This is a genomic window from Methylobacterium sp. E-005, from assembly GCF_022829725.1.
In the GTDB taxonomy this organism is placed as follows: domain Bacteria; phylum Pseudomonadota; class Alphaproteobacteria; order Rhizobiales; family Beijerinckiaceae; genus Methylobacterium.
In genome coordinates, this window is record NZ_JAKSYG010000171.1 from 113,636 (window position 1) to 171,306 (window position 57,671).

Sequence of the window (57,671 nt, forward strand, 5' to 3'; positions counted from 1 at the left end):
ATCCCGACCGCGCGCCGCTGCCGCCGGCCCTCCTGGTCCTCGCGCAGGGCGACGACGGTGGCCTCGCCTGCCGCGGGCCGGCCTGCGCGTCGGCGCCCCTGCCCCGCGGCGCGACGCCGGAGACGGACGCCGGGGCATGGCGCGATTCGGGCTACCGGCCGGTCCTGTCCGGTGGCGCCGCGATCGGCGTTGCGGCGATCTGAACGACGGCTTCGCGGCGGTTCATCCGGCGCTCAGACGCCGCGGCTAATCTCGCATCTGCACACGGACCAACGGATCCGAACGGCCCCCTCGCGGGTTCTGCAACGGATTGTGGTCACGGCTACCTTTTCAAGCTGTGCCGGATGGAGTACCGCTCAAGCTCATGGGTGCGCTGCAACAAGTGCTCGTGGTCGACGACGGCGTCCGCGCCGTGGACCGGTCCCTCTCGGGCGAGCTCGCCAGTCTCGGCTACGCAAGCGTGACCGCCTCCATGGAGGCGGCGGACGACGTATTGGCCGTGATCGCGCGGCCGGCCGCCGTGCTGCTCCAGGCCCCGACCCGCCGGGACCCCGCCTATGCCCGCCGCGCCGCCAAGCTCCGTTCGCACCTGCGTGAGCGCGGCATTCCGGTGATCCTGATCGGCGATTCGGTCGAGCCCCGAGCCGGTGGCCCGGTCGACCTCGCCACCCGCCTCGGTGCCTACGTGGCGGCGCAGCCGGAATTCTGATGGGAACCGTGCCCGCGCGCGGCTTCTGAATCCACCGGCGCCGTACGATTACGCTGCGCTGCAGAGCGTGCAGACGATCGCGTCGGTCTCCCTCGACAGGTTGCCATCCTCACCCCGTTCGACAAGACCCGGCTCGGCCAGGGCGAGCACGTCTTCGTGGACCCGTCGATCGTCGCGGCCGAGCGCGTGAGCCAAGGCGCGGATTCCGGTCTCCGGCGCCCGCCGGAGATGGCGTAGGAGTTCGTCGCGTTTCGGCGTCAGAAGGCCCTGATCGTTCCTCCAGGTCTCGACGGCTTCGACACAGTTTGAGAGCGAACGGTCGATTCCGTCGAAGCAGGACGGCACCTCGCCGTTCTGATCGTGTCGGTGGTCGCCCTTGCCGCGTTCATCGTCGAAGCCGTTGCCGAAAGCCACGCGGCGACGGATGGGAAGGTCCGCCTTCGTGAGGCCCGGATAGGCTGCCGCGTTGGTGTCAGGTGACAAAAGAAGAGGCCGCTTTTGATCCTTCCGCAACCCGCCGAAGGCCCGATCGACGTTGGTCTCACCGCGCCCCACGCATCAATTCCGGCGCACCGAGCCGCGGCAGGACACCCTCCCGCATCACCAGCCGCCGCAGGGGCCCGAGCTGGCTCATCGCCAGCAGGCCGAGGCCGCGCAGGGCATCCACCGGCAGCAGGTCGGTGAGCAGGCTGCGGTTGAGGAGATCCACCGCAGCGGTGCGCGCCGCCGTGTCGACGCGCCGGGCGCTGGCATAGCCGTCGAGCACCGGGCGCGCGCCGGGATCCCGCCCGTCCCGGGCCGCGCGGAGCACCGCGTCGCGTAAGGTCGCGGCGTCGCGCAGGCCGAGGTTCAGCCCCTGCGCGCCGATCGGCGGGAAGACGTGGGCCGCCTCCCCGATCAGCGCCAGCCGCTGCGCCACCGGCGTCGCCACCGCCAACCCGCGCATCGGCACGAGGCCGCGCGGGCCGTCGATCCGCATGGCGCCGAGCATCGCCTGGGCCTGCCGCTCCACCGCCTGCCCGAGGGCGGCGTCGTCGTGGGCCGCCAGCCGCCGGGCCGCGCCCTCCCCGGTCACCCACACCAGGCTGGAGCGATGGCCGCCCGGCAGCGGCACCAGGGTGAAGGGGCCGGAGCGGGTGTGGAACTCGGTGGAGACGTCCCGGTGCGGGCGTTCGTGGGCCAGGATCGTGGTGATGGCGCTCTGCGGATAGGTCCAGTCGCGCACGCGCAGGCCGCTCGCGGCGCGCAGCGGCGAGCGCCCGCCGTCGGCGCCGACCACCAGCCGGGCCTCGACCGCCCCGCCCGCCGCGAGGGTGATGCGGGCGGCCGATTCGCCCGCCACGGCCCCGGCACAATCCGCCTCGACCAGGGTCAGGTTCGGCTGGGTCCGGGCGCAGGCGCGCAGGCTCTCGACGAGGCGCGCGCTCTCGACATTCCAGCCGAAGGCATCGAGGCCGATCTCGGCGGCCTGGAAGCGCACGGGCGGCGGCCGGAACAGGCTGCCGGTGTCGTCGATGATCTGCAGGGTGCAGAGGGGGCTCGCCTGCGGCGCCACCGCGTCCCAGGCGCCGAGCGCCCCCAGGAAGCTTACCGATCCGTCGAGCAGCGCGACGGTCCGCCCGTCCGCCACGGGGGTGTGGCGGCCGACGAGGGCCGTGGGGATCCCCTCCCGGGCGATGGCGAGCGCCGCCGCGAGGCCCGCGGCCCCGGCACCGACCACGGCGACGTCGAACACGGTGTTGGTGTCCTCGGACATGATGTCCCGCACGATTGAGGCGTCCCGCCCGGATAGGTCTAACGTCGGGCTTCTCGAGGTCCCGGTTGATGCGCGTCCCCGTCATCGCGAGCGGAGCGAAGCGACCCAGGGCAGCGGGACGTCAGGACGTGTGGTGCCGCCCTGGATTGCTTCGCTCCGCTCGCAAGGACGGCGGGGCCGAATCCATCAACCGGGGACGCTGTTCGCGAGCCCGGCACGCCTCGTATCTGCGCTTTTCAGTCCGCCTGCCAAGACCGGCGCCGCGTGGCCATGGCGCCGCAGCCCGTCACCCCAGGAACGCCGCCAACTCCGAAAAGACCTCGTCCGGCCGTTCCTCCTGAAGGGTGTGGCCGCACTCGAGCGCCCGGCCGGACACGTCGGTCGCCTTCTCGCGCCACGTCTCCAGCACGTCGTAGGTCTGGCCGACCGTGCCCTTCGCGCCCCAGAGTGCGAGCAGCGGCGCCGTGACCCGGGCATCGGCATCGGCGGCATCGTGCTCCAGGTCGATCCCGGCCGCGGCCCGGTAATCCTCGCAGATCGCGTGGCGGCAGGCGGGGTCGGAATAGCAGCGCAGGTACTCGGCGAAGAGTTTTGGCGGCGTCGAGCCGGGGGTCTTGGACTGGCCCTCGACATGGTGGCGCAGGAAATACTCCGGATCGGCGCCGATCAGCGTCTCCGGCAGGGGATGGGGCTGGATGAAGAAGAACCACCAGAAGTAGCGGGTGGCGAAGGCCTTGTCGGTGCGGGCGTACATGGTCGCGGTCGGCGCGATGTCGAACAGGGCGATCCGCTCCACGGCTTGGGCATGGTCCAGGGCGAGGCGGTGGGCGACGCGCCCGCCCCGGTCGTGGCCGACCACGGCGAACCGTTCGTGGCCGAGAGCCCGCATCACCGCCACGGCGTCGGCCGCCATGGCGCGCTTCGAATAGGCGACGTGGCGCTCGCCGCCCGGGGGTTTGTCCGAATCGCCGTAGCCGCGCAGGTCCATGGCGACGACGGTGCGGGTCTCCGCGAGCCGCGGGGCGACGTGGAGCCACGTCGACAGGGTCTGCGGGTGGCCGTGCAGGAGCAGCACCGGCGGCCCGGAGCCGGCCGAGCGGGCGTGGATCGTCACCCCGGGGGCGGTCTCGATCCGGTCTCGCGCGAAGCCCGGCAGGAAGTCGCTGGCCATGGATATCGGTCTCCATCCTGCCGCACTGGCGCGCCGGGATGCACCGGATGATAAGGCGCCTCCGGCACCATGTCCGCCGAACCGCCATGACAGATGCACGCGCGACTCAGGACCCGACCGTGACAGACCCCGACGCCGCCGAGGCGCCGGAGGAGGCGGTCGCGCGCGCCGAAGCGGCCACGCTCCGTCCGAGCCTCCTCGATCCGCTGTTCGCCCCGGCCCGGTCGCTGCCGGGGATCGGCCCGAAGATGGCGCCGATGATCGAGAAGCTCCTCGGCACCCCGGAGCGCGAGGCCCGGGTGGTGGACCTGCTGTTCCACCTCCCGCAAGGGGGCGTGGCGCGCAAGCTCATGGGCTCGGTCGGCGAGGCGCCGACCGGCGAGCCGGTGACCCTCGGCGTCACCGTGGTGGAGCACCGCCCGGCCCAGATCGGGTCCGGCAAGCGCCCGCACCGGGTTGTGGTGGAGGATGCCTCCGGCCACGACATCACGCTCGTGTTCTTCGGCATGCCCCGCCCCCGGGTGGAGAAGATGCTGCCGCTCGGGGCGCACCGCTACATCACCGGCCGGATCGACCTCTGGGACGGCACCCGCCAGATGGTCCACCCGTCCCGGATCGTGGACGAGGCGGGCTTGGCCGAACTGCCCGCCGTCGAGCCGGTCTACGGCGCCACCGAGGGGCTGACCTCCCGGGCGATCAACAAGCTCGCCGTCTCGGCCCTGGATCGTCTGCCGGTCCTGCCGGAATGGCAGGATGCGGCATGGCTGGAGAAGAACCGCCTGCCCGCCTTCGCGGACGCGCTGCGCCTGGAGCACCGCCCCGAGGAGGCGCCGCCGAAGGCCGAGGATCCGCTCCAGCCGCCCCCCGCGACGCCGTCCCGGAAGCGGCTCGCCTATGACGAGCTCCTCGCCTCGCAACTGGCGCTGGCCCTCCTGCGCGCCCGCCAGCGGCGCAAGGCCGGCCGGGTCAATGCCGGCGACGGGACCTTGAGCGCCCGGATCGAAGCCGCCCTCCCCTTCGCGCTGACCGGCGCGCAGGCCCGGGCGGTGGCGGAGATCCGCGCCGACCTCGCGGCGCCGCGCCGGATGCTGCGCCTGCTCCAGGGCGATGTCGGCTCGGGCAAGACCGCGGTGGCCTTGCTCGCCATGGCGTCGGCGGTGGAGGCCGGGCGTCAGGCGGCCCTGATGGCGCCGACCGAGATCCTGGCCCGGCAGCATTTCGAGCGGCTGAAGCCGCTCGTCGGAACTTTACGCCTGCGCCTGATGACCGGCCGGGACCGGGCCGCGGAGCGCAAGAGCACGCTCGCCGACCTCGCGGCGGGCGAGATCGACATCCTGGTCGGCACCCACGCCCTGTTCCAGGAGGCGGTGACGTTCCGCGATCTCGGCCTCGCGGTGGTGGACGAGCAGCACCGGTTCGGCGTGCACCAGCGGCTGGCGCTCGGGGCCAAGGGCGAGGCGGTCGACTTCCTAGTCATGACTGCGACGCCGATCCCCCGCACCCTGGCGCTGACCTTCTTCGGCGACATGGATGTCTCGATCCTTGACGAGAAGCCCGCGGGCCGGCAGCCGATCCGGACGATCTCGCTGCCGACCGAACGGATCGACGAGGTGGTGGCCGGGCTGGCGCGGGCGATCGCCGGGGGCGAGCGGGTCTACTGGATCTGCCCTTTGGTCGAGGAATCCGAGTTCATCGACCTCGCGGCCGCCGCCGAGCGGTTCGACGACCTGAAACAGCATTTTGGCGCGGCGGTCGGGCTGATCCACGGCAAGATGCCGGGGCCTGAGAAGGACGCCGCCATGGCGCGCTTCGCCGCCGGTGAGACCAAGCTCCTCGTCTCGACAACCGTGGTGGAGGTCGGGGTCGACGTGCCCGAGGCCACCATCATGGTGATCGAGCACGCGGAGCGGTTCGGGCTGGCACAATTGCACCAGCTCCGGGGCCGGGTCGGGCGCGGCTCCAAGGCTTCGTCCTGCCTGCTGCTCTACCGGGGGCCCCTCGGGCAGGTGTCGCGGGCGCGGCTGGAGATGATGCGGGCGAGCGAGGACGGGTTCCGCATCGCCGAGGCCGATCTGAAGCTGCGCGGCGAGGGCGAGGTGCTGGGCACGCGGCAGTCCGGGCTGGCGGCGTTCCGGCTCGCCCGGCTGGAGAGCGATGGCGCCCTGCTGGAGGCCGCCCGGGACGACGCCCGGATGATCGTCGAGCGCGACCCCGGCCTGAAGAGCCCCCGCGGGCAGGCTCTGCGGGTGCTGCTCTACCTGTTCGAGCGGGAGGCGGCGATCCGGCTGATCGGCGCTGGCTGAACGAATCCGTTCAGGAAAGCCCCGCGTTCCGGAACGGAGCGGCACCGAAGGTGCAGATCCGCACTTTGATGCGGCAATGTCACATCTGCTTCGGAAGATCGTGACTTATCAAGTCCTTAGACGCGCGGCACGAAAGCTTGACCCGGCGCGGCATAGCCTGCGGTCAGCCCTGGACAAGGGCCGTGACCTTGCATCAGCCACAATCGTCCCTTAACTGTAGATGAACGAATGGCCCGGTAAGCCGGGACATCACGGACGAATCTGGAGGACGAACATGTCGAACGGACTGTTCCAGAACCTGCCGGGCTCCAACGAGATGGCCGGTCTCTATGCCCTGCCGACGGAGCCGTGGCTGCTGCCGATCTCGGATCGCGCCGTCGAGGCCGCGGGCAAATCGGCCGAGGAGCTTCAGGCCGCGGTACGGCGGGCTGCACGCCCGTTCTGGGTGGCTGCCAACGGGCTCTGCGTTGCCCTTGGCCTCGCTCTGGTCATGCAGTGCGCCACCGGCTGGATGCCGACGGCACCCCGCAGCGCCGTGACGGTGGCGCAGGCGACCCCGCCGACCATCGCTCCGCAGACGGCGTCGCTGCAGCGCTAAGCCGCTTCACAGGACGGAAGTTCAGGGCCGGTCCTCCCCAGGGACCGGCCTTTTTCGTGCCCGGTTGCCGCATCCCATGCGGGGATGCCCCAATCCATCCTGGCCTTGGCACGATCCGCGCTCCCGGCGCATCGTGACAGTCAAGGGAGAGGCCGATGCGCGCGATGTTCGTGGATGCCAGCGAGACGCTGGCGGCGGTGGCACGCCGGCTGCTACGGCCGGACGACCCGCCCTTTGCGATCCACGCGGATCCCGCCATCACCCCGCAGGACCTGCCCGGCCTCCTGGCCGGGGCCGAGATTGCGGTGATCGACCACACCGCCCTCCCCCTCGACGTGGCCCGCGCCTGCGCCGGGCTGAAGCACGTGGTGTTCCTGGGCACCGGCGCGCGCAGCTACATGGACCCGGAGGCGCTTGCGGCCGAACTCGGCATCACGGTCCACACCATCAAGGGCTACGGCGACACGGCGGTGGCCGAATGCGCCTTCGCGCTGATGTGGGCGGCGGCCCGAGGCCTGGCCGAGATGGACCGGGCGATGCGCGCCGGATCCTGGCTGCGCACCGAAGGGATGCAGCTCACCGGCAAGACCGTCGGCCTCGTCGGGTTCGGCGGGATCGCGGCCGAGATGGCGCGGCTCTGCCGGGGTGTCGGCATGCGGGTGCTCGCCTGGAACCGCACGCCCAAGGTGCATCCCGATGTCGCCTTCGTGCCCCTGGAGCAGCTGCTCGCCGAGAGCGACGTGGTTTCGCTCCATCTGCTGCTGACCGACGCGACCCGGGGCTTCCTCTCGGCCGCCCGCATCGCCGCGATGAAGCCCGGCGCCCTCCTGATCAACACCGCCCGGGGCGCGGTCATCGACGAGGACGCCCTGGTGCAGGCCCTGCGCACGGGCCATATCGCACAGGCCGGGCTCGACGTGTTCACGGTCGAGCCCCTGCCGGCGGATCATCCGCTGGCCGGCCTGCCGAACGTCACCCTCTCGGCGCATTCCGCGTTCCGGACGCCCGAGGCCAGCGCCAACCTGATCGGCGCCGCCCTCGACCATTGCCGGCGGATCGCCGCCGGCTGAGGGTGCTCCGGTCCCGGTTTCGAAAGGGCGCGCCCGTTCGCGGGTCCAGGGCAGAGCCCTGGTCGGGGCCCTGCCCCGACACCCCGCCAAAGGGCTTCGCGCCCTTTGGAAACCCGGACTTCAGGTGCTCAGTGCTCGGTGCCCGGCATGTTCGGTCGCGGCTCGCCGCCGTGGTGGTGGATCACGTTGGAACGCTCCGGGCTGCCCTTGGCGTTGGCGACCTGCTTCCGGGCCGCGGCGGCCAGGAACCAGATCCCGCCGAGCGTGCCGAAGGCGAGGATCATGAGCGGAAATCCCTGGCTCATCGCGGTGCCCTCCTTGACGATGGCCCGCAGGCGCGCGGGTTTGCATCATCGTGCCGGCCTTACCGGCACGATGAACGATAACGCACGAACCCGCCGCGTGTTCAGACCGTCCGCGTAGCCTGCGGGACGACCCGCTGCGCCGTGTCCCGGCGCAGGGCGGTGAGCACCACGAACATCAGGCCGGCCCCCACCGCGAGGCAGATGGACAGGAACAGCATCGGCACGAGGTCGCTCTGCGTCTGATCGCGGATGAACGGCACCGCGTTCTGCGCGATGAGGCCGCCGAGATTGCCCACCGAGTTGATCGCCGCGATTCCCGCCGCCGCCGTGGCGCCGCGCAGGAAGGTCCCGGGCATCGACCAGAAGACCGGCTGTGCCGAAAACGTCCCGGCCGCCGCCACGCACAGGCAGGCGAACTTCACGGCGTTGCCCGGCAGGATGACCGAGAGCGCGAGCCCCGTGGCGCCGACCAGAGCCGGTCCGACCACATGCCAGGTCAGCGCATTGCCCTGCGCGTTGGTGCGGGCGGCGTGGCGCGGCACCCACCACAGGGCGACGGCCGTGGCGGTCCAGGGGATGATGTTGAGCAGGCCGTTGGTCAGGTTCGAGACGCCGAACCCCTTGACCACCGTGGGCAGCCAGTAGCCGAGGCCGTAGGCGGCGAGCGGCAGGAACACATAGATGCCCGCCAGCATCAGCACGCGCCTGTCGAGGAGCGCCGCGAACGGGTTGCCGTGGTCGACATGGCCCCCGGCCTCGCTCTCGGCCTCGAGCGTCCGGCTGAGCCAGTCGCGCTGGGCCTGCGACAGCCAGCGGGCGGTCTCAGGGCCATCCGGCAGGACGGCCAGCACCACGAAGGCCATCAGGATCGCCGGCACGCCGGTGGCCAGAAAGACCCATTGCCAGCCCGCCAGCCCCCAGACCCCGTCGAGGCCGAGCAGCGCGCCGCCGACCGCCGCGCCGACCGCGTTGGCGATGGCGCTGGCGATCATGAACCCGCCGATCATCCGCGCCCGGTGGGTCTGCGGGAACCAGAGCGTGAGGGCGAACAGCACCCCAGGGAAGAAGCCGGCCTCCGCGACGCCGAGCAGGAAGCGCAGCACGTAGAACATCGCGGCGTTCTGGGTGAAGCCGAGGAGCACCGTGACGAGGCCCCAGGTGATCATGATCCGCGCGAACCAGATCCGCGCCCCGACCCGCTCGAGGAACACGTTGGCCGGCACCTCGAACAGGAAGTAGCCGAGGAAGAACAGCGAGGCTCCGAGCCCGTAGGCGGTCTCGCTGAGCCCCAGGCTGCCGACCATCTCCAGCTTGGCGTAGGAGACGTTCTGCCGGTCGATATAGGCGATCAGGTAGAGCAGCCCGAGGAGCGGCATCAACCGCAGGGTCACCGTGCGGACGGTGCTCGCGGCGAGATCCGCCCCGGGCGGGGCTTGCGTGGACGGCATTGGCGTTCCTCTGGGCGGTCGCGGCCCTTCGTGGCGAGGGCCGGCGAATACGCAGAGTAATCGCTGGCTCGTCCCGCGGCTACCGGGCGAGGGCCAGGAGGCGGTCGCAATCGACATGGGCCGCGATGTGGTGCGCGAGCCCGTCGAGGGCCGCCTCGACCCCGGCCTCGTAGCCGGTGGCCTCCGGGGCTGTCCCGAGGCGCACGAGCCACGCGGCCCGCTGGGCGTCATCGGCGAACAGGCCGTGCACGTAGGTCCCGGCCACCAGGCCGTCCGCCGAGATCGCCCCGTCCAGGCGCCCATCCGCGAGGCGCAGGAGCGGCCGGGCGGCGTCGGGACCCTCGGTGGCGCCGATATGCATCTCGTAGCCGGAGAACGGCGCGCCGTCGGGCAGGCTCGTGCCGGTGACGGCGGCGAGGCGCTTCTCCGGCGTCATCACGGTTGCGACGTCGAGGAGCCCGAGGCCCGGCACCGTCCGCGGCGCCCCCTCGATCCCGTGCGGGTCGGCGAGGCTTTGGCCCAGCATCTGGTAGCCGCCGCACAGCCCGAGCACCCGGCCGCCCCGGCGGACATGGGCGCGCAGGTCGATGTCCCAGCCCGCCTGGCGAAACGCCTCCAGGTCGTCGATCGTGGTCTTGGAGCCCGGCAGCAGCACGAGGGCGGCCTCGGCGGGGATCGGCATGCCGGGCCGGACCAGCACCACCGACACGCCCGGCTCCGCCCGCAGGGGGTCGAGATCGTCGAAATTGGCGATCCTTGGCAGCACCGGCACCGCCACCGTGACGGCCCCGGACCTGCGGGATTCCGAGCCCGCGAGCCCCAGCACGTCCTCCGCCGGCAGGCGGGCGGCGGCGGGGAAATGCGGCACGAGGCCCAGCGCCGCCCAGCCGGTCTTCCCGGCGATCAGCCGCATCCCGTCGGCGAACAGGCTCGGATCGCCCCGGAACCGGTTCACGATGAAGCCCACGATCATCGCGGCATCCTCGGGATCGATCACCGCCTTGGTGCCGACGAGGCTGGCGATCACCCCGCCCCGGTCGATATCGCCGAGCAGCACGACCGGCGTGTCGGTGGCCCGGGCGAAGCCCATATTGGCGATGTCGCCCGCGCGCAGGTTGACCTCGGAGGCCGAGCCCGCGCCCTCGACGAGGACCAGATCGGCCTCGTCCCCGAGGCGGGAAAAGCTCTCCAGGACGGCCGACATCAGCCGGGGTTTCCAGGCCTGGTAGTCGCGCGCCTTGACGGTGGCGACCATCCGGCCCTGCACCACCACCTGGGAACCGACCTCGCTCTGCGGCTTCAGCAGCACGGGGTTCATGTGGACGGAGGGCGCGACCCGGGCGGCCCGGGCCTGGAGCGCCTGGGCCCGGCCGATCTCGCCGCCATCCTGGGTGACGGCGGCGTTGTTCGACATGTTCTGCGGCTTGAACGGCCGGACCCGCAGACCCCGCTCCGTGAAAGCGCGCGCCAGCCCCGCCACGAGCAGCGACTTGCCGACATCAGAGCCGGTGCCCTGGATCATCAGGACCTTGGTCCGCGGCGGACTCAGAACTCGATCCCTTCCTGCGCCTTCACGCCGGCGGCGAAGTGGTGCTTCACGCTGCCCATCTCGGTGACGCAATCGGCGGCGTCGATCAGGGCCGGCTTGGCGTTGCGGCCGGTGACCACGACGTGCAGATCCGGCCGGCGCGCACGCAGGGCGTCCAGCACCGCGTCGAGGTCGAGGTAGTCGTAGCGCAGCGCGATGTTGAGCTCGTCGAGGACGAGGAGGCGGATCGTGGGATCGGCCATCAGCCCCGCGGCGACGTCCCAGGCGTGGCGGCAGGCGGCGATGTCCCGGGCCTTGTCCTGCGTCTCCCAGGTGAAGCCCTCGCCGAGGGTGTGCCAGACGACCCGTTCGCCGAAGGCCGCCACGGCGTGGCGCTCGCCCGTATCCCAGCCGCCCTTGATGAACTGCACCATGCCGACCCGCCAGCCCCGGCCGAGCGCCCGCAGCATCAGCCCGAGCGCCGCCGTGCTCTTGCCCTTGCCGGGGCCGGTATGGACCATCAGCAGCCCCTTCTCGAGGGTCTTCTCCGCCACCTCGGCGTCCTGCACGGCCTTGCGCTTCTCCATCTTCGCGCGATGGCGGGCTTCGTCCTCGTTCATGCGGGGGCTCCGGGTTTCACGATGAGGGGCAGCCCCGCCACGGTGAGCACGACCCGGTCGGCCTCCGCCGCGAGGCGCTGGTGCAGGCGTCCGGCCGCGTCGCGGAACCGGCGGGCCAGCGCGTTGTCGGGCACGATCCCGAGCCCGACCTCGTTGCCGACCAGCACCAGCGGGCCCGGGGCACGGGCGCAGGCGGAAACGAGCCGCATTGTCGCGTCCTCCAGATCGGCCTCCGCCAGGATCAGGTTGGTGAGCCAGAGGGTGAGGCAATCGACCAGAACCGGCCCGTCGGCCTCCGCGATAGCCTCCGGCAGGGCGAGCGGCACGTCGCGGGTACGCCACGCCTCCGGCCGCCGCGCGCGATGCTGCGCGATGCGATCGACCATCTCGTCGTCGAAGGCCTGGGCGGTGGCGAGGTAGAGCCACGGCCCGGGACAGGCCTCGATCAACGCCTCCGCGTAGGCGCTCTTGCCGGAGCGCGCCCCGCCGAGGACGAGGGTCATGCGAGGGGGCGGTTGCGGCATGTCCCTCCATCGCGCCAACCCGGCTTCCGGTCAAACCCGGACGATGTGGCGCTTCGGCGGTTGCCGGACGCCCCCGGTCCGACTATAGAACCCCGGCCTAGCCAGAGCGCCCTTCGTCTAGCGGTCCAGGACGTCGCCCTTTCACGGCGAAAACACGGGTTCGATTCCCGTAGGGCGCGCCAACAAAATCAGGCACTTAGCTGCCATGATAGCGATTTCGGCGCGTTTCGTTGTCGAAATCGTTGCAGGCGGATCGGCGCGATGAGCCCTCGAAAGCCCGAGCTTACCGCCCGCTGGTCGACCGGCCGAAAGGTCGACGCCGGCAGGGATGCGCTCGATTTCCTCGCCGCTGAGGCCAAACGCTACGGCCTCAGCGGCGAGGAAATCGAGGAACTGAAGCACGCCCTCGCGCAGGACAAGCCCGCGGCTCGAATGCTTCTGGCGAAGATGAGGCTGACTCGCGAGGCGCTGTTCGGTCCGGGGCGTCCAAAGGACACTCCGCGGCTGCTCCTGATCAACGCGGTTGTCCGAGACCTGATGGAAGCGGGACGAACGAAAGCGCAGGCCTTCAAAGAGGCACCTCCGTATCTCGCCGACCCTCGGCTGAGAAAGAAGCACGGCATCGGTGTCGCCGTGCCGGGGACGGCGCACGGGAAGGGTGGTGACAGGCCGAACATGACGCCCGGTGCCGTCGCCGACGCGTACCGCGACTTTCAGTCGACTTTGGGGGAGCGCTTCTTCGACGTGATCGAGAATGAGGCGGGTGTGGAGCCCGAGGACCGACCCGACGCGATCGAGGCTGCAGGACGGAACACGGGCGCCGGATAAACGCGCCCACATCCGCCGTGTTATAATCCGGTGTATCGGCACGTACCGTCTCAGCGCATCACGAACCGCTGAGACCGCCGATGTCCCACAGAAGCCAGCCCGCCACCTCCGCCGCAACGCTCTCCGTCGAGGAGCTTGCCGACTACTTCCGCATCTCGCGCACGGGCGTCTACCGCCTGTTCGAGCGGGGCGATCTGAAGCCCCTCAAGATCGGCAGCCGCACCGTCATCCGCCGTGTCGACGCTGACGCCTTCCTCGCCGCCCGTGCGGGAGCCGCGTGATGACCGGCACCGTCACGATCCGACCTGTGACCTTGCGAGACCTCGGTATGTCACCGGGGGCCATCGCCGCACGAGCCATGTTTGCCGAAGTCTCTGAGAAGATCGGCGCGCGAAAGGCCATGCGGGGCAGAGCCGCGTTCGACGGCATCGAATACGTCGTCGACGACGTCCTCACCTTGCCGAAGCCCGGCGAGGCCGGGAAGGCGATTCGTGTCCTCGACGACGTGTTGCCGGGCGAGGCCGTCGTTCTCCTGACCGACCCGCATCCGCGGCATTATTTTAATGTCGCGCAGGTATGGATCCACACGATTTCCGCTGCGCGTGACCGCAGGCTTACCGCCGGCACGCGCCGGAGACGCGCCCTGGCGCTTGCGCGCGGCGTATGGCGCGATGCCTTGGGTCCTGCCGAAAACCGGCGACCACTGGAGATCCAGCAGCGTACGCTCATCGAGCTTGCGGCGCTGATCCTCGACGACACCGGCTTAGCGCAGCTCGGCTCGATGACGGGTGCCGTGCCGCTGGTTTCCCTGGTGGTCGATACGCGCGCGGCCAGACCGACCGCCGAGAACATCCACAGTCTCGTGATCCCGCTGTCCGGCCCGTCGCTCGGGACCGCGCAGACGGCAGGGAGCGCCTGATCGGCCCGCGCTGACCGGCGCCGTTTCCGAAGCGAAGCGGCGGCTCCCGCACCACCGGGAAGCCGCCGCTCCGTCCCTCAACCCTGTACGCGGGCGCCGGCCAGCACCGCCGCCCGTCGGGAAAAACATCATGGACGCCGCCAACTATGGTCCCGGCCGGTCCGAGGCACAACCCGTCGAAACCGTCGCGACAGGGACGGGCGAGACGCCGCCCATGAAGCGCCCCTGGAACACCCCCGAAGCAGTGGCCTTCGCCTTCGACCTCATCGGCCCAGGTCGCTTCAACGTCGCGGCGATCGATCCCGAGACGGGGAGTTGTTACGGGAAGACCTTCACGCTGCCGGCCGAGTGCGCTCAGCTCGCAACTTGGATCGAGGCACGGCAGGGTAAGTTCAACTTACACTATGCGCTGAACGAGCCGGTCGCTTCAGACCAGCAGCAGGGAAATTCGGGACGGATCCGGCGCGAAGACTTGAAGGCCTTGCGCGGTGTCGTGCTCGACCTCGACCCGTCGAAGGAGATCGAGGCGCAGCCCGGCGGGTTTGATCGGGAGCGCCAGCGGCTGCGGGGTCAGTTGCAGCGCTGGGCGACGGATCCGAAGGGCCCGGGCGCGATCGTCGACAGCGGCGGCGGCGTCCAAGCCGTGTTCCTGTTCTCTGAACCGCTGCCGGCCACCCCCGTGAACATCGCTGCCGTAGAGCGGCAGGCTAAAGCTCTCGCTCGCCACTACGGCGGCGACGCCACGAGCGATGCCGTGCACCTGTTTCGGCTGCCGTGGACGGTCAACCTGCCGAACAAGCCGAAGCGGGATCGCGGGCGCGAGCCGGCGCTCGCACAGGGTTTAGTCTGTAAGCCCAAGCGATTTCACACGCTCGACGAGCTTGCCGCCCTGGCGCCGCCCGTCGCCGTCGAGCCGAGGCCTGTCGCCGCGAAGGCGCCCGAAATCGATTTCGGTCCAGCATGGGAGGCCGTCGGCGATCCGGACGCTCTGCCGCCGGAACTCGCCGAGCGCTTGGCGAAGATGCGCACCGGAAGTCTGAGCCTCGACAGGCTTCTGAACACCGAGGCCGCGGCGGTGACCGACCGCTCCAAACACGACTTCGCCATCGCGGCGGCGGTGATCGAAGGCGGCTTGATCGACCCTGCCCAGGTTGCAGCCGTCGTCGTCGCCTACTCGCCGGACAAATTCGAGGAGAGGGAAGACCGGCACGGCAGAGCGAGCGCCGAAAGCTACCTGAGCGGAACGGTGCTCAAGGCACTGGCGCGCTTGGGGCCTCAGCGCTTCTTCCACGTGATCGAGGACGAGGACGAGGCCGAGACCGGCACCGAGCCCGCTCCGCGCACCGCAGGCGCCGTGGGTTTCGGCGAGCCGGAGGACATCTTCGGCAGTGACGATCCGGCCGAGCTTTCCACACCCCCTGATGGGAGCCTGCCGGATGTGGTCGCCCCCTTCGTGCACACGGTCGCCGTACAGATGGGCGTGCCGGAGAGCTTCGTGGCCGTGGCAGCCGTAGCGGCCCTCGCCGGCACGATCGGCAACGCGCTTACCGTGAAGGTCAGGGAACACAGTGCGGATTTCACGCAGCCGGCATCGCTCGCCGTCGTCATCGTCGCCCGGCCGGGCCGGAAGAAGTCGCCGACCATCGCCGCGGCCCTGGCGCCCATCCGTGCTCTGGACCGAGAACTGCACCGGGCGTCGGGGCTGAAGCGTGCGGCGTGGCGCGCTGCACACTGTACGCCGAAGGGCGCCCCCAAGGCCGGAGCGCCGCCGCAGCCGCCCGAGCTTCAGATCGGCGTCGACAATGCGACGGTGGAGAAACAGGTCCGCATCCACGCCGACAACCCGACCGGCATCATCCGGCATCCGGACGAACTGTCCGCGTTCCTCGGAAGCTTCGGCGCCTACAAGAAAAGCGGCGACGGCGACCGCGGCATGTTCCTGACGATGCTCGACGGCGGCCCCGCAGCCCTTGAGCGGGTCAGCGGAACGGTCAGGGCGGAACGGGCGCTGATGGGCCTGATCGCCTCGACGCAGCCGGACAGGATCGCGAAGCTCGCCCGAGACCTCGGCAGCGACGGCCTCCTTCAACGGCTCATCCCGATCATGGATGACGGCGCCGAGCGTGAACCACTCGACGAGCCGGCCGACCCGGACGCCGCGACCGACTACGCTCGCGCCGTGCGCGGCATGTATGAGATCCGGAACACGGGCGGCGGGACGGTGTACCTGTCGCGGGAAGCCCGTACGATCCTGACGGCGACGTGGCGGCGGATCCGTACCTTGAGCGCAATCCCCGGGGCGTCGGCCGCGTGGGAAGGCCACGTATCGAAGTGGGAAGGCTTCCTGTACCGGATCGCCCTCACGTTCCACGCGCTCGATACGTGGGTGGTCCTCGACAGCGTGCCGACCGGGCCGGGCGCGCCGGTAACGGCCGAGACCGCGCATCGAGCGTCCCGGTTCGCTCTGTTCCTCGTGCGGCACGCGCTCCGGTTCTACGGCGAGTTCTACGAACCGGCAGAGCACAACGCCGAGGCGCGCGAGATCGCCGGGTATCTGCTCACGCGTCCGGACATACTGTCCGTCACGCCGCGCGACATCGAAAGGGCCCGCCGGTCGCTGCAAGGCGAGCGCCGCCGCACCCTGGCGGCGATGGAAGCCCTTGAGAACTTCGGATGGGCTTCAGTCGCCGAGCGCGGTGCGGACGGACCGTCGCGCTGGACGATCAACCCAAAGATACACGAACGGTTCGCGGCGCACGCTAAGCGCGAAACGGTGCGGCGAGCGCAGGCAAAGGCCCAATTGTCAGCGGCATTGTTGACGCTGAAGGGGCTGCGCGATGCGTGAACCCCGAAGAGCGTCAACAACGTCCCTCGTGCGCGTGAGATACAGATTTCTTTTTGGCCTTCCTTATCTACCGCACCCCCCATTCTCCGGTTCTCCGCTGCTTCAAGATCTCTCCGCGCGCACGCGAGGGACATTGTTGACGCACTGCCGGGAGGCACCCCCATGCGGGGTGTGGAAGATCCGCGCGCAACCTCTCGGAGCAACACCGTAATGCCCCGGCGCCCACCCCCACGCACACGAGCGGCAAAGTCGACACGTCGCGGCGGCGGCCACTGCGCGCCGGACTTTCCGTCCATCGGCGCCAAGGCCCTCCGGCGCTATCACGCCGAGCGGCATCTTCACCCCTTCTGTGGTGCGCTCGCCAAGTCGACCGGCGAGCCGTGCCGGCGGACGCCCGCCAAGGGCCGCACGCGGTGCAGACTCCACGGCGGTGCCACGCCGCGCGGCGACGGGCCGGCCGGCTGGCACACGCCCGGCTTTCCGGACGGCCTTCCGACGGGCAAGCCGTGCAGCGACGCCCTCAAGGCCTGGACGCGAAGAAAGCGGCGCGCCGAGATCGCGGCCATGTCTTCTGAGGAGCGCGCGCGGCTCGAAGAGCGGCGACAGGCGATCAAGCCGGGCAGTACGGCCGAACGGGCGCGCAGGCGCCGCAATCTCGACGCGCGCCGCTGGCTCGAAGAGATCACGCGCGAGCCGGGTTCTGCGCCGACGCCGGAGCGGATCGAGCTGGCGGCGCTGCGCGCGAAGGCCGTCGCCCATCTTGCACGCCTCGACGCGGAGCTTGCGGCGAGGCCCGACGATGAACCGCCGGCCGGCGGACTTTTCGACTGAGAGGATGCGACCATGGATGTCGACGCCAAGGCTCGCGAGGCCAGCGCGGTACGCGCCGCCGCGATACACCGGGTGCGTACCGAAGGCGCGGAGGTTGCTGCCCGCACCCTGATCGAGATATCCGGCGATCGCACGGCGCCGAAGAATGCGCGCGTAGCCGCAGCGCGGGCCCTCGCCGAAATGAACGGCCTCGCTTCGCGCGAGGGCGATGGCCTCAACAAGCCGCTCCACGAGATGACGCCCGCCGAACTCGCCGCGGCCCGCGCGCGGGTGGTGGCGTATCTTGCCGAGTTGGACGCGCCGACGATCGAGGGCGAAGCGACCGATGTTTCGGCAGATCCGCTCGCTCTCGACTGCCCGGAGCATCACGCGGCTGGCGGTCTGTTCGACTGAGCTTGGGCGCGTTCGGAGACGGCAGGCGTACCGTGCGCGGACAGGAGGGCTTGAGACCCACAGCGCCGCGAGCCGCCCTATCACGTCGCGCGAAGGCGTCTCGCGGCTCCACGGCTCGGAAAACGCATTCCGCGGCTATTCGGACAGCCCCAGCGGACGCCATCGCGACGATTACAGGCGCAGTGTGGTCTCTCGGCTCAAGAGGCGGGCGCTAGACGGGCGCGCAGGCGCGCCACCGCAGTCGGCGTCCACGTGCCGTGCCCGCTTGGCGTCGGAATGTTCTCGGCCGTCAGCGAGGCCGCGACGGCGCGCAGCGATGCGGTACCGTTCGGATCGATGCGTGCGAGAACGGGTGCCAGCGCCTCGGCCTGCGCGTCGGCGTTGCGCCCGCGAGCGGCCCGCGCCTTCGCCGTATCAGCCGCCGTGCCGGCCCGCCCGCGGAATCCGCCGAGCGCCTGCCCGCGCGCCTTGGCCGCTGCCAATGCCGCCTTCGTCCGGACTGAGATCATCCGGCGCTCTTCCTCGGCGACCACAGCCATGATGCCGACGGTCATCCGGTTCGCCGACGGCATGTCACAGGCGACGAAATCCACGCCCGCCTTGCTGAGGCCCAGGAGGAAGTGAGCGTCACGTGCCAGCCGATCGAGCTTGGCTACCACCAGTGTGGCGCGGTGCGCGCGGCAGAGTGCCAGGGCCCGGGCCAGCTCTGGCCGCTCGCCGTTCGCACCGCTCTCGACTTCGACCACTTCGGCAACCAGGTTCCAGGCGCCGCCGTTCAGATAGTCCGTGACGGCCGTGCGCTGGGCCTCCAGCCCGAGACCGGACCGACCCTGCCGATCCGTACTCACGCGCAGGTAGGAGATGAACCGTCCGTTCGCCATCGAAGTGCCGTATCACTGTCTGCATCGCTCGTTGCTCACAATGATACAATCTTACCTCGCGATCAACGCCGTCCAAGAGCGGGTGATTGCATTCTCCTGAAGTTGGCGGGTCGTGATGACTACAAGGGTCGGATCGAGGTGTTCGGCGAGCTGATGCGCCGCGGTGCCGGTCAGGGTGAGCAGGCCGTACACCTCATTCCCTACGGTTCCGTCGAGCGTCTCGGCGCTCGACGGAACCGTAGGGCCAAGCGGCAAACACCGGCACTGCAAAAACAGGCCCTGGGGTGTGGGCCCCCGGTATACCGTATAGTTCGAGTGCTGGCAGCTGCCTCACCCGCCGACAAAAATCTGACTGAATGAAATCTTCGGACAAAATGTCCGGGTGGCCGTGATCATCTCGTCTGGACGAGGAAATTCGGAAACGGATCGCGAGCCCGACCGATCTGGCTCGGCGGGCCGCAACTGAGATCACTGCCGCAAAAGGCGGCAGGATGGCGTCGAATTGCCGGATCCAGGCTCCAGCGCTTTGCCGCTTGAAGTGTGGGCCAGCTTGAAGTTGCGCGCATGGCACAGTGTGCAACTTCTCAACCGCTTGGCTCTCAGGCTGCTCGCGCCTTCTCGTTGTTCTCGATATCTATCCCGCGGGAAGACTAAAAGAACCGTCCTCGGGGGAGACAGCGTGGCGAAGCCGTTCTTCGAGCAGCCGATCCTCAACTCGCCCTACGAGGTTCCCACCCAACATCACGCGCTGGATGCAGACGGCCAGCCCCTCGACCAGCAGCCGGTCCAGGGCCGTCGGCGCTCAGCGCTCATCACGCCCGTGCCGAAGGCGAAGAAGCAGCGCGGCAAAGGCAAGCAGGCGGACCTCGGTCTCGGCGACGGCTCGGGCTTGTCCTCGGCGGAGCAGGCCTACAATCCCACACCGATTATCAACGAGATCCGCGGGCATGTTGCCTCTTGGCGAGCGCTGCCCAATCCGGCGGACTGGGGCGTCACTCCTGCGACCCAGCGGCTGCTCCAGCACTGGCGGCGAGATCACGATTGGCACGGGCCCCGGCCGTTTTTCTGCCAGGTCGAAGCCGTCGAGACCGCAATCTGGCTCACGGAGGTCGCAAATCGGCAGCGCCAGTATGCGCATCTGATCCGCCATATCGAGGGCGCGAACGAAGGCGCCAACCCTGGCCTGCCGCGGCTTGCGCTCAAGATGGCGACCGGGGCCGGCAAGACCACCGTGATGGCTATGCTGATCGCGTGGCAGACTATCAACGCGGTCCGCAGTCCGAACGCGAAGCATTTCACCCGGGGCTTCCTGCTGGTCACGCCGGGGATCACGATCCGCGATCGCCTGCGCGTGCTGATGCCGGGCGATCCCGACGCCTACTACGACAAGCGCGAACTGGTCCCGGCCGACATGCTCCAGGACATGGGGCAGGCCAAGATCGTGCTGACGAACTACCACGCGTTCAAGCGCCGCGAGACACTGGAAGTCTCAAAGGTCGGACGCTCACTGCTCCAGGGGCGGCACGCGCCGATCGACACGATCGAGTCGGAGGGCGCGATGCTCCAGCGGGTCTGCCGCGAGCTGTTGCCGATCAAGAATCTCGTGGTGATCAATGACGAGGCGCACCACTGCTACCGCGAGAAGCCCGGTGCCGCCGAGGACGCGGTCGCGGCCGAGGATCGCGAGGAGGCCAAGCGCAACGCTGAGGCCGCCCGGCTCTGGATCTCCGGGATCGAGGCGCTGAAGCGCAAGGTCGGACTGCGCGCGGTCTACGATCTGTCGGCCACGCCGTTCTTCCTGCGCGGCTCGGGATACCTGGAGGGCACCCTGTTTCCGTGGACGGTGAGCGACTTCTCGCTCATCGACGCCATTGAGTGCGGCATCGTTAAGCTGCCCCGCGTGCCGATCGCCGACAACGCCGCGAGCGGTGAGGTGCCGCTCTACCGCGAGCTGTGGGAGCACATCGGCAAGGCGATGCCTAAGAAGGGCGCAGGCAAGGCTGGCACCCTCGACCCGCTTTCTCACGTCTTCCCGAGCCAGCTCCAGACGGCGCTCCACGCTCTCTACGCGCACTACGAGAAGACTAGCGAGGCCTGGGAGCGAGCCGGCATCGATGTGCCGCCCGTGTTCATCGTCGTGTGCAACAACACGGCGACTTCCAAGCTCGTCTACGAGTGGATCGCTGGCTTCGAGCGCCCCAACGCAGACGGTGAGGCCGAGACGCGGCACGTCGGGCACTTGCGCCTATTCCGCAACTACGATGACAACCGTCAGCGTCTTGCCAAACCTAACACGCTGCTCATCGACAGCGAGCAGCTCGAATCGGGCGAGGCCCTCGACCCCGCCTTTCGCGACATGATGGGGCTGGAGATCGAGCAGTTCCGCCGCGAGCGGATCGAGCGCGGCGTCGATGCGGTCACGGCGGCCGAGACTACGGATGCAGACCTGCTGCGCGAGGTGATGAACACGGTCGGCCGCAAGGGGCGGCTTGGCGAGCGCGTCCGCTGTGTCGTCTCGGTCTCGATGCTGACCGAGGGCTGGGACGCCAACACCGTTACCCACATCCTCGGCGTGCGCGCCTTCGGCACACAGCTCCTGTGCGAGCAGGTGGTCGGGCGTGGTCTGCGCCGCCAGTCATACGAGTTGAACGACCAGGGACTGTTCAACGTCGAGTATGCCGACATTCTCGGCATCCCGTTCTCGTTCACGGCCGAGCCTGTGATCTCGGTGCCGGCGGCCCCGCGCAAGCTTACCCGCGTCCAGGCTCTGCGTGAGCGCGCAGACCTGGAGATCGGCTTCCCACGCGTCGAGGGCTACCGCTTCGATCTGCCAAACGAGCGGTTGACCGCGACCTTCAACGACGACAGCCGCCTCGTCCTGACACCGGAGAACGTCGGCCCGGCCAAGGTGCTCATGGCCGGCATCGTCGGCCAGCAAGAGACTCTGGACGCTGAGGAGGCGTTCAAGACGATGCGGCCGAGCGAGCTCTCGTTCAAGCTCGCCAAGCGCCTGCTGGAGACGCGCCTACGCGACCCGGACGACCACCTTCCCGTCCACCTGTTCGGGCAGGCCCAGCGCGTCGTGCGGCTCTGGCTCGACGGTGATTATCTCGTCGCCAAGGGCGTCCCACGGGCCGCCGTGCTTTACCCGCAGCTCGCTGAGCAGGCGGTGGAATTCATCTACCTCGCCTGCCAGCGCTCGATCCCGGACGCCAAGCGCATCAAGGCTGTGCTCGACCCCTACAACCCGGCAGGCTCGACCCGGGTCGTCAACTTCACCACCTCGAAGGCAATCTGGGAGGCCGACCCGAGCAAGTGCCACGTCAGCCACGTCGTGCTCGACTCCGAGTGGGAGGGCGAACTCGCCCGGGTGTTGGAGGCGCACCCGCGGGTGCTCGCCTACGTGAAGAACCAGGGGCTTGGCTTTGAGGTGCCTTATCGCGACGGGGCCGTCCCGCGTCGCTACCGGCCGGACTTTCTCGTGCGCCTGAACGACGGCCGGCCCGATCCGCTCACCCTAGTGCTGGAGACCAAGGGTTTTCGCGGCACCGACGCGCAGCTCAAGGCCGAGACAATGGCCGTATCCTGGGTGCCGGGTGTCAACGCGTTGGGCGCGCATGGTCGCTTCGCCTTCCACGAGTTCCGCGACGTGTTCGCCATCGAGACGGCTTTTGGCGAACTCGTCGACACGCTCATCAATCATTCCAAGGCTGCGTGATGACTACGTTCACCACCAACCCTGTCTCGCTTCACACTCTGCTGCAGCGTTGCGAGCAGGGCGACATCAAGCTTCCGGACTTCCAGCGCAACTGGGTTTGGGACGAGTATCGCATCCGGAGCCTGATCGCGTCCCTCTCGCAAGCATTCCCGGTGGGAGCCTTGATGACGCTGAAGTCGTCCGGGAAGACGTTCACGCCGCGTGCAATCCAAGGCGCTCCGGCTCCGGCCGAAGCAGCGACCGAGAGTGAACTGCTCCTCGACGGCCAGCAGCGGATGACTTCGCTGTATCAGGCGCTCGTCCGGCAGGCACCGATCGATAAGATCGACGTCTTCTACTACTTCAACATCGAGATGGCGCTCGATACGTCCGTCGACCGCGAGGACGCCATCGAGGCCCTTCCGAAGGATCGCGTGCTGCGAACCAATTTCGGCAAAGACATAGTCCGCGATCTCTCTACTCCCGAAAAAGAATACGAGCACCTTCGCTTCCCTCTAAATCAGGTCTTTGACTGGGACAGATGGCAGGAAGGCTTCTGGGATTTTTGGGAGGGCGACAAGGCGAAGCGCGATCGTTTTAAGCTATTCAAGGATCGAATCCTCGAAGCCTTCAAGAAATATCAAGTTCCGGTCATCTCTCTAGATAGCTCGACCACGAACGAAGCCGTGTGCCTTGTGTTTGAAAAAGTAAACACTGGTGGAAAGCCGCTTGATGCATTCGAGCTGATTACGGCTATGTTCGCCGGTAAAGGCTTCAAACTGCGGGAGGACTGGGCAAAGCGCGCCGCCGCTCTTAAAAAATTTCGGGCCCTAGAGAAAATCGCGCCGACGGAGTTCCTCCAGGGTATCGCACTACTCCATTCGAAGGCGCAGCGCGACGCGGCTGAGGGCAAGGAAGACCGTCCGCCACCGGTCAGTGCGACCCGCAACGCTCTACTGGCGCTCCCCGTCGAGGCCTACCAGGCGAACGCAGACCGGCTGCAACTCGGTTTCGAACGCGCGGCCAAGTTCCTGCACACGCAGCGCATCTATCGCACGCTCGACTTGCCCTACCAGAGCCAGATTGTGCCGCTCGCGGCGATCCTTGCGTCTCTGGGCGACCGCTGGGAGCACGAGCAGCCAAAGCAGCGAGTGCGCACATGGTACTGGTGTGGCGTGTTCGGCGAGCTCTACGGCTCGGCGATCGAGTCCCGCTTCGCCAAGGATCTTGTCGAGGTGCTGGCCTGGATCGATGGCGGCTCGGAACCCTCGACTGTTAAAGATGCGAGCGTGCGCGCAAGCCGCATCCGCGAACTACGCTCGCGACAGTCCGCAGCCTACAAGGGCGTCAACGCCTTGCTGATGAAGAGTGGGGCCACTGATTTTCGGTCGGGCCAGGATTACGATCACGCGGTGTTCTTCGACGAGAGCGTCGACATCCACCACATCTTCCCGCGCGACTGGTGCCAGGGGCAGAAGCTGCATCCGGCAGCATTTGACTCAATCGTCAACAAGACGCCTTTGTCCGCCAAGACGAACCGCACGCTGGGCGGGGTCGCACCGAGCAAGTATCTGAACCGCTTGGAAACGGCGAACCCGCCGGTCGACCCTGCAAATCTCGACGGCTATCTGCGCAGCCACGCCATCGACCCCGCCCGACTGCGCGCCGACGACTTCCACGGGTTCTTCGCCGCACGCCTCGACGGGCTCCTCGACCTGATTGACGACGCGACCAAGCGCCCGGCGTTGCGGGACGTGCCGCCGGCCATGGAGGCTGCCCCGTCCGGACACGATCCTGCACCCCCGCTCGATCAGGACGACGGGGGCGAGGCGGAGTCTGAGAACGCCGTCCTCGCTGACGACGCCGCCCTCCTCAGCGAGGTCCGCTGATGGCCCGCAGCCCGACCAAGTCTGTCGAGACTCTCACGCACGACGAGGCCGCGCGGAAGAACATCCCCACCGCCGAGTTGCAGAGCTTCGCCGAGGCCGAGGAGGCGATCACCGGCTTTGCGCCCGATTCCTATCCTCGCGCCCGGCCGCTGCCAAAGGGCGAGACGCGGCCGCGTGACTTGGACCTTGACCCGCAGATCGTCTGGAACGGCGCCCGCATCCGGCTCACGAAGGAGCAAGTGCAGGCGCTGATTGAGACCGGCGAGACGGCAATTGGCGATGCACAGCTAGTCTGGCGCGGTAAAGACCAACAGGACTGGTCCGACCTAATCGTCCAGGCGCCGCCTCTCTACATCCAGGAAAAGATCCACCCGAAGGCTATCGTCGATGAGCTACGCCGCGCCGGCGCGCTCCGGCCCGAGGCTGACGTTCCTGACCTATTTGCCGATTTCAACGGTCTCAACCCGGAGGCGCGCACCGAGTTTTACGCTCACGATCAGCACTGGTCGAACCGGATGATCCTAGGCGACTCGCTTCAGGTCATGGCCTCACTGGCGCAGCGCGAAGGCCTCAAGAGTCAAGTCCAATGTATCTACTTTGATCCCCCTTATGGCATCAAATTCAACTCAAATTGGCAGGTCTCAACACAGTCTCGCGACGTCAAGGATGGCAAGCAGACCGATATATCTCGCGAGCCCGAGCAGGTGAAAGCATTTCGTGACACTTGGAAAGACGGTATACATTCGTATTTGACCTATCTTCGTGATCGATTGACCGTCGCGCGGGAGCTTCTGCATGAGAGCGGATCTATATTCGTGCAGATCGGAGATGAAAATGTGCACCGTGTTCGAGCGGTGATGGACGAGATTTTCGGCCCGGATAATTTGATTTCTCAAATTGCATATCAGAAAACTACCGGAGCCACATCCGATTACATTCCCGGAACGCTGGATTACATTGTATGGTATGCAAAAAATAAGTCCCATGCGAAATTTCGGCCTCTCTTTCAGCTTAAGACGCCTGGAGAGGAAGGGGCGACAAAGTACAAAAAGGTCATTGATGTCGATGGCGCGCGACGACTGGCGACGTCTGACGATCTTATCGCGATCAAAGCAGGGGGTACTAAGCGTCTCTACACCGACGATAACTTGACTAGCCAGAGCATGGGTCGAACTAAGGGCGAGGGAGCGGCTTCTTGGTTTAAAGTGAATTATCTTGGACGCGAATTTACACCCACTATGCAGTCTCGTTGGAAAACAAATGAGAAAGGTATGGCGCGCCTCATCTCGGCGGGCCGCGTCGAGCCAAGTAAAAACATTCTCCGGTACGTTAGAGTGTTTGATGATTTTCCTGCGTTCCCGCTGGTGGATTTGTGGAGAGATATTGGAGGTATTCAGAGCCGATCAGACCCCAAAGTTTACGTCGTGCAGACATCAACCGTAGCTATCGAGCGGTGCATTCTCATGGCCACCGATCCTGGTGACCTTGTTCTCGATCCCACCTGCGGGTCCGGGACGACGGCTATGGTCGCTGAGCAGTGGGGCCGGCGCTGGATCACTATCGACACAAGCCGCGTCGCTCTGGCGCTGGCTCGCACGCGCCTAATGTCTGCTCGCTACCCCTACTATTTGCTCGCCGACAGCCCCGAGGGCCGGGCCAAGGAGCAGGCGGTCTCGGGACGCCCGCAACCGCAAAGCGCAGCTTACGGCGACATCCGACAAGGGTTTGTCTACGAGCGAGCGCCGCACGTGACTCTCAGGTCGATCGCCAACAATGCCGAGATTGATGTGATCTGGGAGCGGTTCGAGGCTAAACTCGAACCCCTGCGCGCGGCGCTGAATGGCGCCCTCGGGCAGGAGTGGGAGGAGTGGCAGATTCCCCGCGAGGCCGGCTCCGGCTGGCCGGGAGCGGCGCGTGACATGCACGGCGCATGGTGGGAGGCCCGGATCGCTCGGCAACGCGAGATTGATGCCTCGATCGCCCGCGCCGCCGACGTTGAAATGCTTTACGACCGGCCTTACGCCGATGCCTCGAAGGTCCGGGTCGCCGGCCCGTTCACGGTCGAGAGCCTCTCGCCTCACCGCATCATCCCCTCGGACAGTCTCGAACTTGATGAGGAGTTCGAAGCGCTGAACGGGCGCCGGGAGCGGACGAGGGCTGGCACGCCGACGCAGGACTTCTCGGCGATGGTGCTGGAGAACCTCGCCGCCGCCGGGGTCCAGGGTCGCGACCGTGCCGACCGGGTGCGCTTCACCATGCTCCAGCCGTGGCCCGGCCGCTTCATCGGCGCCGAGGGGCGGTTCGTCGAGGGCGAAGGCGAGGGCGTCGAGCGACGGGCGGCGATCCTGATCGGTCCCGAGTTCGGCACGCTCTCCCGCCCCGACCTCGTTGCCGCCGCTCGGGAGGCCGCGGACGCGCGCTTCGACGTGCTGGTGGCCTGCGCTTTCGCCTACGACGCGCACGCAAGCGAGCTGACCAAGCTCGGGCCGCTGCCGATTCTGCAGGCCAAGATGAACCCCGACCTGCACATGGCCGACGATCTTAAGACCACGGGCAAAGGTAACCTGTTCGTGGTGTTCGGCGAGCCCGACATCGAAATCCGCCGCCTCGACGGCGACCGGCTTGAGGTGGAGGTGAAGGGTGTCGACGTGTTCGACCCCAACACCGGCGACGTGCGCTCTGACGACACGTCGGGTATCGCCGCTTGGTTCGTCGACACCGATTACGACGAGGAGAGCTTCTTCGTCCGCCACGCCTATTTCCTCGGCGCGAACGACCCTTACAAGGCGCTCAAGACTGCACTGAAGGCCGAGATCGACGAGGCTGCGTGGGCCACGCTCTACCGGGCGACCAGTCGACCATTCGTAAGGCCGCGCACGGGGCGGATCGCCATAAAAGTGATCAATCACTTCGGTGATGAGGTGATGAAAGTTTACGGAGTATGAGATGAACGAAGATCTAAGGCGTCTTAAACAGCTTGCTGGCATCAAAGAGGATCAAAGCGATAGCAAGGTGGTAGTTTTGCTTCCTCGCCGGCCCGCCGAACAAATGCGTCAACTTCTTGATAACCTGAAGGAAATTTGCGGCGATCCGAGCGCATGGCATCAAATTGAGATAGATGGACAAATATACATTGCTACTGGGGTGGAACGGGATTTGTAGTCGGCAACAGGTGGATGAGTATGGACTTCCGCATCGCCGACACCTTCACTGCTGCGCTCGCCCGGCTACCCGCCCAGGAGCAGAAGGCGGTCAAGACGTCGGCTTTCGATATGCAGCTCGACCCCTCCGGGCCGGGTCTGCAGTTCCACCGGATTGAGGCGGCGCGAGACCCGAACTTCTGGTCTGTGCGGGTCAACCGCGATATCCGGATCATCGTCCATCGCACCGCAGGCAGCCTGCTACTCGCCTACGTTGATCATCACGACAAAGCCTACGCCTGGGCTGAGCGGCGCCGCATCGAGGCCCACCCGCGCACCGGCGCTGTGCAGATCGTCGAGTCGCGCGAGCGGGTCGAGGAGGCTGCGCCCGCCCTGTTCGCTAAGGCGCAACCCGAGCAGCTGGCGCCGGAGCCCGCTTTGTTCGACGCGCTCCAGCCCGACGACCTGCTCGGCGTCGGCGTCCCCGAGGACTGGATCGAGCCGGTCCGCGCGGCGACCGAAGCGCGCTTCTTCGACCTCGCTGGGCACTTGCCGGCCGAGGCCGCCGAGGCCCTGCTGGAATTCGCGGCTACCGGCCGCCTGCCGAAGCCTCTCGAACCGGCAGCCGACCCCTTCGCGCACCCGGACGCGCAGCGCCGCTTCCGCGTCATCGAGGATGTCGAGGCGCTGCGGGCTGCCCTCGACGCGCCCTGGGAGCGCTGGTCGGTGTTCCTGCACCCCTCCCAGGCCGGCGTAATCGCGAAGACCTACGGCGGCCCCGCCCGGGTTGCTGGCTCGGCTGGCACCGGCAAGACTGTGGTGGCGGTCCACCGCGCTGTGCGGCTCGCTCGCGCCAACCTACACGCTCGGGTGCTGCTCACGACTTTCTCGAAGCCGCTTGCCGATGCGCTCCAGCGCAAGGTCGACATCCTCGTCGCGGCGGAGCCGAGCACGCGGGGCCGCATCACCGTCGCGCCCTGGGATGGGCTGGCAGATGAGCTGCACCAACTCGTGCACGCGCGCCGGCCCCGGGTCGCGGCGCTGGCTCAGATCCGGGCAGCTCTCGTCGAAGCTACGGGCGGGACAGCCGCGTGGTCTGAGCGGTTCCTGATGAGTGAGTTCCGCCATGTGGTTGACGCGTGGCAGGTTACCGACGAGGCGGCCTATGCCGATACACCCCGCCCCGGGCGCCGCAGCCGACTAGGCGTCAAGCAGCGTGCCGCCCTCTGGCCGATTTTTACGGCAGCCCGTACCCGCCTCGCCGCCCAAGGTCTCGCGACCTGGGCGGGCGTGTTCAGTGGCCTCGCCGCGCATTACGGCGCGTCCGCCGTGCCGCCCTTCACACACGTGGTCGTAGACGAGGCCCAGGATCTCGGCGTACCGGAACTGCGCTTCCTGCGCGCTCTCGCACCCGAGGGCGATGACCGCCTGTTTTTTGCGGGCGATCTCGGCCAGCGCATCTTCCAGCCGCCGTTCTCGTGGAAGGCGCTGGGCATCGACGTGCGCGGCCGCTCGACTACGCTCAAGGTAAACTACCGGACCTCCCATCAGATCCGCGAGGCGGCCGACCGCCTGCTTCCTGGCGCCGTTCAAGACATGGACGGGCGCGAGGAGACGCGGAAAGGCACGGTCTCAGTCTTCGACGGGCCACATCCTCAGGTGCTGAAGCTCGCCGACGAGGCCGCCGAACGCGAGGCGATCCGGGCCTTTCTATCCACGGCCCGAGCAGAGGGCATCGCTCCGGCCGAGATCGGCATGTTCGTCCGAAGCCGTGCTCAACTTGATCGCGCTCGCGCAGTCGCTCAAGCGGCTGGCCTCGTGCCCGTAGAGCCGGGAGATGCGCCCAGCAAAGCGGGCGAAAGCGTGACTGTCGGCACGATGCACATGGCGAAGGGGCTGGAGTTCAAGGCCGTAGCTGTGCTCGCGTGCGACGATGGCGTGCTGCCGCTTCAAGAGCGGATCGATACGGTCAGCGACGAGGCAGAGCTGGAGGAGGTCTACGAGACCGAGCGGCACCTGCTTTATGTCGCTAGCACTCGCGCGAGAGACCGCCTCCTTATCACCGGCGTGCGTCCAGTCTCGGAGTTTCTCGACGACCTAGGATAGAGGCTATTGTCGAGTAGGCGATAACCATTTGCTACCGAACGAGAATGGTCTTTCGTGTCAGATGACAACCAACTACGTGGGGATCTCGATTATGCCCTTACTGCAGCCTTTTGGGAAAAGGGCCAAGCTCTCGGCTTCCCGATCCAGTTTCATCTTGTGCTCAAACATCTTCGACAGGACATGAGGGATGACTGGTACTTCGATTGCTTACAATATGACGATCTGTTTAAGAATCCCGATGAGACTAAGCGAATCATACTGTCTCTGCTGCAGGAATGGAACGGTGCGTACCGCGGCACTCGTAGCGTAGTAAGAAATATACCTAAAAAAGGATACGGAGAACGGTATGGTCTAGAGACCGACTTTTTTGATCGTTTTATCTATCAGGCGATCTGCAGCTTTCTCATCCCTTACTACGATAGGTTGCTCAGCCATCGGGTGCTTAGCTACCGGTATGACTCTGCGCCGTCGAGCTCAAAATACTTGTTTAAAAATAAGATTGACCGTTGGTTCACTTTTGAGGGCGTGACTCTAACGTTTGTCCGATCGAAGCAATATCTACTCGTAACTGATCTCAGCAATTTTTTCGAAAACATCTCGCGCTCTCAAGTCATCGAAGCTTTGGAAAATTCTATTCCCGATATCGTAGCGACCGGATCGGAGAAACTCCACATCCGCAATGCTATTGGTACTTTGGACCGGTTGCTCGAACAATGGATGTTCAGCGGTGATCATGGCCTACCGCAGAATCGGGATGCGTCAGCATTCTTTTCTAATATCCTACTTTCTTCTGTTGATCAGGAGATGGCAAAAAAAGGCTATGATTACTACCGATACGTGGATGACATACGTGTTCTGGCCGATACGGAGCTGCAGGCCCGCCGAGCGCTCCAGGACCTCATTAGGGAGCTGCGGAGGATCGGCCTGAACATCAATGCAAGTAAGACCGAGATACTTCCGCCCACCGTTTCGAAAATGACGCTGGCCACCTATTTTCCCTCCCAAGACGGTTCGACCGTCGCCATCAATCAGATGTGGCAATCTCGGAGCCGCAGGATCGTAACTCGCTCGGTCGCATACATTTTTGAGATCTTGACCGATTGCATCGCAGCCAGGGAGACACAAACGCGACAGTTCCGCTTCGCCGTGAACCGCGTGGCGCAAATTGTGGAGTCGGGGCTCTTCGACGTCGGCGATGCCCTTTCCACCACACTACTCGACACACTCTCTCGCTCGCTTTCGGAACATGCCGTATCGACGGATCAATACTGTCGATTGATTGCAACTCTCGACCGCGATGGGCGCTGTCTTCCGGCGCTGGAGGCCTTCCTCTTAGCAGAAGAGGGGGCCATTCACGATTGGCAGAACTACAATATATGGATGCTACTTGGGGCGAGAAGGTATCGATCGGATAGATTAGTCGAGCTTGCCGGCCGTAAAATTACGGAGGACATTAGATCAGGTGAAGCCGCTGCCGTCTTAATATGGTTGCGATGTATAGGTGAGACCGCGATTATTCGCAAATGCATCGAAAAATTCGACGTCTTACCTTACCAGAATGCGCGTTACTTCCTTATCGCTTCCTCCGTGCTTCACAAAGACGAGCTGAAGCCACTGCACGGCCATGTGCCAATCTGCCTCAAAGGTACAGGATCAAGAGCCGAACGCCACGCAAATGAGGAAGGTCTTCCATTCGCGAAACGAGAGAAGCCCGATTTGCTGAATCTTGTCGACGAGGTTAGCGAATATGATTGATCGAGATTGGAGGTTGCTTCTGTTCGTAAAGGATTTTACTGGTAGGGGCGCGGACCGCTTCTACTGGTTTCAAGACGAAAAACTAGTCGAAACCGATGCACAGGATGTTGTCAAATTTTCCGGCGCAGTAGTTTGCCACGATTTTTGGATTATACGCGATGCTCTGTTCGATAAGACGAGGACGTTGCCGAATGCGGTCATTGACCTTGACGAGTTGCGCATATCCGTCAGCGGAATTCCTGGAGACCGTCTAGCGCGCGAGAAGTACGACATAACTGCTGTGCTGGCGCAGCAAGGCCTCGACCAGGGTGTGTGCGCCGCCTACAAGCAAATGTTCAACAAGAGCATACCGTTCGAGCCAGAGGTTGGGGTAAGGGCGGCAGCAGCGCTTACGGAGTTGTATCTCGCCTTACTTCAGCACGCTCAGTCTGCAGGCGAAATGGAACGTTTCTTCACCGTTGAAGTGCCGGTCTACAGAGTCCTGCAAGGTGCTATGGCCGCTGGTATCGGCATCGACAGTCGGCGCCTATCGGAAATGCGCGCAGAGGCAGAGCATGACTACTTCACGTGCTTGAAAAAATATTCTGCGAAACACGGCATGCCGCTGGAAACGCCAAGTAGATCGGCTTTGGAAGACAGGCTGCGTTTGGAGGGTTTCGAACTAGACGACGTCTCGATCGAATACCTCCTCGAGTACGTGCCGCACGAGCGCGATTTCGGTAGCGACACGATGGCACTACAGGCGGCGGATGCCGCTCGACGGGTACTCGGTTCACTTACCTTATCGACCACCGCCATACGGCCCGTTGTGGACGTGTTTGGTTCCAGGACCTCGCGCATTCATCTGCGTAGCCCAAGTCTGCAGAATATTCCAAAGAAATATCGCGGCATCATCGTAGCGTCCGAAGGTGCCGAGTTGAGCTACGTGGACTTCGACCAGTACGAGGTTGGGGTCATGGCGGCGCTCTCGGGGGATCCGGAACTTGTGAAACTCTACGCCGCAGGCGATATGTACGATCTTTTCGCCACTACGCACCTTGGGCTTTCAGGGAATAGGAAGGCTGCGAAGCAACTCTTCCTGTCCTACGCTTACGGGATGAGTAAGAAGGCCCTGATTGATGCGGCAGTTTCGCTGGGCGTGGATCGGCCGCGCGCTAAGAGCGCTTTAGGGCTGTTCGAGCAGTACGAAGCCTGGAAAAAATCAGTCTGGGCTGATTTCGAGGCTACTGGTCGCGTGACGACTCTGATGGGCAACCATTATGTACGCGGGCGACGCGGTCCGCTGTCGAGCAAAGAGCAGCGATCCGCAGTGAGCCAGGTCGTGCAGGGGACAGCATCGTTCATCTTCAAGCAGACGCTACTAGACGTCAGCAAACTGGACGACGTTACCGTCATCCTGCCGATGCACGACGCGCTTCTATTCGAGCACAGATCGGAAGATACACCCGGCAATGTAGTGAAGATATTCCAGAACGCAATGACGAGATCGCTGGATGGTCGCGTGACAGGAAAAGCATCTATTGGCGCTTTTGCCATAAGCTGAAGACGCGTCGACATTGATTCCGACGCGAGAAAGTAGCGCGTCAACTTATATTTGATAGGGATACATTTAATTGACTACTGCATTCTTTAGGCTGGAATCGCTAAATTAGGCGCCGTTCGGCGGATCGTGTCGGCGACGAAGGACGGCGCCAAGTGGGCGTAGTGCTTCTCGGCCATCCGGGTGCCAGAATGACCGAGCGCCTCCGCGACGACGATCAGCGGCGCGCCGTTCCGCACCATCGCGCTCGCGTAGGAGTGCCGCAGCTCGTGCAGGGTGATGCTCTCAAGCTTCGCTCGCTCTAGCGCCGCTTTGAACGCCCGCTGATACTGCGCGGGCTTCCAAGCCTCGCCGCTCTCGCCGCGCAGCAGCGGCGCGCGAGGATCCCGCCCGATTGCCAACCGTTCGAAGAGCGCCGAGCCGCCGGCAGTCAGGGGGATGTGGCGAGCCCGGCCATTCTTGCTCCGCTCGATGAATACGGTGCCGTTCGCGCTGTCGAAATCGCGGACCGTAAGGGCGGCCAGCTCGCCGAAGCGGGCTCCAGTAATTAGTGCCGCCGCAACTAGGTCCCGCAGGGCACCCTGCGCAGTGTTCAGCAGCCGCCGCTGCTCCGCTGCGTTGAGGAAGCGAACCCGGGCCGCTCCCGTGTCCCGGAACGGCTTGAGCAGGCGCCACGCACGGTCGCTCTCGACGAGCTGATGCTGATAGGCCCAGTTCAGCGCGGCCTTGAGTAGCGTGAGCGTGCGATTGGCCGTGTCGCGGCGGCGGCGGAGCGCCTCCGGGTCCGAAACGTCCACATCCTGGGTGTTGGCCTTCGCGGCGTGTCGGCCGGTCCTCAGCCGCTTCGGCGCTGTCACCATCGCGTCGCGCCAGCGTCGCAGCTTGTCGAGCGTCAGATCCGTCACGCGCAGCGGTCCGAATTTAGGGAGGATGTGAACGCGCGCCCGTGACCGGGCGTCATAGATCGCCTTCATTCCTTCCGCCGAGCGCGCTTCAAGGTAGCGCTCCAGCGCGTCGGCTACCGTCAGGGCCGGCTGTGCGTCCGGCGCGGCGCGCAGCGACTTCACCCAGGCCCGAGCCGCTTCCCTCGCCTGCTCATGCGTGAGGATGCTGGTCCCGTCCGCGGCGGACAGATCGTCCGCCCTTCCGAGCTTTGTCTGAACGCGCTTGCCGTCGGCCGAGCGGGAAGCTGCGAGCCATGATCCCCCCTGCCCTCTCGTGCCACGCCCGCGCCGGTAGCCCAGTCGGAGGCCGGGGCTGATCAGCTCCCACTCCGGCGCGTCCGAGGGTGGCAGATCGGATCGGCTCGTGCGGCTTGCGAGGACGCTGCGGCGGCGCGGCATCGTCGATCCTTTTCGTTGTCGAAATCGTTGCTGACAATGCCACGAAACGAGCTGGAACGCAAAGGTACGTAATGGTATAAGCTATTGAAATGCAACGGGTACCAGGGCGTCCCAGGGAGTGTCGGCATGTGTCAGATGTCGCCCTTTCACGGCGAAAACACGGGTTCGATTCCCGTAGGGCGCGCCATCTGCCCGTAGGGCTGCTTCAAGTCCTTGTTCGTCAACGTTTGCACGCCCTTCGGCCCGCTTGCACCGTGGCCGGATGCATAACATCGTGCATAACATGGCCGACGAATTGGGCGTCTCCAACCATCTCACCACTCGCAACGGCGTGTGCCAGTACGTGCGCCGGGTGCCCGAGGACCTGCGCGCTGCCTTCCCGTTCGCCCGGGTGCAGAAGTCGCTCGGCACGCGCGATCAGCGTTTGGCTCGCGCCGCGGCGCTCGACCTCGACCGGCTATGGGATCGGCGCTTCGCCGAAGCTCGCCGGGCCAAGGGGCTGTCCGTCCTGCTCGGTGGGCCGGTGCGGCTCGGCACCGAGGATTGGACATGGCCCGACTGGCAGGCGCTGGCGACGTGGTTCGGCGCGAGCCTCGCCGAGCAGGATTGGCGGGCACGTCTCCGGAACGTGGTCGGCGGCGCCTTGGCGTCCGACCCAGATGCGACGACCCTCCCGCGGCGCGACCAGGCGACCGTCATCGAACACATCGCTCGCGGGCGCGAACTGCGGTCGATGACCGTGGCGGAATACGCGAGCACGCGCCTTGCCTTCGTCCAGAGCCACGTCCGCCGGCTCGGCATCAGCCTCAGTCGGACGGCGCCGGAGCACGAGCGGTTCATGGCCGCCTGCCTCGGGGCCGAGCTCACCTACCTCGACGCGTTCCACCTACGCGAAGCCCGCCGCGGCGGTCTGGATCAGCCTCATCCCGACACCATCGCCGGCCCTTGGCGGGAGAGCCGTGCGTCTGGTCCGGCCGAGCAGGGCGATCGAAAAGCCGAACCCAAGTCGATCACCGCCAGACCCGAGATCGGAACGCCTACCGGGAAGACGCTGGCGACTTGCCGGGCGAAGTGGATCGAGAACCGCACCAAGGCCAGGAAGCAGGTCCGGCCGGAGTACCTGCGCGAGATGGACCAGACCATCGCCGCGTTCGAACGCCACGCGGACGTGAGCGACATCGGCGCGATCCGCCGTCGGCACGTGCTCGCCTTCCGCGACCACCTCGGGGGCGGCGACCACGGTTACAAGACCGCGACGATCAACAAGAAGGTCGGGTTCATCACCTCGTTGATGGGTACGGCCCTGAACGCGGGCTGGGTCGAGACGGCGCTGGGCGGCGACATCTTTCTCGAAGTCCCGGAGGACGAGGGACAGCGGGAGCCCTACGCCGAAGCCGATCTGGCAGCGATCTTCGCCCACCCGGTCTTCACCGCCGGCCACCGCTTCACCCGCGCCAAGGCCTGCGGCGAGTTGCAGTTCTGGCTGCCGCTGATCGCCTGCCTGCACGGGATGATCTCGTCCGAGATCCTGCAGCTCGGGCCCGACACCGTGCTGCCGCATCCGGACGCGCCGGACATCCTCTGCTTCGTGGTGACGAACGCGGGCGACCGCCGGGTCAAGACGCTGGCGCGGCGCCGCTACGTGCCGATCCGACGCGAGTTGCTCGACCTCGGCTTGTCGGATCTCGTCGCGGCGACGCGACGGGATGGACACCCGTTCCTGTGGTCGGAGATGCGGGCGCAGGGCAACGATGTGACGCGGGTCTCCGGATACTTCTCTTCCTTCTGGGCATCGTTCAGCCGCGCGGATGTCGGCATCACGACGGCGGGAACGAGCCTCTACGGATTCCGCCATGCCTTCCAGGATCGGCTGGCCGGCGCGGGCTACGGCGACGAGGTGAAGAAGGCGCTGATGGGCCACGCCGACAGCGGCATGACCGGCCGCTACGGCACGAAACGTCAGCCGCGCGCCGTCAATATCATCGAACTCGATAAGGCGATCCAAATGCTCAAGTGGCCTTTCATGACGAAAATTAAGATTTTAAAATAGATTAATCTGCGTCATCTGTAGATCTAAAGTCGATCAAACTTGTGTAATATGTTGCAGGACTGAACCAAAAGGGAGGTACGACCAGTAGCCAGTGTACTTATAGACCGATTTTTTTGTTTATTATTGGGATTTAAGTTAAATATGGCAGTTGAAATACACAAATTTCTTTATCCTTCTCGTGTGTTTATAGGGGATGATCTTGATGTCCTCCAGTGGCGAAGCGATGGCTCGTCTGCTGTCGCTTCGACCTAGCCTTTCGTCGCGGACCCCGGATCGCCGCGCGCAAGCTCATCCTCCAGTCTGGTGTTGCGTGCCATACGCGCGAGCAGGTCGGGCAACCGCACGGGTACGTAGACCGGCAAGGAACAGATCGTGTTAGTCCGTCACGATGAAGGCGTAGCGAACCGCAGCCAAGGCGAACACGGACTGCAGCCAGAGCTGCAGGCGCAGCGGCACCAGATCGGTGCTGACCGCGACGGCGTAGGCGACGTCGCGGGCGAGATGGGCGAGGCAGGTCTGGTGGCGGACAGCTTGTCCCTGCTGGGCTATGTAGCGGTCCGAGATCCACACCGCCGGGCGGTGGCCATCCATCGTCTCCCGCACCACGACGGCCCCGCGCATCGGAGACGCGCGATGGACCACCGCCTCGCCAGAGCGGAACACCCAGTGGTAGGTGTTGCTGCCCTCGGTCCGAACGCCGGTCTCGTCCGAGGCGACGACCTTGGCCCGGCGCAGCGTCGTAATGGCGGCCTCGCGGCCGGGCCGGAAGCGGGCTTGCGCGCCGGCGGAGCAGGTTCATCAGCCCGCCCTGGCTGAGCGTCAGGCCGAACAGGCCGGACAGCGCCGCCTGCAGGCACTCGTAGGAGTGCGCCTGAAAGGTCTTGAGGTAGGTCGCCACCGCGTGCAGCCGCAGGCCGAAGGGCGTGCCCCGCGCCGCCTCCGGCACCGGCGCGGCGACGCGAACCCCGCAGGACGGGCAGCGCACTGCCAGCCGCCGATGCCGCGTCACCACCAGCGCTACGGCGGGCAACTCGATCCGCTCGGCGATGCTGACGCCTTCGGCGGGCAGGTCGCCGTGCAATGGACCGCCGCAGCACGAGCTGCGGTGAGGGCGATGGTCGACGACCGTGTCGGGATCGCCGCTGATCGCCCGGCTATGGCCCTCGTGGCCCGGCTTGGCCCCGCCGGGCTTGGCCTGCGCCCGCCGCTCCTTGCGGTCGGTGGAGACGGCGGCTTCGCGCAGGGCTACGTCGAGCCGTTCGCGGGCGGGGCGGCGATCAGCATCCGGCGCGAAGGGTTCACCGAGACCGGCGGCGTCTCGGCACTGACGGTGTACGGGCGGGACTAAGACGTGCAGCCGGCCACAGTTGGCCTGCAGGGGCAGGCGGTGCTGTCTGCGCTGTTCGGGACCGATCTGCCGGTGGTGGCGCGGGGCCTGATCGGCTACCGACGTGCGCTCGGGGACGTTGTCCCGCAGGCGCTGCTGGCATTCGGCGGGGGCGGCCAGGCGTTCCTCACCGCGGTGGTGCCGATCGAGCGGGACGCGGTGGTAGCCTCGGCCGGGCTGGACGTGCAGGTGGCGGCCAACGAGACGCTGGGGCTGAACTACACCGGTCAGGTCGGCGAGCGGGCCCACGACCACGCGGTCAAGGGCAACTTCTCATATCGGTGGTGAGATGACAGACCGGGTTGCTGCGTCCGCCCGGGCTCCGTAGCGTCGCCGTTATGCGAATGCCCGGATGCACAGCAGCCCATGTCCGCTTCTCGCCTTTCTAATTTCGGCTCCCTATCCTTCTCGGATGATCGCCCCGCGGCAAGGAAAGTCAGCTTCGGGGTGCCAGTCGGGACAGGCCTGAGTGGCCGAGATGGGCGCTTTGCAGCTGGGCTGGTTTGGAAGCCCCTCGACACCGTAGCCGAGGGGCCAAACGCTCAAATCTCAGTACCCTCGGCCAGGGTCAGAGCATCCTCGACGTCCACACCAAGGTACCTGACCGTGCTCTCGATCTTCGTATGGCCGAGCAGAATCTGGACGGCACGCAGGTTGCCGGTCCGCTTGTAAATCAATGACGCCTTCGTGCGACGCAGGGAATGGGTCCCGTAGTCCTCGCTTCGCAGCCCGATGCCTGCAACCCACTCGTCGACCAGGCGTGCATACTGCCGGGTGCTGATGTGCGTGACGCCGTCGAGCCTGCTCGGGAAGGCATAGTCGTCAAGCGTTCCACCCCGGGCCTCCAGCCATGCCAGGATGCTGGTGCGGGCAGGTTCCAGCAGTTCGAACTGTACCGGCCGACCGGTCTTGCGCTGAACGACGATGGCCCGGCTACGGACGCGACCACCGCTGACGAGATCGCCGATCTTGAGCTTGACGATGTCGCAGCCGCGCAGCTTGCTGTCGATGGCGAGGTCGAACATCGCACGGTCGCGCACGCGCCGTTCGCGGTCGAGCCAGAACCGGATGGCCCAAACCTGCTGAGGTTTGAGGGCGCGCTTGGCGCCGAGCTTGCGACCGGCGTTCCAGGCCGGCCGCCCTTTCGTGACCGGATCGTATGCGGAGTGTCCCATCGTTTATCTCCTCGCCGGCCAATGCCGGCGAGGCGAGAAGACACCCAAGTCAATACCTATGAGGTGAGGCCAGCCTAAGCAGACGGGCTGGTTGCGACCCAACGCAGTCGTTCACGCGCGACCGTGCTGTTCCCGAAAGCAGACGTAATTTGGGCCGTTGCTATGACGGTGATGCGCCCATCCCGATCATTCACATGGCTTTGACAACGTCCCGTAAGCAACTGCTACCAGCTGCGATCAGCCGTTTGTAGGAGGATACACTACCGAACGATATTCTGTGGTCGGGCTTGCGATCACCTGTGCGCCCGTCTCCAAAATGGTCATCCATGCCGCGCCGACGACGAGGTTCGCGATTGCGTTCGACCATCGGGTACGCGCGCCGACAGTAACCTTGCCCCTAAGGGGCCGGGTGCGGTCGATATCGAACAGGTCGGCGTTCTCCTTGACTCATGACCTTCGACGAGCCCGCGTTCTTTAGATCGTACCCGACTAGTAAGCCGGGGTGGCGGGAGAACGACATCGACCCGACGGAATTAGCCATCCGAGACATTCCTCACTTGGGTGCCTCAAGATCTCGATCAGGGAGGGATCATGAACGCTGAACCCGCGTCGGACCTGCTGCGTCGAACCGGTCCGCCCGAGCCCGTCCCCCACGTCGATCCACCCCGGGCGTCCGACCCGCGCTTCACTGAGGTAGTGCCCCACCATGCCCGCCTCGTCTCGCTCTACGACCAAGCGATCTTTGGCGAGGGTCCGACCTGGTGGCCCGCACGGGACATCCTGGTCTGGTCGGACGTCGAGGGGCGCCGAGTGCTCGGCTGGCACGCCGACGGCTGCGTGCGGGTCGTCATCGATGCCACGCCGTTCACCAACGGCAACACGGTCGACCGGGACGGCAACCTGATCCATTGCGAGCATGGCAACCGCCGCCTGTCACGCACGTCCCCGGACGGGCGCTACGAAGCCCTGGTCGAGACCTACGAGGGACGTCGCTTCAACGCCCCGAACGACGTGGTCTGCGCCGCCGACGGCGCCCTGTGGTTCACCGATCCGTCCTACGGCCTCCGCCTGCCCAGGCAGGGGACGCTGGCGGAGTCCGACCTCGGCCACCACAGCGTCTACCGCGTCGATCCGACCACCGGTGCGGCGCGGCGCATGGCGGACCTCGGCCAACCGAACGGGCTAGCCTTCGCGCCGGACGGGCGCACCCTGTACGTCAGCGACACCTCTCGAACCGAGGGCGGCGACGGGCACACGATCTACGCCTATCCGGTGCTGGACGACCTGACCCTGGGCGAACGACGGGTGTTCGCCGAGCTCGAGCCTGGCGTGCCGGACGGCTTTCGCGTCGACCGCCGCGGCTGGATCTGGACGAGTTCCGAGGCAGGGGTCCAGGTCTTCTCCGCCGAGGGGCACCGCCTCGGCCTGATCCCGACGCCGCAGGCGTGCTCCAACCTCTGCTTCTCTCCCGGCGAGCGACGGTTGTTCGTCACCTCGAAACAGCATCTCTACGCCCTCGACCTGGCCGATCCTGCCGACTGAGGCGACATCACGGTATCGTTAGACCGCGCTGGACGACGGCAGGAACCGGGCACCGGATGTCGTGTTGGCCCCGAGCGAAGGACGGCGCCCAATGGAACACGTCGGCTCGATCCCGCCTCCTCCGACGTACGTTCGCACGACGGGCGTCATCGCTACCCTTCCCCGAGGATTTCACATGGCCGAAGCCGTCGCCGACTTCTTCTGGAAACGCCTGGCCGAGTGGGGGGTGAAGAAGATCTTCGGCTATCCCGGCGACGGCATCAACGGCCTGCTTGGGGCTCTGCAGCGCAACGACCTGCCGTTCGAGTTCATCCAGGTCCGGCACGAGGAGATGGCCGCGTTCATGGCCGCGGCCTACGCCAAGTTCACCGGCGAGGTCGGCGTGTGCCTCGCCACCTCCGGCCCCGGCGCGACGCACCTGCTCACCGGCATGTACGACGCCCATCTCGACCACGTGCCGGTGTTGGCCATCGCCGGCCAGCAGGCGCGCAACGTCAACGGCGCGCACTATCAACAGGAGTTCGACCTCACGAGCGTCTACAAGGACGTGGCGGCCTACGTGCAGCAGGCCTCCTCGCCCGCGCAGGTCCGCCACATCGTTGATCGCGCCATGCGCATCGCCAAGGCCGAGCGGAAGGTCTCCGCGATCATCCTGCCCAACGACCTGCAGGACGTCCCCTACGAGGCGCCGGTGCGCAAGCACGGCAACACGTTCTCCGGCGTCGGCTACACGGCCCCGAAGGTCGTGCCATTCGATGCCGACCTGCGCCGCGCCGCCGACGTGCTGAACGCAGGCAAGAAGGTCGCGATCCTGGTCGGCGCCGGTGCGCTGCATGCCACCGACGAGGTCATCGCTGTCGCCAACAAGCTCCAGGCCGGCGTCGCCAAGGCGCTGCTCGGCAAGGCTGCGCTGCCCGACGACCTGCCCTTCGTCACCGGCACCATCGGCCTGCTCGGGTCCAAGCCGTCGTCGGACATGATGGAGGATTGCGATACCCTTTTCATGATCGGCTCTGGCTTCCCCTGGGCAGAGTTCTTGCCGAAGGAGGGGCAGGCCCGCGGGGTACAAATCGACATCTCCCCGGAGATGCTCTCACTCCGGTACCCGATGGAGGTGCCGCTGTGCGGCGAGTCCGCCGAGACCCTGCGGGCCCTGCTGCCGCTGCTGGAGCAGAAGAAGGAGGGCGGCTCCTGGCGCACCGGCATTGAGAAGGGGATGGTCTCCTGGTGGAAGGAGGCCGAGGACCGGGCGATGGCGAAGGCCAACCCGGTCAACCCGCAGCGCGTCACATGGGAACTGTCGCCCCGCATGCCCGAGCGGGCGATCATCACATCGGATTCCGGCTCCTGCGCCAACTGGTTCGCCCGCGACCTGAAGATGCGCCGTGGCCAGATGTGCTCGCTCTCAGGCGGCCTCGCGTCCATGGGTGCCGCGGTCCCCTACGCCATCGCCGCCAAGGTTGCCCATCCCGACCGTCCGGTGATCGCGCTGGTTGGCGACGGGGCCATGCAGATGAACAATATGGCCGAGTTGATCACGGTCTCGAAGTACATGCACCGCTGGTCGAACAAGACCTGGATCTGCTGCGTGTTCAACAACGAGGATCTGAACCAGGTCACCTGGGAACAGCGGGTGATGGAAGGCAACCCGAAGTTCGAGGCGAGCCAGACCATCCCGAACGTGCCCTACCACAAGTTCGCCGAGCTGATCGGCCTGAAGGGCATCTACGTCGATGACCCCGCCAAGGTCGGTCCGGCCTGGGACGAGGCGCTGGCGAGCCCGGTGCCGGTGGTGCTGGAGGTCAAGACCGACCCCGAGGTGCCGCCGCTGCCGCCGTTCTTCACGTTCCAGCAGGTGCAGAACTTCATGTCGATGCTCGGCAAGGGCGACCCGAAGGAGCGTCATCTCCTGGTCGACACCGCGCGTCAGGTGCTGAGTTCCGTCCTGCCCGGCAGCAAGTAGGACGGCTTCCGCGGCATGCGTGACGATCCGAAGATCGGGGCGGTGCGGGCACGGGCCTACACCGTACCCACCGACGCGCCCGAGGCGGACGGGACGCTCAGTTGGGACAGGACGACCCTCGTCGTCGTCCACGTCGAGGCCGGTGGTGAGACCGGCCTCGTATACAGCTACGCCGATGCTAGCGTCGCGCGCCTGATCGAGGCGACGCTGGCACCGCGTCTCACGGGTATCCCTGCGTTCGACGTCCCACGGGCGAACGCGGTGCTATGGGGCGCGGTGCGCAACCTCGGTCGCTCCGGGCTTGCGGCGACCGCGATCTCGGCACTCGACACCGCGCTCTGGGACCTCAAGGCTCGCCTCCTCGACACGCTGCTTGCAAGCCTGTTCGGTCGGGCACGGGACGCCGTCGAGATCTATGGCAGCGGCGGCTTCACGAGCTACGACGACCGGCAACTATACGATCAGCTCGCCGCTTTCGTCGAGCGGGACGGCTGCCGGGCGGCGAAGATGAAGGTCGGCAGCCGACCGGAGCGTGATCCGGCACGCATGGCGTCGGCGAAGTCGGCCATCGGCGACGCCCACCTGTTCATCGATGCCAACGGCGCCTTCACCCCGAAGCACGCCGTCGCGGTCGCGCGGGCGGCCGAGGAGTTCGGCGTGGCGTGGTTCGAGGAGCCAGTGACGAGCGACGATCCCGCCGGCATGGCCTCCGTCCGCGCGATGGCGCCCGCCGGCATGGAGATCGCGGCGGGTGAATACGTCTACACCCTGGACGACCTGCACGGCCTGCTCGCTGCCGGCGCGGTCGACGTCGCGCAGGCGGACGTGACCCGCTGCGGCGGATACAGCGGCTTCCTGAAGGTCGCGGCCCTCTGCGAGGCGGCGCATATCGACCTGTCCGGCCACTGCGCACCCGTCCTGCACCTGCCCGTGGCGGTTTCGGCGCCGCGGTTCCGGCACCTGGAATGGTTCCACGACCACGTCCGCATCGAGCGGATGCTGTTCGATGGGGCGCCAGTGCCCCGCGACGGCGCGATCACCCCCGATCCGACCAGGCCGGGCCATGGCCTCACCCTCAAGAAAAGGGATGCCGATGCCTATGCCGTCTGATCACGGCGCCCGCCCGCCGGAGCGCCATCACGCCCCGGGGATAAAGCGGCGCGTCGCCCCGGTGAGGGCCGAAGCGACCGTGCACCCGGTGGTCGTCCTCGTCGCCGCCGCGGCCGGGGCCGGTCTCCTGACATGGTTCGCGGCCGGACGTTCCAAGCGCCTCGGATCGGCCACGGCGGGTCGTCGCTTCAGCCCGCGTGGGCGCGCGGTGACCGCGAGCGCCGCCCAGCGCCTCAACCACGCCTCCACGATGCTGGCCGCCTCGGTGCTGTTCGATTCCGGCCTGGAGCATTACCGCGGCCAGTTCTTCAACCGGGCGATGTACACCCCCATCATCGTGTCCAGCGTCACCCTGGCGGCGTCCCTGCACGGGGCGGGCGACACCGACCCCGGCAGCTCCCGCGTCCGGCACGGGGTGCAGGCGCTCGCCGGCCTCACCGGACTGATCGGCTTCGGCTTCCACGCCTACAACGTCGGCAAGCGCGAGGGCGGCTACTCCTTCCAGAACCTGTTCTATTCCGCCCCCATCGGCGCGCCGATGGCGTTGACGCTGGCCGGCATCCTCGGCGTCGTCGCCGAGCGCGTCCGCGATGCCGATCCCGGCGAGCCCCGGCTCGCCGGCTTGCCGGCCGGGCGGGCGTTGGCGGTCGCCACCGCCGGCATGCTGGCGGGCACGACCCTGGAGGCGGGGCTGCTGCACTTCCGCGGCGCCTTCCAGAACCCGGCGATGTTCGTCCCCGTCACCCTCCCGCCACTCGCCGCCGCGCTGCTCGTGCGCGCCGCGGCCAAGCCGGAAGGGGCGAGCCAGGTGGGCGCCAAGTGGGGAATGTGGGCGGTGTCCGCCATGGGCATCGGCGGGGTCGCGTTCCACGCCTACGGGGTCGCCCGGATGATGGGCGGCTGGGACAACTGGCGGCAGAACCTGATCGACGGGCCGCCGCTGCCGGCCCCACCCTCCTTCTCCGGTGTCGCGCTCGGCGGTCTTGCCGCCCTCGAACTCATCGAACGCGACCGCTTCCGCTTCTGACCCGAAAGAACATCATGCGTCCGAGACTGGACCTTTATCCGGGCTACGACGTGCTCGCGAAGCGCGACGGCCCGTCCTGGAATGCCAAGACCCGCGAGGTCCTGGAAGAACGGCTGGCGATCGGCCCCGAGACGCGTCGCTTCTTCGACGAGGCCGAATGGTCGACGATAACGGCGCTGGCTGAGCGGATCGTGCCGCAACCCGCCGACCGGGGGGATCCGGTGCCAGTGGCCGCCCTCGTCGACCACAAACTCGCGACCGATACCCGCGACGGCTACCGCAACGCCGCGATGCCGGAGGAGCGCGAGGCGTGGCGCCGAGGGTTGCAGGCCCTCGACGCGGAGGCGCGGGCACGGTTCGGCGCCCGCTTCCACGAACTCGGTGCCTGGGCGCAGGATGAACTGCTTAAGCTCGCCGAGAACGGCGAACTCACCGACGCCGCCTGGGCGGACATGCCCTCCAAGCTGTTCTTCCACCAGCGCATCCTGGCCGACGTCGTGAAGGCCTACTACGCCCACCCGACCGCCTGGAACGAGATCGGCTGGGGCGGCCCGGCGAGCCCGCGGGGCTACGTCCGCATGGACTTCGACCGCCGCGACCCCTGGGAGGCCGCCGAGGCCAAGCCCGGCCGCGAGGACGAGGCCTACGAAGAGAACCTTCGGGTCGGCCGATAAGGATACCTAAGTCGATGCGCATCCCCGGCCTCGGCAACGCCGCCGACAACCCCAGGTACGTCACGCCCAGCGACGACCCGGAGCACCATCCCCGCGCCCGCGATGGCCGGGCGCCGAACGTCATGCGGATCGGCGAGTGGGTGCCGATGCGCCAGCACCGTGACGAGGAGGAGGTCGATTTCGCCATCGTCGGCACCGGGGCGGGCGGCGGTACCCTGGCCTGCCGGCTCGCCGAAGGCGGCCTGTCGGTGGTGGCCTTCGATGCCGGCCCGTATTTCCGTCCGCTGGAGGACTTCGCCTCCGATGAGAGCCATCAGTCCAAATTGTACTGGACCGACGAGCGCATCGTCGACGGCGAGAACCCGCTGCAGATGGGCTCGAACAATTCCGGCAAGGCCGTGGGTGGCTCGACCGTGCACTACGCCATGGTGGCCCTGCGCTTCCGGCCGGAATGGTTCAAGGCGCGCACCCTGATGGGCTACGGCGCCGACTGGCCGATCGATTGGCGGGAGATGTGGCGCTACTACGATCAGGTCGAGGACGACCTGAAGATCTCCGGCCCGGTCAACTATCCTTGGGGGCCGCACCGGCGCCGGTATCACCGGCGCGCGCACGAGATCAACGCGGCCGCCAAGGTGCTGGCACGGGGCGCCGAAGCGATGGGCGTCAGTTGGACGCCGACGCCGCTCGCCACGGTCTCGGCCCCGCACGGCGATGCGCCGCCATGCGTCTACCGCGGCTTCTGCACCCTGGGCTGCTCCACCAACGCCAAGCAGAGCGTGCTCGTGAGCTACCTGCCCCGTGCCCTGAAGGCCGGCGCCGAGATCCGCGACCTCGCAATGGTCGGGCGCATCGAGACGAGGAACGGCCGGGCGACGGGCGTCCACTACTTCCGCGAGGGGCGTTGGCGCTTCCAGCGGGCGAAGAATGTCGTGGTGGCGGGATACGCCATCGAGACGCCGCGCCTGCTCCTGAACTCAGCGAACCAGGAGTTCCCGGACGGGCTCGCCAACTCCACGGGCCTCGTCGGCAAGAACCTGATGGTCCAGGGCAACCAAGCGGTCTGGGGCGTCTTCGACGAGGAGATCCGCAGCTACAAGGGACCGCCCTCGCTCGCCATCAGCGAGCACTGGAACTACGACGACAAGGGCTATGGCCCCTTCGCCAAGGACTTCTTCGGCGGCTATTCCTACATGAGCCAAGGGCCCCTGCCACAGCTCTGGGCCAACACCCAGGCCTCCGCGCACGGCCTGTGGGGTGAGGCGCTGATGTCCGAGATGCAGCGCTACAACCACGTCGCTGGGCTCAAGGTCGTCTCCGAGTACATGCCCCAGGAGCGCAACCGGGTGACGCTCTCGGACGTGAAGGACCAGTACGGGCTGCCGGTGGCTCGCGTCACCTATTCGTGGTGCGACAACGACAGGGCGCTTAACCGGCACGCCCTCAGGTTCATGCGCGAGGCCCTGTCGGCCGCGGGTGGCCGCGAGGTCTGGGACCAGGCCGACGACACATGCCATCTCAACGGCACGGCTCGCATGGGCGCCGACCCACGCACCTCCGTGGTCGACGCCGATTGTCGGTCCTGGGACATCCCGAACCTGTACGTCTGCGACGGCTCGGTCTTCCCGACGGTCGGCGGCGTGAATCCATCGCTTACGATCCAAGCGGTCGCGTTGCGCACCGCTGACCGGGTACTCGCGGAAAGGCGGCGACCGTCAGCGTGAGCCCCTGGTACGACCCGTGAAATTCGAGGCGGTGTCATTCACCGAACCGGGATGGCTTGCCGTCTCGCGAGGGTGAGCACGCATCCATCCCGAACGGTCGACGTCGTCGGCATCCGCACCGCCTGCACCCGGGACATGCCACGGCCGCCCGCGTCCCTCGACTGGAACCCAGGGAGGAGACGGGGATTGGCGCTGACCCGGGACGGACGCGTTCGAAGCGCAGCGCGCCCGATCGAGCCAAGCTTCCCCCCCGCTACAGGATAACTCCATGACCGACGCCTCCGATCAGCGCCTCGCGATGCAGGACCCGCGCACGCAGTACCCGCAGCCGCCGTTCAAGCGCCAACCCCAGGAAGCGCCGGGCCTCGCCGGAGCGATGGACCCGAAGCCGGACCACGGTGAGACCAGCTACAAGGGGCACGGACGCCTCACCGGACGGAAGGCGTTGGTGACCGGCGCCGATTCCGGCATCGGCCGAGCCGCCGCCATCGCTTTCGCCCGCGAGGGTGCCGACGTGGCGCTCAGCTTCGTCGAGGACGAGATGCCCGACGCCTGGGAGGTCGCCAAGCTGATCGAGGCGGAAGGGCGCAAGGCCGTCCTGCTGCCGGGCGACATCACCGACGAGGCGTTCTGCGACATGCTCGTGAAAAAGGTCGTCGCCGATCTGGGCGGGCTGGACATCCTGGTCAACAACGCCGGCAAGCAGACCAACCAGAAGGACATCGGCGATATCACGGACGAGCAATTCGACCGGACGCTGAAGACCAACCTCTACGCGATGTTCTGGATCACCAAGGCCGCGCTGCCGCACATGCCAGCGGGCGCGTCGATCATCAACACGGCCTCGGTCGTGGCCTACAACCCGCCGCAGATCCTCGTCGACTACGCCACAACGAAGGCCGGCATCGTCGCCTTCTCGAAGGCGTTGGCCAAGCAACAGGTCGCCAAGGGCATCCGGGTGAACGCCGTTGCGCCGGGGCCCTTCTGGACGGCCCTGCAACCGTCCGGCGGCCAGCCGCAGGAGGCGGTCGAGAAGTTCGGGTCCGAGGTGCCGCTGGGCCGTCCAGGCCAGCCGGTGGAGCTCGCGCCGATCTATGTGTTCCTGGCGAGCCAGGAGGCGAGCTACGTCACCGGCGAGGTCTACGGCGCGACGGGCGGCAACGGCACCGCGTAGGCTTCAACCATCCGGCCGGGTCTCGGTATCGGGGCGCGGCCGGCGTCGGCCATCGACCCGAGGCGCTCAGGCGGCGAACCTCTGGATGGCCGCTACGATCCTGCGTCCGTCGAACGGCTTGCCCAGCACTACGCCGCGAGCGGGAATCTGCGCGGCGTCCCAGGGTTGGGACGACACCATCAGGAGCTCGATGGGCGGCCAGCGGTCGCGGATGGCGAGCGCGAGCTTCATCCCGGCCGTGGAGCCGCGCATGTCGAGGTCCGTGAACACCGTGCGGATGTCCGAGCGGGTCTCCAGCAGCCGGATTGCCTCGGCCACGCTGGTTGCCTCGACCGCATCGCAGCCCGCGTCCTCGACGTAGCCGACCAGCGATAGCATCAGGATCGGGTCGTCCTCGACGACGAGCACCAAGGTTTGGCCGGTAGGGTTGTCCTCGGTCATCGGCAACTCAATGCACCTGGATCTGGATGTCGGCCAGGGGCGCGCGGAACTTCGCGCGCAGGCCTTCGGAGCCGAAGCGGAGTTCGGCCTCGCGGGTTCCGACGAGGCCCATGCGGATCAGCTTGGTGCCGAACCCGCCGCGCCCCGAAGGTGCGGTCGCGGCGGGGCCACCCAACTCCGACCAATCGAGCACCAGTGCCGGCGCCTGGCCGACCTCGGTGCGCCACGCAATCCGGACCGTCCCGGCGCCGACCGAGAGCGCGCCGTACTTCAGGGCGTTGGTCGCCAACTCGTGCAGCAGCAGGGACAGGGACAGCGCCGCCTCGGGGCTGATGTCCATGTCGGCCCCGTCGAAGGCGAAGCGGTCGAGGTCGGCCTGCAGCATGAGGACCCCTTCCATGACCGCACGCAGGCGGGCGGCCTCCCAACTCTTCCGCAGCAGCACGTCGTGGGCTCGCGACAGGGCCAGCAGCCGACGCTCGAACGCGTCGACCTTGTCGCGCTCGCTCACCCCGCGCAGGGTCTGCTGGGCGATGGATTGGACCACCGCGAGCGTGTTCTTGAGCCGGTGGGCCAGCTCCTTGTTGAGCACGCCCTGGAGATCCTCGGCGCGCACACGGGCCACCCCGACCTCCAACCGGTCGGCGACGTTGCGCAGGAACGCCAACTCGTCGGACGTCCAGGTCCGCGCCTGCGCGTCGTGGGCGATGAACACCGCGACGGTGCGCCCGCGCTCGCGCACGGGCATGTTGACGAGGGCGCGGACGTCGATGGCCAGCAACGGGCTCGGATCGGCGCGGGTGCGCGGGTCGGTGGTCACGTCCTCGATCACGAGCGCCACGTCGTCGAGCAGGCTGCCCCTCAGGTCCCCGTAATCGGCGAAGCGATGCAGCCCCGCGAGGCTCACCATGCCCGGCATGGTCCAGTCCAGCTCGATCTCGACGGTTTCCATCTCCGCGTCGATGCGCCCGAACCCGGCTCGGGTCGCCCCGAGGGTCCGACCGACGATCTCGGCGGCGGCGGAGGTCATCTCCGGTACGGTCGCGAGGTCGCGCAGGCGATCGCCGAGCGCGAGGAGCGCGGTCCGGCGGGCCTCGGCCTCGATGCGGGCCGTCACCTCCAGGAAGATCACCCCGAAGCGCCGGTCGTCGAGCTTGAACGCCCGGCCCTCGTACCAGCGGCGGATCGTGCCGACCTGGCGGGTGAACGCCGCCGGCCGGCCGGTCTCGACCACGTCGGCGAACTCGCGGACCCACTCCTCCTCGACGTCCGGGATGACCTCGCGGAGCGTCCGGCCCACGACCGTCGCCGGATCGACTCCGACCAGCCCGCCCCAGGCGGGGTTGACCTCGACGTAGCGCCAGTCGACGACCCGGCCGCCCGCGTCGCGGACCACATCTCCGACGAGGAAGCCCTCGCTCAGGCGATCGAACAGGCCGCGCCAGTACAGGTCGGTGGCGTGAACCGCCTCGCGGCCCCGCGCCTCGTCCACGGCGGTCAGGCCGGCGGTGGCGACGCCGGCGAACAGCACGGCCTGCTCCAGGTCGCGCGCGGTGAAGGCGTCCGGCTTGGCCGACTGCAGCTTCAGGACGCCGAGCACCGTGCCGCCGCGCGCGAGCGGCGCCAGCACCGCCGAGCGCAGGCCGAGCCGCTCCACGAGGTCGCGCTTGACGTACGGGTCGCTCGTCGCGTCGGCCATCAGGAACGGGGCGTTCGTCCGGGCGACCCGGCCGGCGCTGCTGCCTTCGAGGGGCACGCGCAGCCCGCGCTGTCCCAGCAGGCTACCGCGCACCACGCGGTATTCGAGGGCGTCGCCGTCGATGAGCTCCAGGACGCCGCCCTCCGCGGCCGGCACCGCCCGCATCGCGCCGTCGAGCAGGGCATCGAGGATGGTGTCGAGGTCGCCGTCGATAGCGGCGATGGACGCCTGGGTGTCGCGCAGCGCATCGCGCGCCCGGAACGCGGCGTCGCGTTCGCGGATGTGGGTCTCGCGGCCCCGGATCGCCCGGCGCAGCTCCAACTGGGCCATGACCTGGCGGGCGAGGCGGCGCAGGTCGTCGGCCTGGTCGTCGGTCAGCCCTTCCGGCCGTGGCACCCTGTCGATCACGCACAGGCTGCCGAGGACCTGCCCTTTCGGTGTGCGCAGGGGGGCGCCGGCGTAGAACCGGATGAACGGCTCGCCGGTCACCAGCGGGTTGTCGCGGGTGCGCGGGTCGGCGGTCAAGTCAGGGATCTGCAGGATGTCCGGCTCGGCGAGCACGAACCGGCAGACGGAGCCGTCGAGGTCGGTCTCGCAGGGCGAGAAGCCGACCCGCGCCTTGAACCACTGGCGGTCGTGGTCGACGAGGCTGACCAGCGCCACGGGAACGGCGCACGCCCTGGCTGCGAGATGCACGAGGTCGTCGAAGCCCTCCTCCGGCACGGTATCGAGGATGCCGTAGCCCCGCAGGGCCTCAAGCCGCAGCGGGTCGTCGGTCGGGGACGGCTCCGGGCGTGTCATGGGCGAAGAATTCTACGAGGGATGCGAAGGGTTTCGTACCGTGGCATGGCCCGTTCCATCACGGAAGTCCGTGCCCCCCGAGGATCATGGCTCGGCCAGGATGGAGATCGGCAGCCTGACCGTGTAGGTCGTGCCGGTCCTGCCGGAGGCCGTGGCGAGGGTACCGCCGACCTGGCGGACGAAGGCCTCGACGAAGCGCGAGCCCTTGCCCGACGCGGGATTGCTGCCGGAGGTCGCCGCTAGGCCGACGCCGTCGTCCGCCACGGTCAGGACGACGTCGCCGTCGCGGCGGGCGAAACCGAGCAGGATGCGGCCGCGGCCGTTCGGGAAGGCGTACTTCACCGCGTTCGTGGCGAGCTCGTTGACGATCAATCCGATGGTCACCGCGTGGTCGGACACGATGAAGAGCGGCTCCGCCTCGACCGCGACGGCGACGCCGGTGTCGGTCCCGAGCAGGCTTGAGCGCAGGCTCCCCGCGATGCCTTCTAGGTAGGGGCCGACAGGCACCGGCCCGAGCGAGGCCGAGCGCGAGATCACGTCGTAGAGCCCCGCTACCGCGCCGATCCTCGCCTGCATCGCCTTGTAGCCCGCGATGCACGGCTCGGCCGCCCGGCGGATCTCGTAGGACACGAACGAGGTGATGATCTGCAAGGAGTTCTTGATGCGGTGGGCGAGCTCGGCGGCGAGCAGGTCGCGGTGCCGTTCCAGCAGGCGGGCCTCGGTCACGTCCTCGAACACCAGCAGCAGCCGGGTGACGTGGTTGCCCGGACGGAAGACCTTGCGGGCGTTCAGCCTGAAGATGCGCCGGCCCAGCCCCGGGAACTCGTCCTCGACCTCGAAGCCGTCCAGGGCCGTGTCGTCCGGCACCACCCGGGCGAGCAGCTCCTGCAACCGCCCGACCCTCCACTTGCCCTGCGCGAGGTCGTAGAGCGAGCGCCCGACGAGGTCGCCGCCTTCGTCGCCGAACAGGCGCACGAAGGAGCAGCTCGCCTGCGCGACGGTCATGTCGCCTTCCAGCACGACCATCGGGTCGCGCACGGTGTCGACGATGCTGGTGGCGAGACGGTCCTGGCGCTCGGCGTCGCCGCGGGCCTCGTGCTCGGCGGTGACGTCGTCGATGGCGAGCAGCAGGAACGGGATGCCGTTGCCGGGCCGGAAGACCTTGCGGGCGTTCAGGCGCATGCACTTCACCCCGATGCCGGGGAAGTCGTGCCCGACCTCGTAGCCCTCGACCGTCCCGTCCCGCGGCACGACCTCCACGAGGAGCCGGCGCAGGTCGGGGATATCCCACTGGCCGGTGCCGAGCTCGAACAGGGGGCGCCCGACGGTCGCCTCCGGCTCGGCCTGGAAAGTTCGGTAGAAGGCGCGGTTGGCCGAGTGGACGGTGAGGTCCATGTCGAGCACCAGCAGGCTCGACGGCACCGTGTCGACGATGTCCTGCGCGCTGAAGGTGTCCACGAGCCCGCTCCGACGGTTTCCCCGGTCGGCCCGGGCGGGACGTCCGGATGCGGGATACCCACACCTCAGGTCGTCTCTCTTCCAGGGGCCTTCTCCTGATCCGCGCCTATCACGCCGTGTATGCCTTGTCATTCACGCATGAAACTTCCAGACAGGAGGCGTTCGAACGGGGTGGGTAGTCCGGAAATGACGTGCCCGAAACGACCGGATCTCAGGCTCGACGACCAGATTTGTTTCGCGCTGTACGTCGCGACGAGCGCGGTGACCCGGGCCTACCGCCCGCTCCTGGGCGAGCTCGGCCTGACCTACCCGCAATACCTCGTGATGCTGGCGCTCTGGCAGGACGGCGCGATGACGGTGTCGGGACTCGCCGCGCGGCTCCGCCTCGGACCCAGCGCGATCACGCCGCTCGTCGACAGGCTGGAGGCCGCAGGCTTCGTCGCCCGCGCCAGGACCTCGGACCAGCGGGTGGTGCTGGTCGCCCTGACCGATGCCGGGCGTCGACTGGAGGAGGAAGCCTCGAAGGCGCAGCAGGACGTCGTATGCCGGGTGGGTCTGTCGGACGGCTCACTGTCGGCTCTGCGGCAAGAACTGATGAACCTTGCGGACCGCGTCACCGCCTCTGTCGCGGTGCAGGGCGTTTCCCCGGGTCGGCCGCGGCAGGACAGATGAGGACGGCGCTCGATCCCGTTCCGTCCGCGTGTGCCGGACAGGCGATGCGTGCCCATCCTTCTCGCCCGGAACCATTCGCGATGGAACGACCGGGATCGAGCCGTCGTGGCAAGGATAGTCCGGTCGGAACGCCTTGCGGACCGAGCCGCGTCGTCGAGCGTTGATGCCTCGCAGCGCGAAACCGCTCTGCACCTCTTGGAACCCGAGGCCGAACGTCCGCATGTCCGCCCCCCCTCTCGTCACCGACGCATGGAGCCCAGGCCGGAGCTCCCCTTCCGAGGCCCGAACCGAGTCCTGCGGGGCGTAAGGTGGTGAACTGCGCAACGGCGTTCCTCGCCGGGGGCGGCGAGGCGGCGCGCCTGATCCGCGAGCGCGATTGGTCGGGCCATCCCCTCGGTCCGCCTGAGACGTGGTCGCCCGCGTTCAAGACCGCGCTCGGGCTGGTGCTGAACTCGCCCGAGAGCATGATCCTGGCCTGGGGGCCGGACCTGCATTTCTTCTTTAACGATACCTATTCCAGGCTGCTCGGGCCCCGGTTGGCCTGGGCCACGGGCGAGCGCTTCGACGGGGTCTGGGCTGACGCCTGGGAACAGGCCAGGCCGATCATCGAGGACGCCTTCGCTGGCCGCAGCCGCCGTTTCGAGGACCTGCCCTGGAAGCTCGACACCGACCGCGGGGCAGCGGAGACGTGGTTCTCCTTCTCCTACTCGCGCGTGCTCGACGCCGACGGCGCGGTGGCGGGCCTATTCATCTTCACCAACGAGACCACCCAGCGTGTCCTGGCCGACGCCGCCCTCAAGGAGAGCCAGGAAAACCTGAGGCGGGCGCTCGACGAGGTGCGCTGCCTGAACGCGACCCTTGAGCAGCGGGTGGAGGAGCGGACGACCGAGCGTGACCTGATGTGGGACACCGCCCCGGATCTCATGCTGATCATCGACTTCGAGGGCGTGTTCCAGAGGGTCAACCCGGCCTGGACCCATCTGCTCGGCTACGAGCCGCACGAACTGGTCGGGCACCACGTCAACGAGTTCGTCCTGCCCGAGGACCATGCCGGGACGGTCGAGGCCTACACCGAGGCGGCCGAGGGAGGGATGCCCCGCATCGTGAACCGATACCGTCACAAGGACGGCTCGACGCGCTGGATCTCCTGGACCGCCGCCCCGGCCGGGAACCTGACCTACGCGACCGGGCGGGACATCACCGTGGCGCGGGAACGGCAGGCCGAGCTGGAACATGCGCAGGAGGCGCTTCGCCAATCCCAGAAGCTCGAAGCCGTCGGCCAACTCACCGGCGGCGTCGCGCATGATTTGAACAACCTGCTGACCATCATCCGCTCGTCGGTGGACTTCCTGCGCCGGCCCGACCTGCCGGAGGGGCGCAAGGACCGCTACCTCAACGCGGTCTCGGAGACCGTGGAGCGGGCTGCCAAGCTCACCGGCCAGCTGCTGGACTTCGCCCGCCGCCAAGCCCTCAAGCCGGAGGTGTTCGACGTCGGCCGGAAGGTGCGCGGGATCGCCGAGATGCTCGACACCGTCACCGGCGCGCGCGTCCACGTGGTGACGGAGGTGCCCCACGGTCCATGCTTCGTCCGGGCGGACCTGAGCCAGTTCGAGACCGCGCTGATCAACATGGCGGTCAACGCCCGCGACGCGATGGACGGGGAGGGAACGCTCACCCTGCGGCTGGGATGCGGGGCGGCCCTTCCCGCCATCCGCGGCCATGCCGGCTCGCGGAAGGCGTTCGCGGCGGTCTCCCTGACCGATACCGGCTCCGGCATCCCCCCGGACCGGATCGGGCGGATCTTCGAGCCGTTCTTCACCACCAAGGAGGTCGGGAAGGGCACGGGCCTCGGCCTGTCTCAGGTATTCGGCTTCGCCAAGCAGTCGGGCGGCGACGTCGACGTGGCCAGCGTGGTCGGGGAAGGCACCACCTTCACCCTCTACCTACCCGAGGTCGAGCCCGAGGAAGGACTGGTCCGCGACCGCGTCCAAGACGGCGACCTCGCGCCCCTGGGAACCGGCCAGCGCATCCTGGTGGTCGAGGACAACGTCGGCGTCGGCCAATTCGCGACCCAGATCCTGGAGGACCTTGGCTACCGGCCGACCTGGGCGGCCAACGCCGAGGAGGCACTGGACCGGCTCGGCGCCGACGGCGACGGCTTCGACATGGTATTCTCCGACGTGGTGATGCCGGGCATGGGTGGCGTGGACCTCGCCAAGGCATTGCAGCGGCGGCTGCCGCACCTGCCAGTGGTCCTGGCGTCCGGCTACAGCCACGTGCTGGCGCAGGAGGGCACGCACGGGTTCGATCTGCTGCACAAGCCCTATTCCGCCGAGCAGCTCGGCCGCATCCTGCATCGGTTCCTCGGCCCACGGTAGGAACCGTCGAACCTTCCCGGTCCGATGCCCGGGCAAGCGGTCACGAACTCCGCCGACACGCCTTCCCGACACGGGTGACGTGGAGACTGCGCGGACCGCCAAACGAGGCGGACGCCCGGCCGGAAACGGTATCGGGCCGACGCTTGTGCCGCCACTGCGGAGAGATATTGTCTCAAAGCATTCGCCCAAGCAGAGGCCCATCGATGATCTTCGTCACGGACGCGGTCGGTGCCTGCGTCTACACCAGCTCGGAGTGGACGACGCTCACCGGACAGGAGGTCGCCGACGCTCTCGGCCTTGGATGGCTGGATCGCGTCTACTCCGACGACAGGGCCATCGTCGCGGAAACGATGGCTGCCGCGGTCCGTCGCGGGGAGGAGTTCAGCGTCAGGTATCGGCTGCTCAAGCCGGACCGCACCCTTCGCTGGGTCGGGGCGGGCGGCGTCCCCGCGTTCGGCATGCTGGGCCATAACTTCATCGGTTACTTCGGCACGGTGACCGAACTGGCCGCGGGCGCGACGGACACGATCACGGCCTACGGCAAGATCGAGCGGTTCGTGCCGCCGGCGCCCCATCCGAACACGATGCTGAATTGCCGGCTTGACCAGGTCGCGGATCACCTGCTCCCGGCGCATTCGCTCATCGAGTCCGACGGAGGCAAGGAGGCGCTGCCGGACCTCCGCAGCGCCCTGTTCAAGATCGGCCGGGCGCTCGCCGCCAGGATCGAGGTCAAGGAGCGGCTTAACTGAGCGACGCCGTCACGGGCGGGATCGCTTCTCCTGTTCGACCTTCGGCGATGCTGCTGCCCGAGCGTGGCAAGGCCAGTCTGCACACCGAACCCTGCGCCACCGTGGATGCCCTGGGGCCGGTCAGCCTTGGCCCTCGATGATGCCGCGGATACGGGTGGCCAGCGCCTCCAGGGCGAACGGCTTGGTCATCACGTTCATGCCGTGCGCCAGGTGCCCGTGGTTGAGCACGGCGTTCTCTGCGTAGCCGGTGATGAAGAGGACCTTGAGGTCCGGGCGGTGCTGGCGCGCGGCGTCAGCCATCTGGCGACCGTTCAGGCCCCCGGGCAGGCCGACGTCGGTGACGAGCAGGTCGATGCGCACGTCCGACTGCAGCACCTTCAGGCCCGAGGCGCCGTCGCCGGCCTCGATGGCGGCGTAGCCGAGGTCCTCCAGCACCTCCGTGACCAGCATGCGCACGGTCGGTTCGTCGTCGACCACCAGCACCGTCTCGCCGGCCTTGGCGCGGGCTGCCTCGGAGAGGTCGGCCACGGCGTCGGCATCCTCGGCCTCGCCGAGGTGGCGGGGAAGGTAGACACAGACCATCGTGCCCTGCCCGACCTCGGAGTAGATCCGGACCTGGCCGCCCGACTGCTTGGCGAACCCGTAGATCATCGACAGGCCGGTGCCCTCGCCGAGGGGCTTGGTCGTGAAGAACGGGTCGAACGCCTTGGCGACGACGTCCGGGGTCATGCCGGTCCCGGTGTCCGAGACGCAGAGCGCGACGTACTGGCCCGGGCTCAGGTCGCGCTCGCGGGCTCCGCGCTCGTCCAGCCAGCGGTTGCCGGTCTCGATGGTGATCCTGCCGCCGTCCGGCATGGCGTCGCGGGCGTTGATGCACAGGTTGAGCAGCGCGTTCTCCAACTGGCTCGGGTCTACCAGGGTCGGCCACACGCCGCCCATGCCGACGAACTCGACCGGGACCGCGGGGCCGACGGTGCGGCGCACGAGGTCGACCATTCCCTCGACCAAGCGGTTCACGTCGGTCGGCTTCGGATCGAGCGTCTGGCGTCGGGAGAAGGCGAGCAGGCGGTGGGTGAGGGCGGCGGCACGCTTGGCCGCGCCCTGCGCCGCGCCGATGTAGCGCTCCATGTCGGACATCCGCCCCTGGAGCATGCGTGTCTGCATCAGCTCCAGGGAGCCGACGATGCCCGCCAGCATGTTGTTGAAGTCATGCGCGAGCCCGCCGGTCAATTGCCCCACCGCCTCCATCTTCTGGGACTGACGCAGGGCTTCCTCGGTCTTCGCCAGGGCTTCCGCCGCCGCCTTCGCCTCGATGACGTCGCGGACGGCCGAATAGACCAGGCCGCCCCGTGGCACGGCGTTCCAGGACAGCCAGCGGTAGCTGCCGTCCCGATGCCGGTATCGGTTCTCGAAGGAGAGTTGGGCCTCGCCCCGGACCAGCCCCGCCG

The 57,671-nt window shown here is 67.4% G+C and carries 45 protein-coding genes, 1 tRNA gene and 1 pseudogene (2 of these 47 running past the window's edge); 31 read left to right on the forward strand and 16 right to left on the reverse strand.

Going from position 1 to position 57,671, the window contains the following annotated elements; all coding sequences use genetic code 11:
• Both MKK88_RS18645 and MKK88_RS18650 read left to right on the forward strand, forming a co-directional pair.
• Positions 1-203, forward strand: the 3' end of a protein-coding gene (locus MKK88_RS18645; protein WP_244002304.1) for an acyl-CoA synthetase. 1,087 nt of this gene lie to the left of the window's left edge; only the last 203 of its 1,290 coding nucleotides appear in the window; the start codon falls outside the window, past its left edge; the stop codon is at positions 201-203.
• A 161-nt stretch (positions 204-364) separates the two neighbouring features.
• The gene (locus MKK88_RS18650; protein WP_244002307.1) at positions 365-709 is read left to right on the forward strand and encodes a 2-hydroxyacyl-CoA dehydratase family protein; all 345 of its coding nucleotides are present in this window, start codon (positions 365-367) and stop codon (positions 707-709) included.
• A gap of 48 nt (positions 710-757) precedes the next feature.
• Here the strand turns inward: MKK88_RS18650 and MKK88_RS18655 are convergent, their stop codons facing one another.
• From MKK88_RS18655 to MKK88_RS18665, 3 genes are all read right to left on the reverse strand, one after another.
• Entirely contained in the window at positions 758-1,264 is a 507-nt protein-coding gene (locus tag MKK88_RS18655; RefSeq protein ID WP_244002309.1) for a hypothetical protein, read from the reverse strand.
• Positions 1,251-2,465, reverse strand: coding sequence for a UbiH/UbiF family hydroxylase (locus MKK88_RS18660; protein ID WP_244002311.1), 1,215 nt, complete (start codon positions 2,463-2,465; stop codon positions 1,251-1,253). Before MKK88_RS18660 ends, MKK88_RS18655 begins: the two co-directional genes overlap by 14 nt.
• Positions 2,466-2,751: 286 nt before the next feature.
• Entirely contained in the window at positions 2,752-3,636 is an 885-nt protein-coding gene (locus MKK88_RS18665) for an alpha/beta fold hydrolase (protein WP_244002313.1), read from the reverse strand.
• A gap of 86 nt (positions 3,637-3,722) precedes the next feature.
• Here MKK88_RS18665 and recG point away from each other — a divergent pair, with 86 nt between their 5' ends.
• From recG to MKK88_RS18680, 3 genes are all read left to right on the forward strand, one after another.
• Entirely contained in the window at positions 3,723-5,939 is a 2,217-nt protein-coding gene (gene recG, locus MKK88_RS18670) for an ATP-dependent DNA helicase RecG (protein WP_244002315.1), read from the forward strand.
• Between the two features lie 274 nt (positions 5,940-6,213).
• A complete protein-coding gene (locus tag MKK88_RS18675; RefSeq protein ID WP_244002317.1) occupies positions 6,214-6,537 on the forward strand; it encodes a hypothetical protein in 324 nt (107 codons plus the stop codon).
• Between the two features lie 155 nt (positions 6,538-6,692).
• Positions 6,693-7,607 (forward strand): NAD(P)-dependent oxidoreductase, encoded by a 915-nt coding sequence (locus tag MKK88_RS18680; RefSeq protein ID WP_244002319.1) that lies wholly within the window; start codon positions 6,693-6,695, stop codon positions 7,605-7,607.
• A gap of 128 nt (positions 7,608-7,735) precedes the next feature.
• Here MKK88_RS18680 and MKK88_RS18685 read toward each other — a convergent pair whose 3' ends face one another.
• The 5 genes from MKK88_RS18685 to cobU all read right to left on the reverse strand — a co-directional run bounded on the left by MKK88_RS18685 (position 7,736) and on the right by cobU (position 12,032).
• Positions 7,736-7,912, reverse strand: coding sequence for a hypothetical protein (locus tag MKK88_RS18685; protein WP_244002321.1), 177 nt, complete (start codon positions 7,910-7,912; stop codon positions 7,736-7,738).
• Between the two features lie 101 nt (positions 7,913-8,013).
• Positions 8,014-9,360 carry an MFS transporter gene (locus MKK88_RS18690; protein ID WP_244002322.1) on the reverse strand — a complete coding sequence of 449 codons (1,347 nt, stop codon included), beginning with the start codon at positions 9,358-9,360 and terminating at the stop codon, positions 8,014-8,016.
• Between the two features lie 79 nt (positions 9,361-9,439).
• Positions 9,440-10,882: a cobyric acid synthase gene (locus MKK88_RS18695; RefSeq protein WP_244002324.1), complete on the reverse strand. Its 1,443-nt coding sequence runs from the start codon at positions 10,880-10,882 to the stop codon at positions 9,440-9,442.
• Positions 10,883-10,905: 23 nt separating this feature from the next.
• Positions 10,906-11,508: a cob(I)yrinic acid a,c-diamide adenosyltransferase gene (cobO, locus tag MKK88_RS18700; protein WP_244002326.1), complete on the reverse strand. Its 603-nt coding sequence runs from the start codon at positions 11,506-11,508 to the stop codon at positions 10,906-10,908.
• On the reverse strand, positions 11,505-12,032 hold the full coding sequence (gene cobU / locus MKK88_RS18705) for a bifunctional adenosylcobinamide kinase/adenosylcobinamide-phosphate guanylyltransferase (RefSeq protein ID WP_244002328.1): 528 nt from the start codon (positions 12,030-12,032) through the stop codon (positions 11,505-11,507). The genes cobO and cobU overlap by 4 nt, the downstream gene beginning before the upstream one ends.
• Positions 12,033-12,138: 106 nt before the next feature.
• Between cobU and MKK88_RS18710 the strand changes: the two genes are divergently transcribed.
• The 7 genes from MKK88_RS18710 to MKK88_RS18740 all read left to right on the forward strand — a co-directional run bounded on the left by MKK88_RS18710 (position 12,139) and on the right by MKK88_RS18740 (position 17,848).
• A tRNA-Glu gene (locus tag MKK88_RS18710) sits at positions 12,139-12,214 on the forward strand.
• A 79-nt stretch (positions 12,215-12,293) separates the two neighbouring features.
• The gene (locus MKK88_RS18715; protein WP_244002329.1) at positions 12,294-12,860 is read left to right on the forward strand and encodes a hypothetical protein; all 567 of its coding nucleotides are present in this window, start codon (positions 12,294-12,296) and stop codon (positions 12,858-12,860) included.
• 80 nt (positions 12,861-12,940) lie between these two features.
• Entirely contained in the window at positions 12,941-13,141 is a 201-nt protein-coding gene (locus MKK88_RS18720; protein WP_244002332.1) for a helix-turn-helix domain-containing protein, read from the forward strand.
• Positions 13,141-13,779, forward strand: a complete 639-nt coding sequence (locus MKK88_RS18725; RefSeq protein ID WP_244002333.1) for a hypothetical protein — start codon at positions 13,141-13,143, stop codon at positions 13,777-13,779. The genes MKK88_RS18720 and MKK88_RS18725 overlap by 1 nt, the downstream gene beginning before the upstream one ends.
• A gap of 130 nt (positions 13,780-13,909) precedes the next feature.
• Complete coding sequence (locus tag MKK88_RS18730; RefSeq protein ID WP_244002335.1) at positions 13,910-16,624, forward strand: DUF3987 domain-containing protein; 2,715 nt, start codon at positions 13,910-13,912, stop codon at positions 16,622-16,624.
• A gap of 210 nt (positions 16,625-16,834) precedes the next feature.
• Positions 16,835-17,455, forward strand: a complete 621-nt coding sequence (locus tag MKK88_RS18735) for an HGGxSTG domain-containing protein (RefSeq protein WP_244002337.1) — start codon at positions 16,835-16,837, stop codon at positions 17,453-17,455.
• A gap of 12 nt (positions 17,456-17,467) precedes the next feature.
• Positions 17,468-17,848, forward strand: coding sequence for a hypothetical protein (locus tag MKK88_RS18740; RefSeq protein WP_244002339.1), 381 nt, complete (start codon positions 17,468-17,470; stop codon positions 17,846-17,848).
• Positions 17,849-18,045: 197 nt separating this feature from the next.
• Here the strand turns inward: MKK88_RS18740 and MKK88_RS18745 are convergent, their stop codons facing one another.
• Positions 18,046-18,729, reverse strand: a complete 684-nt coding sequence (locus tag MKK88_RS18745) for a recombinase family protein (protein ID WP_244002341.1) — start codon at positions 18,727-18,729, stop codon at positions 18,046-18,048.
• Between the two features lie 679 nt (positions 18,730-19,408).
• Between MKK88_RS18745 and MKK88_RS18750 the strand changes: the two genes are divergently transcribed.
• From MKK88_RS18750 to MKK88_RS18780, 7 genes are read left to right on the forward strand one after another with little or no spacing between them, the layout of a single operon-like run.
• On the forward strand, positions 19,409-22,447 hold the full coding sequence (locus MKK88_RS18750; RefSeq protein ID WP_244002343.1) for a BPTD_3080 family restriction endonuclease: 3,039 nt from the start codon (positions 19,409-19,411) through the stop codon (positions 22,445-22,447).
• Positions 22,447-24,315, forward strand: coding sequence for a DUF262 domain-containing protein (locus MKK88_RS18755; protein ID WP_244002344.1), 1,869 nt, complete (start codon positions 22,447-22,449; stop codon positions 24,313-24,315). The genes MKK88_RS18750 and MKK88_RS18755 overlap by 1 nt, the downstream gene beginning before the upstream one ends.
• Positions 24,315-27,260, forward strand: coding sequence for a site-specific DNA-methyltransferase (locus MKK88_RS18760; RefSeq protein WP_244002346.1), 2,946 nt, complete (start codon positions 24,315-24,317; stop codon positions 27,258-27,260). Before MKK88_RS18755 ends, MKK88_RS18760 begins: the two co-directional genes overlap by 1 nt.
• 1 nt (position 27,261) lies before the next feature.
• Positions 27,262-27,477, forward strand: a complete 216-nt coding sequence (locus tag MKK88_RS18765; protein WP_244002348.1) for a hypothetical protein — start codon at positions 27,262-27,264, stop codon at positions 27,475-27,477.
• A gap of 20 nt (positions 27,478-27,497) precedes the next feature.
• Positions 27,498-29,561: a 3'-5' exonuclease gene (locus MKK88_RS18770; protein ID WP_409566676.1), complete on the forward strand. Its 2,064-nt coding sequence runs from the start codon at positions 27,498-27,500 to the stop codon at positions 29,559-29,561.
• A gap of 54 nt (positions 29,562-29,615) precedes the next feature.
• The gene (locus MKK88_RS18775; RefSeq protein WP_244002352.1) at positions 29,616-31,316 is read left to right on the forward strand and encodes an RNA-directed DNA polymerase; all 1,701 of its coding nucleotides are present in this window, start codon (positions 29,616-29,618) and stop codon (positions 31,314-31,316) included.
• Positions 31,309-32,859, forward strand: a complete 1,551-nt coding sequence (locus MKK88_RS18780) for a DNA polymerase (RefSeq protein WP_244002354.1) — start codon at positions 31,309-31,311, stop codon at positions 32,857-32,859. Before MKK88_RS18775 ends, MKK88_RS18780 begins: the two co-directional genes overlap by 8 nt.
• Before the next feature lie 86 nt (positions 32,860-32,945).
• Here the strand turns inward: MKK88_RS18780 and MKK88_RS18785 are convergent, their stop codons facing one another.
• Positions 32,946-34,199: a tyrosine-type recombinase/integrase gene (locus tag MKK88_RS18785; RefSeq protein ID WP_244002356.1), complete on the reverse strand. Its 1,254-nt coding sequence runs from the start codon at positions 34,197-34,199 to the stop codon at positions 32,946-32,948.
• 283 nt (positions 34,200-34,482) lie between these two features.
• Here MKK88_RS18785 and MKK88_RS18790 point away from each other — a divergent pair, with 283 nt between their 5' ends.
• Positions 34,483-36,249 (forward strand): DUF6538 domain-containing protein, encoded by a 1,767-nt coding sequence (locus MKK88_RS18790; protein WP_244002358.1) that lies wholly within the window; start codon positions 34,483-34,485, stop codon positions 36,247-36,249.
• Positions 36,250-36,657: 408 nt separating this feature from the next.
• On the opposite strand, the pseudogene MKK88_RS18795 reads toward MKK88_RS18790, so the two are convergent.
• A pseudogene (locus tag MKK88_RS18795) lies at positions 36,658-37,474 on the reverse strand (transposase); the annotation flags it as partial.
• Between the two features lie 126 nt (positions 37,475-37,600).
• Here MKK88_RS18795 and MKK88_RS18800 point away from each other — a divergent pair.
• Positions 37,601-37,924: an autotransporter domain-containing protein gene (locus MKK88_RS18800; protein ID WP_244002408.1), complete on the forward strand. Its 324-nt coding sequence runs from the start codon at positions 37,601-37,603 to the stop codon at positions 37,922-37,924.
• Between the two features lie 254 nt (positions 37,925-38,178).
• Here the strand turns inward: MKK88_RS18800 and MKK88_RS18805 are convergent, their stop codons facing one another.
• Positions 38,179-38,811 (reverse strand): tyrosine-type recombinase/integrase, encoded by a 633-nt coding sequence (locus MKK88_RS18805; protein ID WP_244002360.1) that lies wholly within the window; start codon positions 38,809-38,811, stop codon positions 38,179-38,181.
• Between the two features lie 591 nt (positions 38,812-39,402).
• Between MKK88_RS18805 and MKK88_RS18810 the strand changes: the two genes are divergently transcribed.
• The 7 genes from MKK88_RS18810 (at position 39,403) to MKK88_RS18840 (ending at position 48,025) form a co-directional block, all read left to right on the forward strand.
• Positions 39,403-40,353: an SMP-30/gluconolactonase/LRE family protein gene (locus tag MKK88_RS18810; protein ID WP_244002362.1), complete on the forward strand. Its 951-nt coding sequence runs from the start codon at positions 39,403-39,405 to the stop codon at positions 40,351-40,353.
• Positions 40,354-40,528: 175 nt separating this feature from the next.
• Positions 40,529-42,316 (forward strand): thiamine pyrophosphate-requiring protein, encoded by a 1,788-nt coding sequence (locus MKK88_RS18815; RefSeq protein ID WP_243985989.1) that lies wholly within the window; start codon positions 40,529-40,531, stop codon positions 42,314-42,316.
• 15 nt (positions 42,317-42,331) lie between these two features.
• The gene (locus MKK88_RS18820) at positions 42,332-43,426 is read left to right on the forward strand and encodes an enolase C-terminal domain-like protein (protein ID WP_244002364.1); all 1,095 of its coding nucleotides are present in this window, start codon (positions 42,332-42,334) and stop codon (positions 43,424-43,426) included.
• The gene (locus tag MKK88_RS18825; protein ID WP_313902329.1) at positions 43,416-44,453 is read left to right on the forward strand and encodes a hypothetical protein; all 1,038 of its coding nucleotides are present in this window, start codon (positions 43,416-43,418) and stop codon (positions 44,451-44,453) included. The genes MKK88_RS18820 and MKK88_RS18825 overlap by 11 nt, the downstream gene beginning before the upstream one ends.
• 14 nt (positions 44,454-44,467) lie before the next feature.
• Positions 44,468-45,127: a gluconate 2-dehydrogenase subunit 3 family protein gene (locus MKK88_RS18830; protein ID WP_244002368.1), complete on the forward strand. Its 660-nt coding sequence runs from the start codon at positions 44,468-44,470 to the stop codon at positions 45,125-45,127.
• Between the two features lie 14 nt (positions 45,128-45,141).
• A complete protein-coding gene (locus MKK88_RS18835; RefSeq protein ID WP_243985995.1) occupies positions 45,142-46,851 on the forward strand; it encodes a GMC family oxidoreductase in 1,710 nt (569 codons plus the stop codon).
• Between the two features lie 268 nt (positions 46,852-47,119).
• A complete protein-coding gene (locus tag MKK88_RS18840) occupies positions 47,120-48,025 on the forward strand; it encodes an SDR family oxidoreductase (RefSeq protein ID WP_244002370.1) in 906 nt (301 codons plus the stop codon).
• Positions 48,026-48,091: 66 nt separating this feature from the next.
• Here MKK88_RS18840 and MKK88_RS18845 read toward each other — a convergent pair whose 3' ends face one another.
• The 3 genes from MKK88_RS18845 to MKK88_RS18855 all read right to left on the reverse strand — a co-directional run bounded on the left by MKK88_RS18845 (position 48,092) and on the right by MKK88_RS18855 (position 52,424).
• Complete coding sequence (locus tag MKK88_RS18845) at positions 48,092-48,466, reverse strand: response regulator (protein WP_243985997.1); 375 nt, start codon at positions 48,464-48,466, stop codon at positions 48,092-48,094.
• A 7-nt stretch (positions 48,467-48,473) separates the two neighbouring features.
• A complete protein-coding gene (locus tag MKK88_RS18850) occupies positions 48,474-50,966 on the reverse strand; it encodes a GAF domain-containing protein (protein ID WP_244002372.1) in 2,493 nt (830 codons plus the stop codon).
• An 84-nt stretch (positions 50,967-51,050) separates the two neighbouring features.
• Positions 51,051-52,424 (reverse strand): sensor histidine kinase, encoded by a 1,374-nt coding sequence (locus MKK88_RS18855; protein WP_244002374.1) that lies wholly within the window; start codon positions 52,422-52,424, stop codon positions 51,051-51,053.
• A 261-nt stretch (positions 52,425-52,685) separates the two neighbouring features.
• Between MKK88_RS18855 and MKK88_RS18860 the strand changes: the two genes are divergently transcribed.
• From MKK88_RS18860 to MKK88_RS18870, 3 genes are all read left to right on the forward strand, one after another.
• Positions 52,686-53,096, forward strand: coding sequence for a MarR family winged helix-turn-helix transcriptional regulator (locus MKK88_RS18860; protein WP_244002376.1), 411 nt, complete (start codon positions 52,686-52,688; stop codon positions 53,094-53,096).
• A 311-nt stretch (positions 53,097-53,407) separates the two neighbouring features.
• Positions 53,408-55,474 (forward strand): PAS domain-containing sensor histidine kinase, encoded by a 2,067-nt coding sequence (locus MKK88_RS18865; protein ID WP_244002410.1) that lies wholly within the window; start codon positions 53,408-53,410, stop codon positions 55,472-55,474.
• A gap of 203 nt (positions 55,475-55,677) precedes the next feature.
• A complete protein-coding gene (locus MKK88_RS18870) occupies positions 55,678-56,223 on the forward strand; it encodes a PAS domain-containing protein (protein WP_244002377.1) in 546 nt (181 codons plus the stop codon).
• Between the two features lie 120 nt (positions 56,224-56,343).
• On the opposite strand, the gene MKK88_RS18875 is transcribed toward MKK88_RS18870, so the two are convergent.
• On the reverse strand, positions 56,344-57,671 hold the final stretch of the coding sequence (locus MKK88_RS18875; RefSeq protein ID WP_244002379.1) for a PAS domain S-box protein. It continues 2,275 nt past the right edge of the window; only the last 1,328 of its 3,603 coding nucleotides appear in the window; the start codon falls outside the window, past its right edge; it ends in the stop codon at positions 56,344-56,346.

What these genes read in the sequence shown, in the direction of transcription:
- MKK88_RS18650 (WP_244002307.1), top strand. Translation starts at nt 365, where the DNA reads ATGGGTGCGCTGCAACAAGTGCTCGTGGTCGACGACGGCGTCCGCGCC.
- MKK88_RS18660 (WP_244002311.1), bottom strand. Translation starts at nt 2,465, where the DNA reads ATGTCCGAGGACACCAACACCGTGTTCGACGTCGCCGTGGTCGGTGCC.
- MKK88_RS18665 (WP_244002313.1), bottom strand. Translation starts at nt 3,636, where the DNA reads ATGGCCAGCGACTTCCTGCCGGGCTTCGCGCGAGACCGGATCGAGACC.
- recG (WP_244002315.1), top strand. Translation starts at nt 3,723, where the DNA reads ATGACAGATGCACGCGCGACTCAGGACCCGACCGTGACAGACCCCGAC.
- MKK88_RS18675 (WP_244002317.1), top strand. Translation starts at nt 6,214, where the DNA reads ATGTCGAACGGACTGTTCCAGAACCTGCCGGGCTCCAACGAGATGGCC.
- MKK88_RS18680 (WP_244002319.1), top strand. Translation starts at nt 6,693, where the DNA reads ATGCGCGCGATGTTCGTGGATGCCAGCGAGACGCTGGCGGCGGTGGCA.
- MKK88_RS18685 (WP_244002321.1), bottom strand. Translation starts at nt 7,912, where the DNA reads ATGAGCCAGGGATTTCCGCTCATGATCCTCGCCTTCGGCACGCTCGGC.
- MKK88_RS18690 (WP_244002322.1), bottom strand. Translation starts at nt 9,360, where the DNA reads ATGCCGTCCACGCAAGCCCCGCCCGGGGCGGATCTCGCCGCGAGCACC.
- MKK88_RS18695 (WP_244002324.1), bottom strand. Translation starts at nt 10,882, where the DNA reads ATGATCCAGGGCACCGGCTCTGATGTCGGCAAGTCGCTGCTCGTGGCG.
- cobO (WP_244002326.1), bottom strand. Translation starts at nt 11,508, where the DNA reads ATGAACGAGGACGAAGCCCGCCATCGCGCGAAGATGGAGAAGCGCAAG.
- cobU (WP_244002328.1), bottom strand. Translation starts at nt 12,032, where the DNA reads ATGCCGCAACCGCCCCCTCGCATGACCCTCGTCCTCGGCGGGGCGCGC.
- MKK88_RS18715 (WP_244002329.1), top strand. Translation starts at nt 12,294, where the DNA reads ATGAGCCCTCGAAAGCCCGAGCTTACCGCCCGCTGGTCGACCGGCCGA.
- MKK88_RS18720 (WP_244002332.1), top strand. Translation starts at nt 12,941, where the DNA reads ATGTCCCACAGAAGCCAGCCCGCCACCTCCGCCGCAACGCTCTCCGTC.
- MKK88_RS18725 (WP_244002333.1), top strand. Translation starts at nt 13,141, where the DNA reads ATGACCGGCACCGTCACGATCCGACCTGTGACCTTGCGAGACCTCGGT.
- MKK88_RS18730 (WP_244002335.1), top strand. Translation starts at nt 13,910, where the DNA reads ATGGACGCCGCCAACTATGGTCCCGGCCGGTCCGAGGCACAACCCGTC.
- MKK88_RS18735 (WP_244002337.1), top strand. Translation starts at nt 16,835, where the DNA reads ATGCCCCGGCGCCCACCCCCACGCACACGAGCGGCAAAGTCGACACGT.
- MKK88_RS18740 (WP_244002339.1), top strand. Translation starts at nt 17,468, where the DNA reads ATGGATGTCGACGCCAAGGCTCGCGAGGCCAGCGCGGTACGCGCCGCC.
- MKK88_RS18745 (WP_244002341.1), bottom strand. Translation starts at nt 18,729, where the DNA reads ATGGCGAACGGACGGTTCATCTCCTACCTGCGCGTGAGTACGGATCGG.
- MKK88_RS18755 (WP_244002344.1), top strand. Translation starts at nt 22,447, where the DNA reads ATGACTACGTTCACCACCAACCCTGTCTCGCTTCACACTCTGCTGCAG.
- MKK88_RS18760 (WP_244002346.1), top strand. Translation starts at nt 24,315, where the DNA reads ATGGCCCGCAGCCCGACCAAGTCTGTCGAGACTCTCACGCACGACGAG.
- MKK88_RS18765 (WP_244002348.1), top strand. Translation starts at nt 27,262, where the DNA reads ATGAACGAAGATCTAAGGCGTCTTAAACAGCTTGCTGGCATCAAAGAG.
- MKK88_RS18770 (WP_409566676.1), top strand. Translation starts at nt 27,498, where the DNA reads ATGGACTTCCGCATCGCCGACACCTTCACTGCTGCGCTCGCCCGGCTA.
- MKK88_RS18780 (WP_244002354.1), top strand. Translation starts at nt 31,309, where the DNA reads ATGATTGATCGAGATTGGAGGTTGCTTCTGTTCGTAAAGGATTTTACT.
- MKK88_RS18785 (WP_244002356.1), bottom strand. Translation starts at nt 34,199, where the DNA reads ATGCCGCGCCGCCGCAGCGTCCTCGCAAGCCGCACGAGCCGATCCGAT.
- MKK88_RS18790 (WP_244002358.1), top strand. Translation starts at nt 34,483, where the DNA reads ATGGCCGACGAATTGGGCGTCTCCAACCATCTCACCACTCGCAACGGC.
- MKK88_RS18805 (WP_244002360.1), bottom strand. Translation starts at nt 38,811, where the DNA reads ATGGGACACTCCGCATACGATCCGGTCACGAAAGGGCGGCCGGCCTGG.
- MKK88_RS18810 (WP_244002362.1), top strand. Translation starts at nt 39,403, where the DNA reads ATGAACGCTGAACCCGCGTCGGACCTGCTGCGTCGAACCGGTCCGCCC.
- MKK88_RS18815 (WP_243985989.1), top strand. Translation starts at nt 40,529, where the DNA reads ATGGCCGAAGCCGTCGCCGACTTCTTCTGGAAACGCCTGGCCGAGTGG.
- MKK88_RS18820 (WP_244002364.1), top strand. Translation starts at nt 42,332, where the DNA reads ATGCGTGACGATCCGAAGATCGGGGCGGTGCGGGCACGGGCCTACACC.
- MKK88_RS18825 (WP_313902329.1), top strand. Translation starts at nt 43,416, where the DNA reads ATGCCGTCTGATCACGGCGCCCGCCCGCCGGAGCGCCATCACGCCCCG.
- MKK88_RS18830 (WP_244002368.1), top strand. Translation starts at nt 44,468, where the DNA reads ATGCGTCCGAGACTGGACCTTTATCCGGGCTACGACGTGCTCGCGAAG.
- MKK88_RS18835 (WP_243985995.1), top strand. Translation starts at nt 45,142, where the DNA reads ATGCGCATCCCCGGCCTCGGCAACGCCGCCGACAACCCCAGGTACGTC.
- MKK88_RS18840 (WP_244002370.1), top strand. Translation starts at nt 47,120, where the DNA reads ATGACCGACGCCTCCGATCAGCGCCTCGCGATGCAGGACCCGCGCACG.
- MKK88_RS18845 (WP_243985997.1), bottom strand. Translation starts at nt 48,466, where the DNA reads ATGACCGAGGACAACCCTACCGGCCAAACCTTGGTGCTCGTCGTCGAG.
- MKK88_RS18850 (WP_244002372.1), bottom strand. Translation starts at nt 50,966, where the DNA reads ATGACACGCCCGGAGCCGTCCCCGACCGACGACCCGCTGCGGCTTGAG.
- MKK88_RS18870 (WP_244002377.1), top strand. Translation starts at nt 55,678, where the DNA reads ATGATCTTCGTCACGGACGCGGTCGGTGCCTGCGTCTACACCAGCTCG.